The sequence below is a fragment of the Bacillus sp. TE8-1 genome (assembly GCF_008368855.1).
Lineage (GTDB): Bacteria > Bacillota > Bacilli > Bacillales > Bacillaceae_G > Bacillus_A > Bacillus_A cereus.
Genome location: NZ_QPET01000001.1, coordinates 212,843 through 264,150 on the forward strand (window position 1 = coordinate 212,843; position 51,308 = coordinate 264,150).

Consider the following 51,308-nt stretch of genomic DNA (forward strand, 5'->3'; position numbering starts at 1 on the left):
TCTTATTTTCACTCATATTATCCCGCCTTTTATGTATGATATTAAAAACTTTTCTTAATATGTACATTGAGAGAGATAATATACTATTTTTCAACTCTCACAAAACTTATAATAAATATCAAAGTCTGCTCTCGGTATAGACTTCTTGCCCTTTGGTTGATGAGACATCTTTACATAAGATTGAATAACTGATAGTGGCACTGCGAATACTGACTTATCCTTACTAAACTCAATAAGAAAAAAACATATCGCTCCCATCCTCTCCGCTTTCTCCAGGTAATCCAATTGATGCTGCGCAATGTTCTTTAAATCAAAACGTGTATCTTCCTCTGTAGACTTTGCTTCAAATGCTACAGCTCTCCCCTTATATACACCGTCATAGTCTACTGTGCTCTTTGCTTCATAGAATCCATTTAGTACACGGCCGCCTTTGCTCTTTAACACCTTCACAGGAGTCGGACGTTTGTTAATAAGCGCCACTCCCCCTCTTTGATACATTTCATTCGCTAAATTGATAAGCATTTCAAATGCCCTTCCACGGTTACCTTGTCCCAATGTTATTCTTCACTTTCTCTTAAAAGAATTATTTTGTTGAATTTTCTACTACCAATCATTAAAAATATCTTATAATCGTTATATACAAACTTTTTAAGGAGTAGATAGAATGCCAGTTACACTCGAACTTATTCTTTTCATTCTTATAGCAATTAGTGCTGTTGGCTATTTGATAAAAGAATCTCAAAAAACTAAGAAAAGAACCCTTGGAATTTCACTAGAACTTTTAGTTCTTTTCTGGTCAATATGGAGAATATCAACTATCATAATTCAAATTTCAGAATATAATCTCTCGTGAATAAAATTCAATATTCCGTCAATACTGTATATGACATCAGATTTTCTCCTTGTTCCCCCTTGGAGAACCTAGCAGTTAGCTTTTGCTAGCTGCTCTTTATTTGTAAGAAGCACTCAATTAACTGGACTCACATATAATATTCTGAGTTCCTTTCTTTATAAAATAGTCGTTATAAAATGAGGTTCGTCACGAGAGCACTTTATTAAGTGCTCTTTTTTGGTTTTAAAATAAAACAAAATGAAATTTTTATTAAGAAAACTTATTTATACCTTTTAGTTGATTGTTTTCTAATTCAAGTTCACTTATTCTTCTTTGTAGCTTTTTAATTGTGTTTATAGCCATCAAAGATATATCTTTAACTTCTTTTTCGTTTTCTTCATATTCTTCTGTGGTCATTAATTCGGTGTTTAAATTCCTCTCAAATGTAAATGCCATAGTTCTGAAAAAGTTTTATCAACTCTCAATTATTCACCCCCGTTTTCTATTAAAATGAAGTTTTTATATAAAGTTTTCTCAATATCTACACCCTGGAAATGTTTTTCCTCTTATGGTAACATATTGGTAATCCCATAAAATTCTATTGTTCCATTAAAAAGGACCCTTACCCCTTTTCCGGGTCCTTTTTCAACGTTTTCTACTAAAATAGCGTTTTTTATTCAAATTGATGCCCTACTTATTTGGACACATTTACCAGTATTTTTACCAAAAAATTCATGATATGGTTAATTAGTCGAGTACGTCATTACTTGACACATACCCTTAGAACCCCCGTGGATAATCGGGGGGTTCTTTTATTTAGATAACGATTTTATCTTAATTCATTCACTAATCTCATACTTTGACATACAATAATAGTGCCTTTCTGTATAATGTGAGTTCGTCACTTTCGTTATAATTAGGTATAAGGAGCGCTCTCGATTAGCGCTCTTTTTATTTGTTGTTAAATAAGGATTTTGTTTAAATTTCTTTAACCTTATTAATTCCTTTGCATACAGTATTATCACAAGAAATTCAATAAGTGCTCCGGTCTAGTTACCTTGAATTTCTTGCAAACCTTGTGGGAAGAATCCGTTTATAACAAACGGATTCTTTTATTTATCCATCATAAAATAACTATTTTGTTATATTCCTCACACCTTTAAATGAGGCAAGCATATGTTGTAGTATTATGTTTCATCGCTTATAAGGTTCTCCTTTTTTCAAGAGTACATATTTGATATGTACTCTTTTTTTCATGCCCCTTTACGAGTAACCTTTTTTACATTACACATATTACACTCTTTCAAATCGGAGCTTTACCCCTCCGGACTGTTTAGGCACATGGCAGGTGATTTAGTCAATTACCTGCTATTTCCGATTAAAATAACTATTTTGTTCACTTTTTTGATACATTTACGAAACATTCATATGTTATCTTCAGTAAGTTCTTTTCTTTTCATAAAATTGTGTGAGTTATACCGACACAAGAAGCCCTAGATCCCTAAATCTAGGGCTCCTTCGGTTATGGGATTCTTACGTAATAGTAAGGACCATTTTTTTATTCCAATAAGTATTTTGTGAAAAATTAACATATACATAAATTCCTTTAATAATTTCAATTTCTAATCAATCCATGTCTGTGTTATCAAATATTTCAATCACATGTAAAAGTTACGTAAAGATTGCTATGAGTCAATCCTTCCAACCCCAGAAACGTTATATAATGAAATTGCAAACATTAAGTTTGTACCTTTCTGTACGACATAACTCTTTGCTAGGGGGAATCCTAGCTTTTTTTATTTAGTGCCCCTAGCCAATAAATCCGAAGCCCATATTTCTTTCTGATTTCAATAATCCCAACGTTTCTACTGACCCTATGACGCCTACGAGTGCCTTGTTCAATCAAATGAGTTTCTACCCTTTAAATACTTCATAACGCTATGTCTCCTAATCCAAATTCATTATCTCTTCTAAGGTTCTATCAGAAATATACGTGGTGATAATCTGTATCTTTCCGTATTTCTTTTTAGCCATTTCTATAGCTTCGCTCTCGGACTTCGCCTCAAACCAACGAAGCTTCCACTTCTCGTCTTTGTCGTAAAACTCTACTGAGTATGTCATAACGCTATTAAGCTTCAAGAATTTGTTCACGGTACTTGTTGCGGTATAATCAAAACTTCCGACTACATCCTCAAGTGTTAATTGCTTCATGCCCCTAACCCCATTGGACGTGATTTGATTTTATTCTTATCTGCCTTATCCATAATTAATGCGGCGATTTCTTCATGTACTTTCCCTGCTGCAACGCCATTGTGTAATTCTCCTTTTCCAAATCCGATCCAATTCGTGGCATCCCATTTTCCCTCCAGCTGTAATTGATGAATTTCTCTTAACTCCGCAATAACGGCATGACGTCTTCTATCCACTTCGGAAGGACAACTTTAGATTGAATATTATCTAACATAGGTCTTTCACTCCTTATTTACTGAGAGAAAATTCATGGTATAATAGAGGTAGCTAATTTTAGGGAATGTTTTCTCTACAGCGCTCGTTGCCATCGAGCGTTTTTTATTTTTCAATAGCTAACTTTCTGAAAGTTTGTTAAAATTTAGTTACCGATATGTGTAACAACTGGCCTGTGCTTCTGTACGGGCTTTTTTGATGCTTTCACACATCGGAATATCCAGGAATCTCTCAATAAAGTGGAGAATCCTTATTAAATCCCTGAACATTCAGACAAGTAAAGATTTGTCTACTTTCATAAATATGTAAAATCTTTATATAAAAATTTAATGAATTATGTGTTAAACTTATTACATTCCAAGAAGTCCTTTACTTTTAGAATCGACAATTCTTCAGTACCCTTAGTCTTGCCCTGCATCCCCTTGCAGGGCTTTTATCATTTAACTAGAGTGTGATCCTCAACCTTATCTGCGCTGTTATGTACACCCTTTGATCTTAAATCCTTTATAATCCACAAGATTTTCTTACGTTTATATTCATCACACTGCTGTTTATTTGTCATTCCGTGACCATCCTATCTTTTTGTCCCAGACATCTATTCGGTGCACCAAGTATACAAATACACATATTGCTGCTGATACAATTAACATTGATAATGTGCTTTCTTTCATAATTTAAACCGCCTCCCTATCCATTTCTGAAATGATTCCGCGTTTCGTTAGAAGCTCGTTACACATGCTTCCAAGTCTCATTTCTTACAACCTTCCCTATAGTTGAATGTGATGTTCCGAATGTTCTAGCCATTGCTCTAGCTCCATACTTAGAGTGGCCTGGTTTGTATTGTTTTCTTGTCCATTCAATTTGTTCTTCAGTAAAAACAGCTGTATATCAATGCTTTCTCACACTTACGGATAAGGATATGCAATAGTGCATTGTTCTGTATGAAGTACCCTGATGCCTATTTTATCGTATTGACCAGTGAAAGTTACGGCTCTCTTTTTTATTTACTCTTTTTAAACTAGAACCTTTTTATACAACCTTCATAATATATATGGGACAACCTTAAACTCTTTTTTGAGAGGAATGATTAGATATGGCAGATTATTTCTGTAAAGATGGAAAGAAATATTACAAGAAAAAAGATAAATCATGTAACTCTTCAAACTCCAATAACTGTTTCATAGAGACATTTACAATTTTCGGCTCTGAAACTACCCCTACAAGTCTTGAAATTCCACCAGGTTCTACAATTACCCTATTTGAAAATTTTACAACTAATCACAATAAAACTCTAATTCGCTTTAATTTTAGCCCTGTATTTGCTGCGTTTGTTACATTGACTATTAGAACATTTAATTCCACAACTCCACAAACAATTACATTAACACCAGGAGATAGAAAAACTTTCTTATTTGAGGATGTTCAAAGTATTACTTTCTCAAATGCCACTACAGCTAACGCTGAACTTAGTCCATTATTTATCCAACAGACAACATGTATCTGCTGTGGTAATTCAGATTCATATTATTATGAATCTAGTGGAGATAATTATTGATAAATGATTTTAGAGGGCTTCGGCTCTCTTTTTTATTTTCATTCGACAAAATATGACAATATACAAATAACCCGTTTGCTAACATAAGATGAGAAATCTTACATTTTTGATCCTAGGGGGATACATATTATGAACAACAAACTATTAATCGCACTTGCAAGTTGTGCTTTAATCATGGGATTAGCTGCATGCTCATCTAACGGGACAGCAAGTACTTCCAAAGAATCTAAAGCTGAGCAAGAAGCACAAAAGGAAGCTGAGAAAGCGAAGAAAGCTGAAGAAAAAGGGACTGTGAAAAAGGAGAAAGCTGAACAAGAGACGGCTGAAAAGCAACGCAAACAGCAAGAAGAGGCTACAAAAAAGGAACAACCAACAACTACTTCTGGTAACACTATTAAAGGCTTAAAAGACGAACTATCCATTGGTATGCCATTTAAAGATTATCTTGCTAAAAAGAAATCATTAAATGTAGAGAACCCCTTTAGCATTTCACTCGGAAAAGGTAATGTAGGTAGTGTTCTTCAAGCTCAAAATGGAGTATTAGTTGTATGTATTGATGGAGAAAAGATATTCGATTTAAAAACATTTAAAACTGTTGATGAAGCTAAAGAATACGAAAAGAGCTTAAAAGTAAAACAATAGATTCAATTCATATTTCTCAATCACCAATATAACTTAATATGGTAAAATATTATTTGGACGAAAGTCCAAATGCATAGTATTAAAATTAAAGTGGTTCAAGTCGCAGGAAGGCACCTTAGGGTGTCTTTTCTTTATGAATAAGAGATAGATAGGAAAAATAAATTATAGAACAGGGATATAGTCTAAAACTTCTAAACTATCTTTTTATTTCCTTTCGACATAATATAACAATATAAAGATATTTAATTTGTTATTATTAACGTGGCAATCTTACATTTTACATAATTGGAGGAACAAACGTGGGAAAAATATTTAAGTTTGGATGCCTAGGCATTATAGCTTTATTTGTAATCGGAATAATTGCTATGGTTGCTGGTGGTGGAGATTCAACAGAAAAAACTTCAACAGACACTAAAGCGGTATCAAAAGAAGGTGTATCTTCTGATGTAAAAATCTCTGTAGGATCTATGGAAACAGTAGATTCTGTGGGTAATGAATACTCAAAAGAACAAGCACAAGGTGTCTTTAAGATTTTAGAAGTTACACTTACTAATAATCAAAAAGACGCTATCACTGTTGATACTAACAGCTTTAAATTGGTAGATAACAAAGGTCGTGAATTCACATCTTCTGTACAAGGTCAATCATCTTTTGACTTAGCTAACGGTGGAAAAACTGACTTCTTCTTAAAACAATTAAATCCTGGTCTAACACAGACAGGGAAAATTGTATTTGATATACCAAAAGATGCTGAAGGACTTTTCTTAAAAGCTAGTGGCGGTATGACAGGTAAAGAAATTAATTTAAAAGTAGAATAGGAAAAAGGTACTCGAAAGAGTGCCTTTTTTTCTTAACAACTGATATTACTTAATGTAGTAAAATAATGTTTGGACGGGAGTCCAATACATATTATTAAAATTAAAGTGGTTGAAGTCGTAGAAAGGCGTTTTAGGGTGTCTTTTTCATGTAAAAATGGACTCCTAAAACGCCTTAAATTAGTAAACTTCAATATTACTCTTTTTTATTAGTTTACTTTAACTTAATATATTAATATTAGATTAAAAATTTAATATAATTATTTGCTAATTATATTAATTAGATAGAGAGGATACAATATTATGGGTTATAAATTTCGTAGAATTATCCAAGTTTCCCCGGGTGTGAAAATTAACTTTACATACACAGGTATGGAAGGGAACTCCATTCCACCTGAATCAAGAATAACAACTTATGTACCTGGAACTGGAATCTCGTATACACCACGAATAGCTGAGTCAAACAATTATTATATACAACGAGGATATCAAGGACCAAACACTTCCTATCCCACTATGGATGAACAAGATTACAATACGGTAAATGCATTTGAGCCAGTAAAAGAAACCCAAACTTATCTTGTTACTGCTTTTCGTAAAAAGGATAATCAAGTAAACTCCGTAGGTAGAAAACTAATGAAACCACTTTCCATAATTACAGGCGTTTTTGCGGGCCTATTCTTAATTATGATGCTTATTATACCTGCTCTAATCATGGCATTCTTTTCTTTCCTATGCTATAAAAATATAAAAACACCATTTGCAGTTGTATGTCCAGAATGTGATGCTGAGAATCTATTCATTTTTGAAGAAGAGAAGATCGCTTGTCGTAAATGTGAGAGTACTCTTATAATCCCAAAATAAATGGTTCTCAAATTAACGTCTCTTTATTAGTCAAAACAATGTAAATCTAATTATAAACATAAATAGATAAAAAGAGGGATAAGTGAATATCATTATTAAATTTGAAGCGTTTAATCCAACTATAAACGACTTAGCTATCAAACTTGCTATGGTACTGTTTATACCGTTATTCTTAGCATTGATTGTCAAAGTGATACTTATGAAATTTATGAAAGAATCAATTGCTGGCAGATTAGCAAGTCTATCTTTGTTATTCTTTATGTACTATGTATTTAAATTTATTACAGCGTAAAAGGCACCTTTGGGTGTCTTTTTTCTGCATTAAAAATGCCTACCTATTTCCCTAGGTAGACATTTTGTGACCTTGTATTTGCAAACGATCATATTATGACAAAACTCCTTAATCCCCAAACTCTCTGATCGTTCTTCTGCAATACACTTAAAATGGTTCTATGTATACTAGTCTAAAGTACGAGCAGCTGCATAGAACGATCCAGAACCACCATTTCTGTGAGTAACTTTAAGCTTATATTTACCTTTTGAAAGAGTATTGTACGTATTTGTAAAACCCTTTCCTGCTGCTAACGATCCAGAACCAATAACATTACCTTTTGAGTCTTTTAAAGACCAGTCAAGTGTACCTTTAGTATTGTTCGTCATATGAACTCTCATATCCGCTTTTTTTACATGCTCGAACGATACTTCTCTTTCACCATTTATCAGACTGAAATCATCTTTAAGTATTTGGGTACGTTGGACAATTGGTGCTGAATTTTTAGTATTATCTACACCTTCTGTACTTGCTGATGCTGCTCCAATCCCTCCAGTTAATACGATACCAGTTGCTAATGTTCCTACTACTAATTTCTTAAACATAATAAATCCCCCTTAAATATGTTTTATAACTTGCACCTTAAATGTATCACTTTTGTAACCTTTGTAAATATTTTCAATTTATATAAATATTTATTTAATTATTAACAATATTGGAATTACATTTTATCAAGTGGAAAATAGAGGGATTTTAAGGGTTATGTAAAAATGCATAATAAATCAAGCAAATATCATGATATACTCTCAAAGAACTAATACAAAATTTCTTTAGATTGGAAAACTAAAGTCTTATCTACCTAAAAGGAAGGCGCCTTATGGCGTCTTTTCTCTATTCTCAAAAGGACCTGCTCAATTCATTCTTGAAAACATAAGGTAAAGTGAACCCATTAAAATCCATGGAATGAACCCTAGTTTTACCCTCTAATCTAAAGGAGGCACTATTGTTATGGGATATGGTGGTAGTTGTGGCGAAGGCTGCGGTTTCGCTGGAGGTTTCGCTTTATTAGTTGTATTGTTTATTTTATTAATCATTATCGGATGCAGTTGTTTCTGCTAAAAACTATTGGAAAAGGCACCCTTATATGGGCGCCTTTTTGTATATTAAAAACCTACCTATTTCCATAGGCGGGCTAAATATAATTTTGCACAATTGAGTTATAGCAAAATCATTTATATTGAAAGTAATTAAAATTAACTTATTAATCCTAATACCTTAATAATCTCAATTGTTTTATTATCTTTTATTTTGAAATAAAGCCTTTTCCCTATACGTTCACTAATTACAATATTTCCAGAAGCTAATTTACGCAAATGTTGTACAATCAAATCCTCTGTAATTCTTGTTTGCTTACTTAAATCAGAAACTGACAACGATCCATATGTAATCAATTTACAAACAATTGATAAGCGAGTAGAATTCCCTAATAACCCTAAAACTTTTATACTTTCGGTATAGAAACTAAAATCCATATGAAAAGCATGTAACAGATCTTCCAACCTCCTAAAATAAGATGAATATCAACCAAAATATCTTAACATAAAAATAGTAAAAAACACCCTAAAATATACCAATTATTCATTGAGAAAAATAATACTTGAATGGGAGTCCAATACATATTATTAGAATTAAAGTGATTCAAGTCGGAGGAAGGCACCTTTGGGGTGCCTTTTTATTTATGGATTTTTTTAGAAAATATTTGAAATATAATACAGTGGATTATATTATTATGTGTGTATGATTTCTGGTTTTGAAAATTACAAAAATTAATAGGGGGAAACAATAATGAAGTTAGGAAAATTAGCATTAATTGGTGCGTTAACTTTTAGCGGTTTTACTGCAATAGAAATGAGTAAGCCTACCTCACAAGCAGCTGCAGCTTACTCAGATCCACTTAATGATGATTGGGGATTTAAAACCATTGTGGATTTACAAAATTCAGAGGAAAGTACATATCAACCAGGCTGGAAGATTGGGAATTTCATAACTGGTGATACATTTTACTTAACACAGCACTTTGGTAGAGAACATTTTGGTGCGCAAATGAAAATTTTTAAAATCCACACAAATGGTACCCTAGAACGATTCCAAACAATAGAACCAGAATTTATTCCTGGAACAGAAATTTGGCAAACCCCTATCACAGATAGCTATACAAGCGGTACTTATGTCGCTGCAATTAAATATCGTGGTGAATTCACGTATTCAAATCCATTTACAATCAATTAGGGATGTAATAAACTGAAAAAAGGCTCACTTGGGTTTCTTTTCTTCTGTACATTATATCTATTACGTGCTCATTGATTTTTTATGTACGTTTGATATAATTACTGTAGTAGTATTACAGTAATAGCCTGTGTATATAATAAAAGAAGAGATGCGCTAACATCTCTTCTAATAACTGCTACCGTCAGGGTGGTGGTTATATCATTTATTTTTTACGAAACCCACCCTTTTGCTTTGGACGGCGACGAGGAGTGGGTTTTTTGTTATCTTTTTCTAAAATTTGTTTCCTAAAAACATACGCAGAAACTTCACGTACAATGGCTTTCACAAATTCTTTTAGAAGCTCAAACAAAAACTCCATAGGTATATCACCCCCTTTCCTTCCAAATGGAAAGAAGGGATAACCAATCACCCTCACAATATACAGTTAATCCTATTCTATCATACTAGTACAATCTCACCAATATAAAAAAGACCACCATTACTGGCAGTCCTTTTTGGGTAGTTTTAGAAATCAAATTATAACATATTAATATATAAATTATAAATATATTTTTCCAAAAGATACTATAAGTTTTTATAATTCTTGATTTCTAAATTTTCCTATAAGGATTAACAAATAACATTAAAATTATCAATCCACTAGATTATTAGAAAAAACTGGTTATCTTTATAATTATTTAGTAAAATATGGATATGTTTTAAGAGAGTAAAGTTAGTATAGATTAACTAAGTACTGCTAAGAAAATATTTTATTGCATAAAAAAAGGCTCCATTGCTGGAGCACTCAAAATAAACAAACGAATTAAAACAAGAAACAGACAATTTAATTATATAGATAATATATAAATGAATCTATATATGTAAAAGTACATATAAAAACTCTATTTATTGATGCTATAATAGATTTACTCGATGATTGTTATATTTTTTATGGTTTTAAGCAATACAATACCTTCTTAACACCAAGTGTACAAGTAAAAGAAGAGATCTTAATCGATGTCTTCTTTTCTTATATAATAACAACGTAATAAAATTAAGATGGTTCAAATCGGACAAAGGCACCTTTGGGTGTCTTTTCTTTATAAGGGATAATCCTATACAAAGAAAAAAGCCTCAGATATTGAGGCTTTTCATAAAAACTTATTTTATTACCCTTCCTTCGTAGTAACCGCCACCGTCTTCTTTTTTCCATTTAAAATACCACTGTATTTTTCCGTGACAAGTCATTTCAGTATATGTGTTTGCATAATTTCCACCTGGGTTATAAATAGTTTGTGCATATTTACCATTACCAATATAATCAGGACAGGAATACGCCATCGTTAGGCTTTTTGAATTTGTTGTATCTTCAACACTCGCTGACGCAGCCCCAATTCCTCCTGTTAATGCAATACCAGTTGCTAATGCTCCTACTACTAATTTCTTGAACATAATAAATCCCCCTTAATATTTTTTATAACTTGCACCTTAAATGTATCACTTTTCTTGTTTTTGTAAATATTTTGAATTTGTAGAAATATTTATTTGAATCTTATTAATATTGGTAATTTATTTTATCAAATGGAAAATAGAGGGATTTTAATGGGTATGTAAAAATGCATAATAAATGAACCAAATATTATGATATATTCTCAAAGAGCTGATACAAAACTTCTTTAGATTGAAAAACTAAAGTCTTATCTACCCAATTGTGGGGGCGCCTTATGGCGTCTTTTTTTATAAGAACCCCCCAAGCATGCATACACTTGAGGGCTTATCAATTGAAAGGTTGAACTGTTTGAAATTCCTTAAATTAAGAACAAAGCGGGATTATTCCTAAACCAATTAATAGAGCTGCAGCAAACGCTGGAATTGGCACAGGGATCTCGATACTTTCTACAACTAAGAAGTATTGTCCACTTACTACTTTAAAATAAACTAATTGCATTAATTAAAAGGTTTAGTGCCTACTTCTTGGAAATTGATCGTGTAGCACTCTTTCTCGTAATTCACTATGTTTTCCAAAGAAAATAGTGAAAGGCAAGGCGATGAATACATTTACAAAATGACAAAACTGTAAGAATACACGAATGTTTGTAAGAAAGTTCGATGTTTTCCTTTTTCTTTTTTTATTATAGTGAAAAAGAAGGACGAAATATTCTCTTATGTAGGAAAGGAAGATAATAATGATTGATCTATTAAATAAATGGATGTTAGAAAGTACAGGCAATTTCAATATCGTTGTAGGACCTACAGCACTTCTATTTTTGGGTTCAGTAATTGCACTTATTATTATTTACAAAAAAATTGGTAAACCAGATGAAAGAACAAATGCTATTTATTTAAAAATTACTTCTCGTATGTTTACTATTCAAATCCTAATGAATGCTATATTTATTTCTTTAGTTGGTAAAGATATTGAGAATTTCCGTCAAATCTTTATATTATTTGAAGCTTTTGTATTCTTTATTGGAGCTATCTATTCGTTTAAATTATATAGACAGGAATACAAATAATTCACTTGCAAGAAACAATAAAAAAACAGTAGTGTATAAAAAAAATCACTACTGTTTTTTATTATGTATCTTCGAAAGTAAACTTTTGAATATTTGTTTACTTTCAAATCATTAATTTTATTGGTTTCATTGCACTTTACTCGTTTCCTCCAAAATCACTAACGAAAGTATACATTCAAAACATGATAAATAAAGAGATTAAAATAACCGTAATCAAAAATGAAAAAGCTAGATTCATGCTAGCTTTTTTACATAATTCCCGTTAACGGTAGTCAATGTATCTATAAGTCTACAGTTATTCGTTTCTGAAATCGTATGTATCCTCAGGAACATTTAACGTATGTCCATTAATGATTACTGTATCATTGTCTTTCCATACAATCTTTGCCGTATCTTCTCGGTAATTCCAATACACATTCTTTGTCTTGAAATATTCACGATGATTAAATACTAACTCTCCCCTAACAGCAAAACTTGTTGTTGCTCCGCCATTTGTTACATAAGCTTTAAATGTATATGTTCCGTCAGGAGATTGTTTTTCAGCAATCTTTTCACCTATAGGTAGTCGATCCATACTGAAGAATGCCCAATACACTCCGTATACGAACAAACCAGCTATACAAAATAATATAATTAACACTTTTTGTTTGGTTTTCTTAATTTCTTTCTCTGCAAAATTCATGTTTTAGCTCCTATTAATGATTTTTATAGCAAATCACTTCTGTTTGGAGGTAAGGTCAATCTTTGTTTTGTTTTTCTAACAGTTGAATTACCCTATCTAACTTTTGCTCAACTGGATTTTGCTTTTTGCGATTGCTGGTATGTTGAATTATACGTATAATCCCGCCAAACAGTGCACCGATGATTACTAAAATCATAATAACTCCTATGTAATACATAGAGTTTTCTAAAGGCATTATTTAGAACCTCCTTTTCCCCTATTTTACCATTTAAAAGAACTGATATGTTGTTTGATTTTGGTTGTATATTCTATACATGGTTGGTTAACATAACGTCCTATTATCGTTAGCGAAGAAAAAAGTGCTCCCTTAATCTCAGAAGGGATTCGCCTTTTTCTTTTTCTATGACTCTATGCATCTTTTTATACATTCCTATTCTAGAGCGCCTTTTGGCTTCCCTATAGTTCCCGATGTTCCCCTATTTTTTGCATAAAACTTTGTATACTCTTAGCGTATTTTTTTCCAAAATGCTGGCGGTACCCATCTTCAGGTGAAGCGCCTTAGATTATCTTTCCCTTATTTTCAAAAGGACCTGCTCATTTAATCCATAAAAACATAAAGTAATTTGAATCCATTAAAATACATGAGTGACTCCTTATTTTTCTCCTACTCTTTAAAGGAGGAATTATTATGGGCTTTGGTGGTAGCTGCGGTGGTGGCTGTGGCTTTGCAGGAGGATTTGCTTTATTAGTTGTATTATTTATTTTATTAATTATTGTTGGAGCTTCTTGCTTCTGCTAAAAACTATGGGAAAAGACACTCTTATTTGGGTGTCTTTTCTTTTTTCTCAATTTAAGAGCTATAAAGATATGCTATGGTTTTAATAGAAATTCCCTTTTGTGCAATGAGATAAAAATACCCAACAAAAAACCCACCTATTTCCGTAGGTGGGCCTTATCTTTATTACACAATACCAAATTATACTCTCATTTTTTCATAAACTTTATGCAATTATACATATTCATAAAAATTACACCAAATAAATATTACATATAGTAACATATAAATTGTGGATACATTCTATAAAGCAGATTCTTTTGAAAGGCGTAACATATCGATAATTATAAAAGGTGTGGCGTCACTCTAATACTGATCTCAAATCTCTTGTACTTTGTGAACTAACAATCTGGTGTATATTGACGATTCTGTTTTATAGGATGTGTTTACACGTATAACAAAGGGATAATACGGATGGGTTTATACTAAATGAACGTGGTTCAAGTTAGAGGAAGGCACCTTAGGGTGTCTTTTTTTATAGGAGCCCGCCAAATCACCTTCAACAAAAAAATAAGCGCCCCCAAAACGAAAAAGATGAGCTATCTTCTCAAAGTAACTACCTGTAGAGAAAGAAGATTTCCGTTTAGGGGAGACTTTAAAATCTTAGCTTGATAGCGATGTGGTGCTAATCCAATATTAACTTTATACCAAATGAGTATTAGTCCAAATTACATGTGCTATCACACTCGTATCGTTTCTTGTCACATCAATATGGAATTGATCTTTTGCTTTTATATGGCATTTTTGTTTTGCTGCAGTGCTGAAATGTATTTCGTATTTTCCATCAATGTTTACTATCTCTATATCCTTCCACATGGTGTTCTTTTGAAAACCGGTACCGAGTGCTTTTACTGATGCTTCCTTGATGCACCACATGATTGAATAGTTGATGTAACTCTCTTTTGCCCACATTACTTCTTGTTCCGTGAATAATTTTTGCAGTATCTTTTTATTTTTCCATCTTTCAATCTCTGTAATATCTATACCAATCCCTTTAATCATTAAGGGCAACTTTCTTACTTGAACTTGCTGGTTTTGAATTAGCAATGTATACCCCAATTAGTACAAATATCATACCAATTACTTCTTTCCAACTCATGACTGATCCATAGAGCACTACAGAAATTAAAGTCGTCACGATTGGTGTAAGATTTAGATACATACTCGCTTTACTTGCACCGATTTGCTCTACACCTTTGTTAAAAATAATATATCCAACAAGCGTACCGCATACAACCATATAAAACATTTCTAACCAGCTTTGTGCAGACATACTTGGTACTTTGTCCCAGCCACCTTCATATAAGGAAGAGATTGCTAGAAAAACAGAACCCATAACAGTCATAATCGTAGTTGCAAATAAAGGCGAAACATCTTTCATAACAGCTTTACCTACTAAACCATAAATAACGCCACATGCTAAAGCAGCTAAAAATAGTAAATCTCCCACATTAAATGCTAAAGAGAGTAACATATCAAGTGACCCTTTTGTAATAACAATAATCACACCGATTAAAGATAGCGATAAACTGATTCCGACCTTACTGTTCCATTTTTCATTTAAAAAGAGAATAGAACCTAGTGTAACGAAGATTGGCATTGTTGCAATGATTAATGAACCATTGATTGCAGATGTATAGTGTACACCTAAAAAGAAAAGAGCATTATACCCGAAAATACCAGTTAACGCGACTAATAATAATCCTTTCCATCTTTTCTTAATAGATCCCATATCCCATTCTGCTTTAATTGTTAAATACACCATAAGGATGACACCTGCGATACCGAAACGAAGTGTAGCCGCAACTAGAGGTGGAATTTCTGTTACGACATGTTCAGCTGTTGAGAATGAACCACCCCAAAACAAAGGAACTAATAAAAGTAAGAAATAAATTTTGTTTGAATGATTTTGGTTTTGCATCTTTGTACCTCCTATTTCTTAAAAGTGCACATAACATGTTCATGCGTTCAAACTTATAAACATGTTAATTAAAAAAATTAATATCCTGCTTCAATCGCAGATACTAATTCTTTCATATAAATTACAAAATTGCTGGTTGTCAAAGAGTAATATACTTCTTTTCCATGTTTCTTTGGTCTAACCAATTCTGCCTGTTTTAGTATTTTTAAATGATGAGATACTGCAGGTCTAGAAATTGACATTTGCTCTGTTATTTGAGTTACATTTAATCCATCTGTTTTAAGTAAAATCATAATAATTTGCTGCCGATTTACATCGCCCAATGCTTGGAAAATGGGAGTCGCCAAATTAAATTGTTCGAGAATGTTTTCTCTGTTTTTGCATTCGTAATTCTCCATGATTCGCATCCTTTTTAATTAATATATTTATAATGATACCATCAGTTTGAGGTAAATGAGCTAATATTACTGATGGTATCATAACTATCTGTATGTATAAGTATATCATCTTTTACAACGATAGTTAGCAAATATAGGAATTAAAATTCAAAGATTTCTTTAGCCTCTATTAATAAACCAACTACTTTTTGACATTCTTCAATCGAGTGGCTACTTGTAACACCAATACGTAATCGGCCCTTATTTACAGGAACACCTGGAGAAATGAAAGCTGCGGTAAACAATCCTTTTTCCATCAACCATGAAGTGACGCTTGCTGTTTTTTTATCATCTCCAACTAGAACAGGGACAATTTGGCTTACAGTATCTATTGAACTACCCCCACTTTCACTTCGTTTAGAAGTGAGGGATTCCTAAGTAAAGGGTTCTATCGAACTCTAATTGATTAGGCTAACCCCGCAGTCCTTGCGGTTAGAAGCCTTATTGCTTCATTCTTTATATTGATACTTGCGTTAATATCCCTATCATGGTGCGTACGACAAGAAGGACAGTCCCATTCACGTAGGTTTAGATTTTTAACGTCTTTATTTTGATATCCACAACAAGAACATAATTGGCTGGAAGGAAATGTTTTCGATACGACAATGACTTGTTTGCCATACCATTTTGCTTTATATTCCAACTTGGTTCTAAGTTGTGACCATGATACCTCACTAATTGCTTTTGCTAACTTATGATTCTTTAACATATTCGATACTTGCAAATCCTCTATACCGATAACATCGTGGTTTTTGATGATTTCAGTTGAAATTTTGTCCAAGTAATCTTTTCTAGCATTTGATATGTATTCATGAATTCTAGCTACCTTTACTCGTTGTTTATTCCAGCAGGAAGATCCTTTCATTCTTCTAGAAAGAACACGCTGTGCTTTCGTCAACTTATCTTCTAATGATCGGAAAAACTTCGGATTTTTATAGATGGTTCCATCTGACAAAATGGCGAAATCTTTTAGTCCTACATCCATTCCAATGTAAGAACTTGTTTTCGGAAGCTCTTGTACTTCTGTTTCGACTAACAATGAAACAAAGTATCTGTCAGAAGGGTTCCGTCTAACTGTAGCATTTACAATACGCCCCTCTACTTCGCGACTTTTGGCAAATCGAACGAGGCCTAGTTTCGGCAACTTTATTTTGTCCCCTACAACGGCAATGTTTTCATTTGTTTGTTTTGTGGTATAAGATTGTACGTTGTTCTTCTTAGATTTAAAGCGCGGTGCGCTGTTCTGTTTTTTGAAAAAGCGCGTATAAGCATCTGCAAGGTTGCGAACAGACGACTGAATCGCAATACTATCCACTTCTCTTAGCCAAACAGGCTCTTTCTTCATGGCAGGTAGTTTGGCAGAACATATACCATAGGTCAAGCCTTTTCCTGTCCCTTTGTATGCGTGAACCCATAAGGATAGGAAATGATTGAATACAAATCGAGAACACCCAATTGTTTTGTTGATTAGAATTACTTGTGCTTGATTTGGATAGATACGAAACTTATAGGCTTTATTAATCATTATTTGATTCACCTCCATTTCGGTATATGACTATTATACACCAAACATATATTCGATAGGTAGTGGAGTAATACTTTCTATATGTCGAACAATTAAGATGGCTTCCTGCCATCCCTTGTTCGAAGCCAATTCACCTCCCACCTATTCACTGGACTGTGACCCTTCACGCTCCTTGAGGAAGGAGTCTTCTTGGCTAAAATGATAAAATCATGTATGCCTTTAGTGTGGTTTTTTCCGAAATATTGGCGATGCCCTTTATTGATGTCATAAATGCTCCTGAAGCGCATTTATTTAATATGTGATAAGTATTTTTGGGAGGTGACGTATGTCAAAAGGAACGGAATTTGACTTACATGAGACCCTTTATGGAGCTGCATTAGATCCAAGTTTAATCGGTCCCACATTACCATCTATTCCACCATTTACATTACCAACAGGGCCGACGGGTCCCACTGGGACTACAGGAGTAACCGGACCGACTGGAGCAACGGGTCCCACTGGGGCTACAGGAATTACTGGGCCGACGGGTCCCACTGGGGCTACAGGAATTACTGGGCCGACGGGTCCCACTGGGGCTACAGGGGAAACCGGAGCAGGATTTACGCCAGTCTTCGGGTCATTAATCACCGATCCGTCGGCAGGCCATGCAGCTATAATGAACACAAATGTTGATTTTGACATTATAGGGCCTTTTAGTGGTGTTATACCAGATATAACTGACAATTCAATTACCATTAATAGTTCAGGGGTGTATAATATATCCTTTTCAACAGGAATAAGTGCAGGAACTATGAGCGGCGGCGGCGGTTTTGTTGGTTTTCTGCTCACTATAAACGGAATCGCTCAATTCAGTACACAAATACAGTATGCAATAGGAAATACAGGGACTGGAGTACTTGATCAATTATCTAGGACTGACCAATTATTATTAAATCAAGGTGATGTTCTTCGAATACGTATTAATGCTGGTAGTCAAGTTACCTATTTTACTGCTTCATTTGTGGTTACAAAGGTTAATTAATAACAAAGAGAGCCAATCGGCTCTCTTGTTATGTTTGGCATAAATATGTGATGTATATTTATCGTTTTCCGACAGAAGACTCCTTCCTCAAAAGTGTGAAGGTGTGAAACACCAATTTTAGGTGAGAACTGAATGCCGGTTGGCATAAGCCAACATGTTTGCTACCATATACTTGTACAGATTGCTCTTTGCAAACTGAAGATATGAGGTTGGTTGCAGAAAAACGTTGCAACCGTAAAGTCCTCAACGTTCTTTCGCCCCACATTTGCTGAAGTTGCGAAAACCAAGCTAAAGTAGGAAGCGTGGTGAGTCAACGTACAAGATACTTATGTTTTCACCGTAGGGACTACGGACAGGGCCTGCTAAGATAACTATTGGATACATCGGTGTTCGCAGGAATCTCCCACTTCAAACAATCCGTAAGGACATTAAGTGGTGAGTAGTTCAAGTTAAGATGATCTGTTTCCATCTTAATAACAAATAAATTATAAGATATCCATTTTCCTTTCATATTTACCTTAAAACAATCCATTCATAGCTAGCCCACTCTTTTGGTTTTTTATCGTACTTAATACGACCAGTCGTACAGAATGAAGCAATCATCCATTGAATGAGGTTCATCTTGGCATATGGATCAATACAATCGTCTATTTTTTTCAATTGATAGCCTGTGCTATTTTTCTGCCAAATTGTATATAAACGAAAATGTGTTGTCGTAACAAGTCTAGCTTTTGTTGTAACTTGCCATTTTGCAATTTTCGTTAAATCCTCTTTGACTTTTCTATCATACTCTTGTTTTATGACTTTATAACTCTTATCTTTATTAATTAATCCATTAGAAAATGAAAAAGGCATTTGATGCACCTCATAGACAGTTCCTTCTTCATCTCCTAAAATGTTTGATTCTACTAGAAATATATTTTTTAGTTTTAATTGCTCCGTTAATTCTTTTCCGCTCCGATAAAAAGGTTTTTTTATCTTCTGAAGCAGAACAACCTGTACAATTAATCCGATAAGTAACGGATAGGCTAGTATAAACACCATATTAATGAACATATTTGCAATAAGTACCCCTACTAGTGCGAATATCGTGAAATAAATATATGTTTCTCTTTGATGAATGATTCTACTATTCAAGCTAACATACCTCCGTTTTGATAGATAGTGAACGCAACATACACAATTGCTCCTAATAAAATAGAACAAGCCCCTGGAAAGCTTTGTATCAGCTTGATTTCTTTTTTTGGTAGTTTTGCCCCAAATATAGAAGCAGCATGCTCCAATTGGTCTTTAATCGCTCCTACAAACCCTAAAATTTTAATTAATCGATACACACTAGCAATCCAAAAGAATAGCAAATGGAAAGCTGTTAATGTAATGGCGGTAAGCATAGCCGATTCTTCTACTACATTGCTAACATATAAACCTACCACCACAAGCATTTTGGTATCACCAGGTGAAGAAAATTTAAATGTCTCTAGCAATAAACCACACACTAAGGCCATGACTAGTACAATTGCAATCTCTTTCCCTGTTCTTATTCCGGAAAAATACGTGATTCCTATCCCCAATATTAAGAATAGTAGATGCCACATATTCTTTGTTTTTCTATATTTCAAATCAGTAAATACATTTATGAACATATAACTTAGTAATAATCCCACAATATACAGACCCATTTTCTTTACTCCCCTCTTAATTTCATAAAAAATGCTGTGTAAAAAAGGGAACCACTTTTAGAGTAGCCCCCTCTTTTATTTTTATATTTATTTTTTGTTCCAAGAATCAACATCTGCATTACTTGATGCTTTTGTAAATCTTGCCAGGATCGTATCATAACCACCTTGGATTGCCTTCCATACAAATGGGCCAATTACTAATACGATAATGACCGCCAGAGCAATTAACATACCGTTTTCTGATGATAATTGTGAGTCTTCGTTTTTTAACCAACTTTTCATTTTTGCTAACATTTCAATTCGTCTCCTTTATATATCGATTTTAAGAATCTACTAAAATTAGAACTTATCTATTTAAATCTTTTATTACTTATTCCAAGAATTTACGTCTGCATTGCTTGATGCTTTTGTGAATCGAGCTAGAATCGTATCATAACCACCTTGGATTGCTTTCCATACAAACGGGCCAATTACTAATACGATAATCACCGCCAAGGCAATTAACATACCGTTTTCTGATGATAATTGCGAATCCTCATTTTTTAACCAATTTTTCATTTTTGCTAACATGATTGAATCTCCCTTATCCATTTATTTGAGCTATACGTAATAAACATCATTCATCTAAATCTTCTATTACTTGTTCCAAGAATTCACATCTGCATTGCTTGATGCTTTTGTGAATCGTGCCAGGATCGTATCATAACCACCTTGGATTGCTTTCCATACAAACGGGCCAATCACTAATACGATAATGACTGCCAAGGCGATTAACATACCATTTTCTGATGATAATTGTGAGTCTTCATTTTTTAACCAATTCTTCATTTTCGTTAACATATATCTTGCTCCTTTACCTATTCCATTTTTGATAATGTCTTCTATAAGCTTGCAAATCCTTGCATTAAAGATTGAATAACAATCACCATTGGATAAATCACAATACATCCAATAACTGCGACGTTAAATTTATTCATTTCCATTGGCTTATTTTGAATGAGACGGTTATAGTTTTCATGTTTTAACTCGCGCAGCATTTTAATTTGTGCGTCCATAATACGAAGACTCTGTACCTTGTCCGTTTTTTGCGCTTGTTGCAATGCAATCGTAAAGGTATTTACTTCTGGACTATTTAAAGCAGCAGCAAAGTTTCTAAATGGTTGATCCGAACCCGCATACATTTCTAATTCCGCTGTAAGTGTAGATACATACGGTCGAAGATGTCTTCCAGCATATATCTGCGCCTTTTTTACTGCTTCTAATGTTGTATGTGTTTTTAACAACTGCAGCAGTGGAATTAGATACTCTGGTAATTCAAACTTCCTAGTTTCTATCGCCTGCTTGATTCTTCTCTTTAATAGATAATCAGGATAGAAATAAAGCAGTGGTGAAATCAAAACACCCACTTTAAATAAGTAGTAATCATGAAATACCGTACATATCAAGAAAACCGAGGTAAAAATGACGGGATACGCAACCTTCATTTTCAAATATTCTTCTGGTTTCGTATCCAAACCAGCTTCTTCTAATTTCTTCTGGATCTGCTCTTTCTTTTCTTCTGTCAGATACTTATGTGATAACGACTGGAAGGGAGCGAGCATCATTTGATTTAAATTCTTTTTTTCAATTCGTTTTGCATTTTCTACATAGTTTGTAAGTAGGCTACCGCTGTCTTTTTTACTTTGTAGAAAGGTAGAGAATACCCAGTACATGACAACGAATACCACTAAAGCTAAAATCGTAGCCACTTTATTCCCCTCTTTCTGTTGGATTATAATTTGCAATCTTTTCTACACGGATTGCTAAGAAAAATACAATGAACATATTTACCGCTAATGTAATTTTCCCCATCATAGAACCTGCTAAAAATCCATATGCTTCTTTTGACATCAACATAATCACAATCGGCATGGCAATCACGATTAAGCAGTTCTGTACAAACGCACGTTGTGCTTGTGACAAACTAGAACGTAATCTTGCCAGATATAGCTTTTGTTTTTCGAAATCTTCTGCAATATCTAATAAGACTTGTACTGAATTCGCCCCGCCTTCTTGACTACACACTTCCAACATTTCATGGAAGAAAACCAATTCTCTAAAATTAAAAGTTTCATTGAATCCTTTAAATGCACGGTGCATTGTAGTTCCACCTTCTAATAAAAGAGAAACTTTTTCTATTTCTTCTTGAATACTCTCATGCATCATTGGCTTTACTTGTACTAACACGCGTTTAGCGTTATTACTAATTTGAAGCGCATTCGCTACTGCCTTCATATAAATAGAGAGATGGTCAATGACAACCAAGTAGTAACGTTTTTTTCTTCGATAGAGAAGAAATCTTGGAACTAAAAATCCACATAAAGCAGAAATCAGCGTAAAAGGATCTCTTCCAAAGGAAAAGTAGAATATTGCTGCTATACTCATTCCGGAAAGAATCGTATATACCCAGTACATGCTTTTCGTCAATTTCCACTCGTACTTTTGGGCTTCTTGGATAACAGATTGTGGCAGATATATTCGTATGCCTTTAATATTTCTTAATTCCAAGCGCTTTCTTCTTTCTCATTTTCTTGTACAAATTGTGAAAGAGCAGAACCTTTAGATTTCGCAAAAAGTAAAACAAGCAATACTACACTAATAAAGATTAATAATATACATCCATAAGCTAACAAACTATGCATACTGCACCTCCTGTTGTGAAAGGAATGGTGCATAAAGAGCTGGGTTTACAGAAGAAGAACGGAATTTCCTCTCCATTTCGGCTGACATTCTTGCTGTAATTTTATGCTGGCCATGAATCTTTCCTACTCTTTCATTCATTTCATCATGTTCCTCGTATGTCGGAATAAACTGAGAAAGTCGATTAAATTGTATATCGCCTTGATAATCCAATAATTCAATCATCTCTGTAATATAACGATTCCCATCATCTTTCTTTTCGAAAAAGACAATCACATCAAATGTCTGTGAAATTAATTCATATAAATACTGAGCACCAATATTCGCACCACTTTGTAGACACATAAGCATTAAACGTCTTACTGCTTCTTTTGCACTTCTTGCATGGACAGAGGTAGAACCAGAGTGTCCCGTTTGGAAGAAGTTAATCATTTTCAGGGCTTCTCCCCCCCTTGATTCCCCTACAAGTAATCTCTTTAGTCCTTGACGTAAAGCATTTGTTAACAATCTATCAAAATCAATTGCATTTTCTTCAACTTCGGATGCCCTACATTGCATCGGAACAAAATGATACTCTGGAAATATGCGATGTAAATAGAGTTCAGGATTATCTTCCACTACAAGAGTACGTTCATTCTTTGGTATATGAGAAGCAAGGTACTTCATAAACTCCGTTTTCCCTGTTCCTGTTGCTCCAGCAATTAAAATATTCATTTTGGCTTTCACAGCTGCCGCCAAAAAGTCCAACATCTCTTTCGATGCTTGATTTGTAGATAACATACGTTCTTCTGAGGCACGAAGATGATCTGCATTCTTACGAATAGTAATTGTTGTACCAAGTCCAGCAATCTCATCTAAGGCGATATTGATACGAATGTAAGGGAACACGCAGTCGACAGATGGCTTTGCTGTATTAAGTGATTCTGACGTACTGTTTACCATCTTATAAGCTAAGGCTTTTACATCTTCTTCAGCTTCATATCGATACTTGTACTTGCATTCTCCCTCACCAATTTTTTCGTATATAATCTCTTTTACGCCATTGATATAAATATCTGTTACATCTTTATCATCAATCAGAGGTTGAATAATTCCAAATCCCACAATATCGTCACACACCATGTTCAGTAACTGTTCAGAAGGCACTTCTGAAATGACGACTTGATTACTTAATAAAAAACTTTTGATGATTTGCTCTACAGCTGCTTTTTTTTCCTTATTCATAAAAGATTCACTTAAGATATCACGATGTTCTTTAACTAAAAATGCACGAATTTCATCTGTTATATCTTTAATTTGTTGAGCTGTAGTTGTTCCTAACTTTCGAGCTGATTTGGAACGAATCATATAACCAAAATGATATAAATCAACTCGATTTCGCTTTAAGGCGACTTGTTTTCCCTGTAAATAGCCCCACATACTACTCCCTCCCTTTTAATTTCGTAAACCAAAGAGACCCTTTTTCATAGAGGATGTATGCTGGGTTGGAATATCAAGACCAGCTGCTTCCATAATGTGATGGACCTTTGTATTAATTTGCGGGGAACCAAACTGCATCCCCCATTCATAACTTGTACGATCCCTGTCATACGGAATTGTCACCGCAATTTTTTGTGAAGAAAGCTTTTCAATATCTTCTACATAATCCTCATCTCCCATATTTAAAACATGAATCATACGAGGCAATGTTAGCTTTGCTTCTTCTAGTAGTTGTAATTCTCTTTTAATCGCTATTGCACCACGAGGGTTGCCATTTAACACATGAACAACAAGGTCTGATTGGTATAGGATTGGATAACTCAGAACCTCAGATAATTCAGTTGGTACTGATAGAATGATAAAATCGTATTCTGTACCTACAAGTGATTCTATAAATGTAGTTACAAACAGTTCTTTGTTTTGAATCTCTGGGAATTGAGCTAAGTTATAACCTGATGGAAACACCAGAAAATCCATCTTATCATGCAATTTTTGCATCAACCTTGGATTCACTTTTTTCTCTAATAAATCTTGCTTGGTACAAATATACTGTGAGAGATTGTATTCATTTTCTTTTCCCACAAGCTCTAAGATGTTTTTACTATCGTGGCTCAGACCAGTTCCAACTGCAAAGCTTGGTCTTACTTGGTCTGCTTCAACATAAAGCACCTTTTTCCCTAAATGAGCTAATTCATTTGCCATTGCAATACTTAATGTGCTTTTCCCTACATTTTCGTTTGTTGCATAAAAGGCAATGATTCTTCCTTGCCGCTCCATCTTAATAACCCCTTTCTTACTTGGATTCGTTCAGATACTGTGCTACATACTCTTTTACATTTTTAGAAATTGGATTAGTCGAATGCTTCTCTACATAGTCTAAAATGTTCTTTTGATCAGATATTTGTGAGAATCCTTCAGCTGGTTCTAATTCTTTCCCTGTTTGTTCCACCTTTTGCCCAACTGCAACAGGAATGACATCTCCAAGTGTTTTTGCACGATTTAAGTATTGAAGTTGTTCAGGTGAAACAGCCAGTGTGTATAATCGCGTTACTTTCGGCTTTTGTTTTCCTTCTTGTTCCTCTTTTGATTCTTTCTTTTCTAGCACAAATGCATCTTCTGTGTTGCTATCTTTTGCAGCCGTCACGCGTACACGTTGGAACAGACCACCAAAGACAACCTTCTCATTGTCTCCTTCTTTCACAACTTGTTTGAAATACAAGTCCACATACGTATTTGGGATAATACTATTCCCTGAACTTGTTTCCAAATCAACGAGTAACGGGAAAGCAACTTCTCCATCTTTCAAATTTAAAATAGCAGAGTCCGGTAACTCCTCTTTCTTTACTACTTTATTTTTAAAGAGATAACTATTTTCTATAATTGGCTGCCCATCATTTGTCCACTTACCTACAACCTCTTTTTTATTTACACGTAATGCATTTGGGGGAATCGCATCACCAGGTAAAGTTCGTTCCACTAGCATATCTTCTTTAATTTCTGTATGCGCAGGTATATCCTTTGCGGCTACAACAATCTTTGTTGGTTTTACAGCATTTTCTACTGCGAAATGATTGTATCCATAGATACCCGCTACTGTTGCAGCGGCTAGACCTACCGCAACAATCTGCTTCTTTTGAAACTTAGATGGCTTCAATGTTTGTATTCCTCCTTATGTAGCCTTTAAACGCAAAAAAGGACACACCTATGGCATAATGCGCCTTAGGTGTGTCCTTTTAGCTAATCTAAAGTCTATATGAAAATGTTGGATTTGATTTCTTTAATATTACAATTTCAATATTATGATATATAGAGTTATATGTCAATCATTTCTAAAAAAATTATTTTTTTCACCATTCTAAAGCTCTAATTCTAAAAATAAAAAAAGCCTCAAAACGTTGTCATATGAATGTTTTTAAGCCATTAATCAGCTCATAAATATGGTGAAATTAGTCTAACTTAACTGCCTATTTCAGGGTGGTCGGTTGCTATCCTTTCTCTTTCATTTTATGGAGAAAGGAGGTGATCGCATGAAAATACTTTCCATAATAGCAATTGAAATTTTAAAAGTAATTGCTAGGGAAGTTGCTGTATTTTTTGCAGAACGAGTAGGTAAATACCTATCAACGTCTTGGAAGTAAACACAAAAAAAGCGACGAAAAACGAAAAGAACCACCCACAATGCCTGCAAGCGTGTGAAGGGCGGTTCTAAGAAAAAATAAACTTTTTTTAGCAACTAGCCACCTTGCGGTAACAGTTATATAAGGGGAGATGTTGGAGCATCTCGTCTTCTTTAGTTTATGAAAAAACTATTGTTATAATACTTCTACACTTATTATAACATCAACCATTGTACATGTTATGCAGATTTATCCGCGATAGTTGATAAAAAAGACATTATTATTAAAAAGAAATCAATTTTGTTCCTGTTTCAAAATACTTCGCAGGAGCATAACTTGACCCATTTCGATCCTGAAATTCATTTTCAATATATAACGATACAATCACTGCGATTACTCCAAGAAAAATCACTCGTCTCACACGCTGCTTTTTCTTTTTATTCACTCAAATTTCCCCTTTCTATGAAAAAAGGCACACCCCATTAAGGGGTGTGCCTTTGGTTTATCCATTCAGCTACTAGTTTAAGAAGGATTATATACTTTTGTCGATTCAAGTCATTATACAATACTATTTAACTAATTTCTATTCTTCATATAGTACCAATTTGACAAATCAGTAATAATATTTTCCTTTCCAACCCAATTCCAACCTGGTGTTTGCACAGGGAATGGAAGATTCGCAAGCACCCTTCTCTTTTTGAAATCATCGTACGCAACACCTTTAATTTCCACTTCATTTGTCAGGCACAAACTCATTTCATTCACACCTGCTGGGTTTGTTTTAACATTGAACGAATATTTTCCATCTTTCGTTTTTAATGGCGCATACCATTTGCTTTGGCCATCAATAATTTTTTCCTTCCCATCCCAATATAAAGACTTAGTTGGTCTTTTACTATCAAAGACATGTCCTGTTACTTCAGACAAATACATATTTTTAGGTAGGAATTTTGATGTTACGCCATTATTAGAAACACTCTCTAAATCATATGTTGTTTTTAGTCCTTCATCTGCAAATGGATACTGTGCCGTTGCTTTTATAAATACACCTGGATAATTGTTATTCCAATCATTTTTGTATTTTCCGCTTACTTCATAAGAAAAACCATACCCAGCATGGAGCTTAGATGGTGCTAAATTATCAATACTTCCACTTAATGTTTCATAGAACATTTCTCCCACTGTGTCCTCTTTTGACACACGTTCACTTACTGTTTCTACCACGCCTTTTACACTCGTTACTCCGCACATCCCTTTTTCATGAGATGGTGCATAGATAGCTGTTTTAATAGGATTATTTTTGTATGTGGTTTCTTCTATATCTAGACGATTACCAGCAGGGTTAATTTCTGCCTGAATTGTTCCTTTCCCCTTATGTTGCCAGCCAAGATTCAAGGTTTTCTTTTCTCCCTCAGTTAACTTTACCTGTTGTGACGCTACTTGTTGTCCGTTATGCTTCAGCACGACTACTGTTTCAGGATTTGCATATTTCGCTTCTAGCGCATCTAACTTTTTAATTTTATTTTTCTCTTCTTCTAACTTCTGCCTTGCTGTATCTAACCTACTTGCTGCACTATCCAGTCTATTTTCTTCCCAAGAGCAGTCTCTATCGTAATAGTGATGGTTCCCTTCTGCATCTACCTCATGAATTGGATTACGACGGCAATAACTTAAACTAGACTGCGCACTATCTCTATCGGATTCAGAACTATTTACTTCTTGCCGGGACTTATTAATATTATTATTTACCTTTGCTCTATATTGGTCACGTTCCGGTTTAAAATTATCACGTGATACATCTATTCTTGTTTTTATATTCTTTCCTTCCCTTGCTGTTTCTCCTTCGATTCTGTCACTAGAAAAATCAATTTTATATTTAAAGTCATCTTCATCGCCTGGATCTGGGTTAGGTGTCACTTCAGTACCACAGTTACCATCTATGGTGAAATCAACCGTTTTCTCATTTGATTCCCTTTGAACAGCATCAAGGACTTTAATTTTCGCAGTATATCGGCCACACATTTTGGGCTGCCACTTTAGTTCTTCTGACTTAAATTGCCCTGCATCACCTTCATTTGGTTTTTGATTATCTTTTTGCGGAGTTGAACGCAGATAATTTTCTTGATGATACACGGTTTCGCCATCTTTTGTAATATCTAACATCCATTTAACTCGGTTCCGTTCTCCAGCAGCTTTTTGATAAGGGTTTATTGTTGTTCCGTTAGGATCTCGGTCATTGTATCCTTTATTTTTACTTACATATTCAAAACCGTTAAATGTAAATTTTACGGGTATATCTTTTTTCCCACTAGACGCTTTAAAATTTTTTAGTTCAGGCTTACTAGTTCGTACATACCATAAGCTATAATTATTAACCTCACTTACTCCACCAGCTCCCGCATATCCACCAGAAAGATATGCAATATCACGAATCCAATAGAATAACCCATATCTTGAACCTTTTGTATTTACAATTTGATGAGATTTTAAATTTTCTAAAACAAACTCTGAATCCCCCCAATATTTATTAGCGATAACCGCCGAATCGATCCGTTCTTTCTCAGTTATCATCCTATCCCCAACAGTAACCGATGGATTGATATAACCTTCATTAGAAATTCGTACATACGGTTCACTTGAATCGGCATTTTGAACTAAATTTTCCCATGGATTATCCCAATTAAAAGCCCCATTATATACAGCCGGATAATGCAAATCAGATAAATACTTTAAGCGCTCAGCTTCATATCCCTTTCCTGGACGTAAGTATTTCCCCTGCATTTGCAATTGTCCAGATAAAAGATAAGTATCCTCTTTCCCATCGAAGAAGGGAATATCATTATTCTTAGCATCTACCGAAATAGGGAGTGTCAACAGTATTGATGTGCAAGCAAAGAGTATTTTCTTTTTAATTTTCATGAATATTCCTCCTGAATACAAAAAAGGACACACCCGTACCATTGGCTGGTACGTAAGGTGTGTCCTTTACGTCATTTTAAAATCCGTATATTAAACTATATATATTTATTCTAGCAAATTTTATTTTTCTTTACAATTACTTTATTTACTTTCTACTTGAATATACATCATTTTATCAGCAGTTGAATGCCCAATACGAACTTTATGGTTTTGAGTAGTGTAATTATTAATTACTTGAGCATCTACTGTCTCTTGGATTTCTTTATCTAAATTTAATTCAGGATTTATGAAAGTAACCCATTTCTTAGTTAATTCGACTGTTGCTTTATTATTATATAAGAAGACGATTTCAAAATTATTTTTATCTGTTGCATCAACATAGAATTGTGCTCCAATTGAACCTGCTGGTAAATACATATCTTTATCAATAAGTTTAACGTATACTCCAACATCGCTATACTTTAAATTAGTATTATATTTTTGATTGATAGAGCTAACAATACCTTGTCCCTCTTTGGTTACTAGTTTTTGAACAGTAACATTATTGTTAAAAGCTTCTTGATTAAATTCCATATCCTTAGTTACTAAATTTTCATTTAACCCTACTGGCAATTTAATTTCTGGTTTTTCTTCTGGTTTTGTTTCAGGTTTTGTTTTACTTCTGGTTTTTCCTCTGGTTTTACTTCTGGTTTTTGTTTTTCTTTTGTTTTTGGTTTTGGTTTTTCTTCTGGTTTTGTTTCAGGTTTTGGATCTGGTTTTACTTCTGGTTTTTCCTCTGGCTTTGTTTCAGGTTTTGGATCTGGTTTTTCCTCTGGCTTTGTTTCAGGTTTTGGATCTGGTTTTACTTCTGGTTTTTCCTCTGGCTTTGTTTCAGGTTTTGGGTCTGGCTTCACTTCTGGTTTTGTTTCTTTTTCAACTGCATTAATAGAGTTATATAAGAACTGACTATACGCTTCACGTGTTACAAACATTTTTGGAGAATACATATTACCTCCTGTACCAATAGTAACTCCATTTTCCTCTAATGCACTAATTGCACCGTAAGACCAAGAATTTTTATCAACATCTGCAAATTTTGTTGTTTTCGTTGCCTTAAATTTAAAAGCATTTGTAAGTACTTGTGCCATTTGTTCACGAGTTAAAATATCATCTGGACCATACTTCCCATCACCAAAGCCATTCACAAGTCCTGCTTCAGCAAGTGCTAAGATTTCTTTTTCAAATAAATGCCCTTTAATATCAGTAAACGGATTTTTGAAGCTAGCATCTGCATCTGCTGGTTTTACGTACATATAAATCATACGAGCAACTTGCCCACGAGTTACATTATCACCAAAGCCAAAGATATTATTTCCGTACCCTTGCACTACTTTACGGTTTGTTAAATCATAAATTGCTTTTGTAGACCAGTGATTTGCTGGAACATCATTGAATTTTAATGAGTCTGTGTTATCAGCCTTAGCAGTAAATGCTCCTGCTCCTAGTAATGATGTACCCATAATTGTTAATGCTGTTGCTGTTTTTAAAAATTTGTTTGCCATTGTTTGTTCCTCCAAATATATTAGTTTTTTCATAGATTCCTTTATTGTACCGAATTTAAATATAAAATCCACATAATTTAACATGTAAATTTACAAATCTATGTTTTTTTATAACCTATTTCTTTATGGAAAATATCACCACATAGAAATAGGTTTGTAAAATATTTTATATTTTTATTTATAAATATATATTTCTAGTAAAAAACTACACTTTTCAGTATAGTTTTCCCCCTTTTTATACATATTGATATTTTCAACGGAAATAGATTTGTCCCATTCCATCTTTGTTAGCCCATATTGGCGCTTTCACACTATCAATCCCTATCATTTTAAAAATAAAGAAATGATGTTCAGCTTTTATCTTAAAATTTAATGGCTGATTATGATCTACGCGCCCTTTAGTATATTCATATTTCCATCCACCCATATTCTGCTCTTTCAATTTCTTCTCTATATCAGGAATTAGATTTACGTTTTTTCCTTCATATGTGTACTGAAAACCACCTGTTTGTTCTGCTAACTCTACTGTACTAGAAGCAAAATCATGTGCCTTTACTAACTGCATTCCATACAGTACACCTTCTGGTATAAGAGTTATCAATAATAAAGAAAGCGTTAGAAAAAGCGCTGTTGTTACTGTATTTTGCATTTCTTACACACCTACTTTTTCTTATTTATTTTACGTTTCCTCCAGCTTTCTTGTTGTCAGAATCTGCTTCATAAATAAATATGTGTTTGGCGTTACTCTTAATGTTGCCTTTCTTTTCATCAAATTGTTTAGTATAACTAGCAGCTTCCGCCTCTCCTTCAACCGCAATCATTGCAGGTTGCTCTTGTACAGCATGTACAGAAAACTCTCGTTTTGATGCAGGATCCTTAAATGTTGCATTTTGTTTATAAGACTTTTCAAATTCTTTCTTTGCGATATCTGGTTCAATAGCAATTTCTTCTTGTGCCCGTAAAACACCTACTTTTACGGCTTTATCCATTGCTGTACTTCCAGCACGTTCTGATGCAGACTTATTATCTGTGTGTGTTGTATCTCCTATAATCATATCTGTCATTAAGAATAAACAACCAACAAATAATAATATTGAGGCGGCCCCTATAATAAATTTTTGCATCTTTCTTCACCCCTCCTTAATTTTCAAACTTCCGAAATCGAAATCCACTTAAAATGGAACTTTTCTTTTGGTTCAACAATTGGTTTGGTAGCAATAACTCTGCTATTTCCTTCATTATTCCTTCAAGCTCTTTATAATAGTTCCGACTAGATAGTAACGTACTACTATTTAATTGAGATTCAAATACATCCTCTATCTCATATGGTGCTAAAGCAGTTAATACCTTATCTCCAAAACATTCTTCTACTACTTCATGCTTTAAAAGCGCAGGAGAAAACTTATTCCCAATGATTCTCGTTTTCTCTAAAGCTAAGTAAGAAACAAGCTTTCTCTCCTTTTGTGTAAGAGGATGCGCTATCTTTAGCAATTGATGCAGATCTGGTTCTGCTACAAAGAAAATAAAATCTGCCATTTCACATATTTCATGGTATAAATCTTCATCCCAATCGTACCCCGCATCAATAATAGATATAGGCGCTTCTTGGTTAGCCAATAATACCTTAATAAAATGGTCAAAGTCCTGCTTTGTTTTGTTTTTCAGCTCTTGGTCCACTATAGGATTCTTTACGATATAATTTATTCTTCCTTGCTTCCATTTTGGAATTGATAATATATCAGATTCCTTCTGTAGCATCTCCTTATATCGCTGCAACATAAATTCACTACGATAGTTTTCCGGTGCTTCTGTATATCCCTTTAATAAAGGATACGTATATCCATCATCATATAGATTCTCTATATAGTTCACATCAATCTGTAGTTCATTTAAGTAAGCAGCTAAAAGATGTGAAACAAAAGTTGCACCACTTCTTTTATTCATGCTGGCCACAACAATTGTTCTTCTCGGAATAGCAATACCTATTTGTTTTTCATATACCGGCTCAAAAGCCAATTTATATTGTTTTTTTATAATAGGTGCTTTTGGTGTCTCATCTGGAACAGACTTACGCTTTTGCTTTTTTTTAAATAGTTTGTTGGAGTTAGAGGAAGCTTCATTGTTGCCACCTTCCTCTAATTCACTTGATACTTCCTCTTCTTCCTCATCCACAGGAACTTCGGGCAACTTTGTTTGTTGTGGTGCCTGACTTGCGCCTACAATTTCTGCTACATTTTTAATATCCGACTCCTGTAGCAGCTGCGGGATGACTTTATTATCAATATCAATTTTACGAGAATTAAAAATGTCATAGATACCTAGATAAATCAGTTTCGCCAAAAACTCATCATCATTTTCGCGCTCTGTAAATACCACAATACGAATATCTCGATTAAAGCGAATATCTCTTAGTTTCTGTAAGATAATCAATTCACGTTTCTCTTCATGCCCCGCATCAATATTTAATCGTTTGTCATTAATACATAGAATATCGGGCTGTTCTGTATCTAGAATTTCATCTAGATACTTGATATGCATCACATCACTATCAGCTACTTCAAATCCCGCACCAATAAAATCCTCACGTAAATATGCCGTATATACAGTATCGCTAATAGCTAAAACGATTTTTTTCACCATAGTTAACCTCCTACAAAATCTAACGTTGGATTAAGATCATGTTTTCAATTGGAATTTGTGCCTCAAGATGAACCTTCCCAATAATCTCATTCAAAATATACTCAATTTCAACTTGTTCCATTGTACGTGGAGCTCCAAAATCAGAATTTAGCTTTACTCGTATTTCTAATCGATCTTGTATCTCATGTAAAGGTGTACCAAGATAAAGAATGCTGTAGTATAAAACACCAGCTTCAATATTTTGTTGAATCCTATCTTTTGTTTGATGAATAAATGTAACCTCAGCAAGCTCAATAAAAGGATTATCAATTGTTACTTTGCTATTCCAATTTAAATTCCAAATCTCGCAATGTTGTTCCGCATGTACAACAACTCCATTTACAGAAGGCGTAATTGCAAAAAGACGATCTACAGGAACTTTGGTTAACGAGGTAATATTACCTTTCTTTAATTCAAGTCCTTTTTCTAATCGCTCATGTTCAAAAGCATATACAGCACCAGTAAATGCAACTTCGCAAAATACTTGTTCTAGTAATGGACGAATAGCAAACACACTAAATTCCTGTGTTTCATCTGTACGACTGATTTCGTACAATTCATATTCAGATGCATTTGCTAAGGCAAAAGGAATATCTTTTATAAAATTAGAATCAGTATATAGATTCTCAGGAATTTGTGTTTCAGGATGATGTATAAATTCAAGGCATAATTGATACCCTTTTAAAAATGCATTCTTAACAGCTGCAGGGAATAGAGTTTCAAAACGCTTTACATTATTTTTAAACGTTTTTTCTTCAATTTCGTTATTAAATTCTCTTTCTTGTAAGATATTTGCTTTATTCCCTAGTAATAAAAAATAGTGATTAATAATTCGACTAATATTCTCCTCAAATGCTGCATTGTCCTCACAATACTTTGTAAATCGTTCTTTACTCATGTTCACAATTTCGTTCATAGTTTCAAATTCTCCCTTTTTATTGTTATTTATACAAAAAAAAGACACACCGATGGCAGGTTATGTGCCTTCGGTGTGTCCGTTTAGCTAGAAATCAAATCTATTAATTTGTATATTTCTCTTAGTTAATTGTTGTTCACGTACAAGAATAACTCTATGAATTTTAAAAGTCAATAGATTAATTACCTCGTTGGAAACCTATATTTATTCCTTCTTTCTATTTTTCTATGTATTTAATCTAAAAAAATACAAGTAATTAAATATAAATAATCACAAGTATTTTATATAAAAACAACAAGAAATATATATAACTAAACTCAATTATTAATTATAAAGAGATTCAGCAAACACCTTTAAAGCCTTGTATTACATACGTTCCTGGATATTAAGCTAAATTCACTATCGTAATATCCCCATTACATACAAGTTCTACATCATAGAAATCACAAATTAAGAAGTTAAATACCATATTACTCAGAATTCACAAGTTTAGAATAATATTACTAAGATAACCACAAGTATTGAATCGAATTATAAACATGTTGAATCGTAACCAAACATGGCATAAATCGATTATATACTTCCGTAAAAATGCTAATGGATATATTTTCCTAAATAAAAAAGCATGTCTTCAAATTAAAGAACATGCCAAATAACCCTTGTTATTAAGTGATTTTTTAAAAGGGTTGCTATATATAATTTTTTAAAATCACATGAAGTCCGGATAGACACCATTTTGTTTAAAATAAGTTATCATTGCATCGTGTCTTTCTTCTACAGACAAGCTTTTTTCCTTAAAATACATCCAGGTTTCCCTAAACTGTACACGCATAAATGCTGGAATAGAGAATATTTCTTGCTGTTTCATACAACTTTCAACTTGATCTAATGCATAAGTCATTGCGTAAATTAGTAATTCACTTTGTTTTTGTTTTGTTGGTAAATAGATCGCAATATCAACAATCTCTTGTCTAAATGCGGTCATTATATTTTCTTTATCTTTTTTTCGTAAGGCCTGTCCCATGTGTTTTAAACGAGACACCGCTTCTTTTCTGCACTTTGCTACTGGTCTATGTAATTCTTTTTTATCATTCTCAATTACGCAGTTCGAAGAAAATACCACGTTGAATTTCTCAATGATGATTTGTTTTACCTGTTTTCTTACACTTGTAATTCTTGTTTTATTAGATTTCTTCTCTTTAGAATCAATTGCAGTAAATTGCACAATGGGGTTAATAATTTCTATGTAGTGTCTTACTTTCTTTGCATTACGATTTAATCTCTTTTTTAAGAAAGACATCTTTCTTGTAATCTGAAACTCATCAATTTTATGTTTATAATGCTCCATACCCACTTTTCTTGAAAATGTATTGATTAAATCTAACAGGAATATAATTCCTTTATTATCACGAGCCTTTACTAGACTACTCATTATCGTTGTTTGAGTTAGGTGAAATGGAATACGGAAATACGATAACGATGTACCTGTCATATTTACAGTTTCTGCAGTAGTGTGGTTATACAACGCATAATCTACAATTTCATATACAGTACGATTTCCAACAGGTGTTTCTTTTACGAGTCTACGCTCCAAACAAACTTGAAAACCTGTATAAATTGTTGTGTAGGGAATCCCACTTTTCTTAGCAAGATCCATTATTTGAAATTCACGTGGTAGCATTCCTATATCATTGCATTCAAAGTGAAGCAAGATGTAAGTAGCTAAAGCTGAAGATGGTAACTCTTTTCTTTCATTTTCTAGTTTTACGATGTTTAATAGCCCATCAAAAAATTTAACCCCATGAATATTAAGACTTTGTTCAGAAAATTTTAAGTGCGTATTCATAGTTTCCTTTTACTCCTCTCCCAAAAATAAAAAAGACACACCATTGGCAGGTTATGTGCCTTCGGTGTGTCCGTTTAGCAAGAATTTTAATTTTATTTATTCGTATATAACTCTTTTACAATTAATATTCATGTACAAGATTATCTTTATAAAAATTAAATGTCAATACCTCTTCATGTTTAATTTTTATAAAATAATCCCATAATAATTCTAAATAACAATTGGATTTGCACCATAGATAACTTTTATAATTAATAATATGCATTTAAGTTCTTCTCTCTTTCATTTAGATAACCCCCTAGGATAGCCTTAATTTTCAGAAACATAATATGTCTAGAAAGTTACTTACAAAAGATCCGAAGTTTTCACATAAAAATCTTACAATCATTATATACATTCGAATTCACATAAAATTAACATATAATCCTTCATATTAATGTTATGTAAACAGCGAAATTACGTTTTATAAAGCCGACTCACATTAATATATCAACTGACATTAACATGTAATCAAAAACTTAACAGAAAATATCAATGTCATATCGATATTTTCTAAGCAGCAAGTACATACATTCACTCAATATCATTAACATCCTATTAAAAAATATAGATCCGAATTTTCCTCATCTTCATTTAAATAAGTTTTCAATATATTGCTATATAAGAAGTTAATTAAATACAATCGTGTGGTTTTCATACAAAAAACTTAAAATATATATGTTCAATCAAATTTTCAAAACCAAACAATATCAAAAGCGATATTAATGTTATGTAAACAATTTAGGTTTTTTAAAGAGTCAGTCACATTGACATATCAATTAACATTAACATGTCATCGGAATTCACAAGAAAAATGTTAATGTCATATCAATATTTTTAGGTGTTTTGTATGCATGCTACCATTTGATATAATTGTTATCCTTTTAAAGTAATACTTCTTAGTAGAACACATTATAAATAGCTAGAGAACCAGCAACTTGAAACTACAACGAATGAATTACTAAAAAAACATAAAACTTCTAATGAAATACAAAGTTCCATCTATTAATATTTTTAAAAACTATAATGTTAATATTTAATAATTTCGGTTGATATAAAATTGATAATAGATATAGCGAATTTTAAAAATATCAATCTTATGTTAATGATAACGCTATAAGTCTTCTTAACGGTATCATCTAATAGCTGATAGATAGATCAATTTCATACCCTTTATTCACACACAATACGCTAGGATACATATTGTGAAACAAACAACAAATATTGTGGGACTAAAATGATTTTTAGTTAACAAGACATTAACACCTGAACAAATTCATTTCCTTATTGTACTTTATATGTTAATGCTAAATTTCATGTTAATGTCAACAATGAGTTGGAATTGCCTCTAAACGGGAAGACACTACTATAATATGGAACATGTTGTTTGAAATTAGATGAATGATGTCTTTAGGACGTTTAAAAAACACCAGTATTACCGTAACCACATAAAACCATCTCAAATATTCCATGCAGCATGGAGTGGGTATTGAATCTCATAGTTTATTTATGTTGATGACAATCCTATACTCTAACTATATTTGACCTCATAACATACTACTAATTTAGTAATATTATTATCTTTATTTCTAGCAATTATACACTATAATTTAAATCCCCTAGATTAAGTCTACTTTTTTTCCTCAATATCAATGATTATCTCCTTATAACTTGTTTACAAAACAACTATATTTCCTTATCATTAGTATTAAGTAACGTATTTTGTTAATCTCATAGCAACTATCATTGATCTCACTAATGTAAAGGATCGAGATTTTCGTTGATAGCACATTACCATTTATATACTTGAAGTTAATAATAACACTAATAAACCAAGTATATTCTTGCATTTATAGTTAATGTTCTGTCAACAAGAACATGCTAACATGTTAATTTCACATTTCATATGAGTCACTGGATGTACTGGGATTTGTATGAATATCACCACAATACTGCCTAACATGTTAATTTCAGTTCACATGTTAATTTCATATTGGGTGTTCATGCATTGATTTTTAAGGAGGTAGTTACAATGATTGAACAAAAAAACGAATCACAAGACCATCAAATTAACGATGATGATATATTAACTGATAATGTTTTTGAAAAAGCATGGCGAATAACTGAATTCTCTAAACTAGTTGGACGTCATCATAATACCGTTTATAATTGGTTCAATATTCTAGAGGAAAAAGGACTTCACGAAACGTTAAGAACCCAAAATACCAATGAAAAACTCTATAATACATTAGATCTTGAAATCGCTCTATTTATTAAGCTAAAAAGGGATGAAAAATGGTCTTTAGATGCAATTATTGACCTTTTACCACACCAATTTGATTTAAGACCTGTATCACCAGAGAATCAATCAAATGAGGTATCTACTGAATTAAACCTTCAGGCTACTGCAGAAATCATTGAAAAAATGGTATCTAAACAGTTAGAAGAGAAAATAAAACATATTGAGTCTCGTTATGAAGAGAGAGTAGAGAGTATACTTAAACAATTGCCACAGCCAGAGGATGAAGAAACCATAAAATTGCGTCAACGTCAAGATAGACTGGATAACTTTATTATTGAGCACAGAGCACGACAAGAATTAAGAAAACAAGCAGAAAATCTGTGGAATAGTAAACCTGAAGAGGAACGTACTAGGAAAGCAGGTTGGTTTAAAAAAGAGGAAGATTTGAGTAAAAAGCAACTCTTCATTGAACAGTACATACAAGATAATATTATTGATTATATAAAAACTCTTATGAATGCTGTAGAATAATAAAAAAGTCTGGATGTTTATCCAGACTTTTTTATTATTTTGTAGTACCAAACATCTTATCTGGATCTAGAAAATCTGCTAATTCATTATCTTCATTTATCCCAGAATTTTCATCTTCATCATTGCCCATGTCAATAAAATCTCCAAACGCAAACCCTAAATCTTCATCCTCATCTATACTCTCTATTGTACTAATTTGGGACTTTGTATATTGAATTTGACTTTGTCTTTCCTTAAACTCATTAAATTCTTCTACTAATCCTTTAGATAACCTTGATGGTAATGCATCAGTTTTATAGAACGTATACACGCTTCCTAAGAAATCATTTTTACTTATTAGATATCCATTAAATACAGTACCATTGATAGGTAGATTATTTGAAACTTCTACTTTAGCGTCATCCATAAAGGAATCATCAATGTTTTTTTGCTCATCCAAAATAGCCAACATACCAAAATGATGTACTTTTGATGCTTCAACAGAACCATCATTATTTCTTTTCATTAAATCAATTGGATGGTGGAATGAACTTCCTCTTAATGACTCTTGGAACATCTCTATAATCGCATGACTATTTTCTATTTGGTTCATATTACGAGAAACTTTATTAATTACTAAGCAGCCCGTTTTTTCAAGTAAAATACGTTTAAAGTCTTGAGAGTCCAGTATTACAGAAGTACCAGAACCATTAGCAGCAGTGTTTAACTCATGAATAATCTCACTAATCCGTTGATTTGCATAGTCTCTTGAATTAGCAATACCTTTTTTCTCATTTTCATTTAATTCCTTAAATTCATCATAAAAGTGCTGGTTATCAGCAAATACTACAAATGCTACACCTTTAGATTTGTCATTTGCTAGTTTCCAAATCTCTTGTGAAAATTTATTTACTTGTCGTAGTACATCTGGCCCATCAGCTCGGACAGGAAGTGTCACCACAATTCCCATTTTAATAAAATCTTTACGCTCAATAGCATTTTCAAAGGCTATTCTTGCAAATTTTGCTTGATTTGCTTTAATCTCAGCCATTGGATATTGTTGTGCAACCTTTTGTAACTCTTTCCTAATTATCGGCTTGTTATGAAATGCCGAAAATTCTTCAATAGCCTTAATTATTGTAGAAGTTCCTGTTCCTCCACCTAATCCAGCAAAAAATAGAACAAGTTCATCCGATGGTCTTACACGTTCAGTGATAAAGTCTTTTAATTTTTCTTTTGCTTCTTCATTTGAATCTAGAACTTTAACCGCGCGCTCTGGGTTTTTACCTAATCCACCTAATTTAAGTGAAACCTGATTGCTTTTGGGCACATTTTTTAATTCAGCTAGATCTCCATCATTACTATTTAGTGCTAAGCAGTTATATACTGCTGTCCCATCTGTATGCTTATACTCCGCAAACTTGTCTACCATTCTAGTACCAGCTTGACCAAAACCAACCATCGTCATTTTAACTGCCACTTCATTCTTCAAGAAGTTTTTCGCCATTATTTTATCTCTCCTTATTCACTTTTTTTTCTTTTCCCTAACTCAATAAGTACTTGTTGTCCTCTATAAGTTGAGATTAAAAATTTATATGGATGCATAGTCTTTTCATAAATTAAAGACATTGATGATAATGTACTTACACTTATTTCAGCTGAACGTCTTGATATATTTGTACGTTCAACCTCTAGTGAATAAGATTTTCCTTTTTTTTTCTTTACTCGCCTGTCTATAACTACATTTTCCACTATTTCATTAATGGATATGCCCCTCATGTATTTTGTCTCTTGGAATTGTTTATTTACTACGTTTCCTATGTATAGAAATACACTATATAGTATCTCGTCTTGTTCAAGAATATCAGCAAACATGTTTACTACTTCATCTGTAAACTTAATTGTTTGATATTTTTCACTTAATATTTCGTTCAAGTTGTCCCCCCCTAAAACATTGGTTAATTATTCCTAGAAACATAGTACATCATTATACGCCGTATATCAAGTCATTCTATATAAAACTTATATAGAATGTGTATATATAAGTTTTATATATCATCAAATAGAAACAATCTACATTTCCCATAGCCTCTTCTATGCGACGTATATATAAAGCGTGCATGTGATATGTCAATTTGACACTTCATGTAATTTACATTTTCATAATATTTTTTTACCATTATGATTACATGAAATAAAAATATAAAAAAAGATTTTATTTCATCATCAAAAAAACTATATATCACCTAATTATAATTTCATACACCTTATATATACGACTTACATATACACTGTATATGTAACACTATATATTTCAACAACTAATACCTTCTTAATTGTCAGTTATATATAAACAAAATATAATAAAGTGCATATACAAAGCTTATATATAAGTTTTGTATATACACTTTACATATAAATGATGAAAAACGCCTGCATTTTAATAATTTGCACTACACTCATGTATTTATGTTGATAAATGCTTACATTTTTTACACAGTTCACTTCTTGTTAAATCAGAGATTGTTAATGTTATGTTAATTGTGTTACTGATCCACCTAAATATATGTGTAATGAAAAAAAGACGGTCTATATACGAACCCGATTTCTTATCAATTTCAGTAACTTTTAAAAGCTTATTAAGGATGATTGTTAATTTCATATCCACAAAATCACTAGGTTATTTAGTTAAATACTTTATAGATTAGAATAATTGAAACTTTGCTTAGATCTTTCTAACATTCTTACTCTATCAATTTCATATAAACAAAAAACGGTTCCTCAAGTTTGTTACATAGGTTTACAATTTAGTGAATGAGAATTCTATAGAACTTAGATTAATATACAAAACCTATGAATGTACTTGAAATGTACCGTTGATAAGATAGAAATAACATTAATTTTCCTCTTACTAAATCGCCGTTTCAACACGGGGGAGGGAAACTAAAAACTAAATCCCCAAGATAAACCAGTATTAAAAATAAACATCCAATCAAATAATAAATAAAGAAAATCATCCTTGATTCCCAAAATCCTTTTATAATTTTTGAATAATTGTAATCCATCAAAATTTTAATATCTTAATCGGCTTCGTGTTAGGACGGCATAGTATCACTTTATTAGTAACTTTTTCCTGAGTAACTGTTAGTTACCTAGTAGTACTTCGCCCTAACAATGAGGGGAATCTAATAAACCCCATGAGGCTAATGATTTACTATAGATTTTTAAAGATCATTACCACCACAACTTTGGGGTACAAGAATAGGTATCTCTAGAAAAGAAATTCTCAAATTCATTTTTTCTTATTTTACAATCAATATTTAGATGTAATAGTATATAAAATACTACTGATTTTGTTTAAATTTAATTATAAATAAGAGGTGTATATAGTGCCGCAGAAAGTGTATAAATATAAAAGGGCAGGTACCCAGAAATATTTTCATCTAAAAGAAGCAGACATATTTGTTTTTACAGTTTTATATTACAAAAAAGCTCTTACAACAAGACAAATCACAACGTTATATAGTGCATTTGAGAGAAGAGAATGTTCAGAAGCTAGCATATTCACAAAGCTAGATCGATACTCACAATACGGCGCTATCCTAACTAAAAAGATTGATAAAAGAGAGGATAGTATAACAAAACGAGCTTCATTCTCTTTAAAAGAAAAAGCTATTGAATTCTTACAAAAAATAGGGAAACTTCCACCGAACGTTTCTAAAAAAAGATATTCACGTGTAATTACACTTCATACTTTATGTGCACGTGAAGTTTTTGTACGTACTCTACTAGCTATTACTAAAAAGACATTTAGTAATGAAATATTAAATGAGTTAGATATCCGTTCCTATTACCTAAAGAAAAACATGACAATTCAAGAGACTCAGTTACCTTTGATTCCTGATGAACACATTTCATATCATAATAAAAATATTTATATAGAGATGGATATGTGTAAAGAAACTAACGCTACCTTAGTTGAAAAAGTAGGGAAGTACATAGATTACGCGCAAAAAACTGATAAAAATGTAACGGTTGTTTTTGTTCTTTATGACAAGTCGATGTTCCTTGCGCAAGATGCAGAACCACCATACGTACGTATGAAAAATCTCTTATTTTCTATGCGAGAATATCATGAACATTTAATGAATCTACCAAACCTAAATATGCACATCTGCTCTTTGAAAGAAGCTGGAGATGTTATTTCAGATATCATTCTAGGAATAGATGATAACCAAAACTTTGAACAAGATATTCTTTTGCCTTTATCTCAACGCACAGTAGGAGATGCCGATTGGCGTTATGCATTTGTTGAACAAGTTCAAACATTTACGGAAACAATAGATGGTGGTCTTAGACGAACGTATAGGAGAGATAAAGATGTTATACAAGATTTCTTCTTTATTTTTGGGAATGAAAATGATTACCGAATGATTGCTAGATTAGACGATGTTGTGTTTTCAAGAAGAGAAGGTGATGAAGGGGTACCACTTGTTGTGATCTATCCAAAGCGCAAAAAGGCTAGAGATATACTTTTAATGGACACTTATGACAACGTATTACTGCTATCCCTCCAAAATGAAGGTGTTACTATCGACGCGGATGAACAGATCATGGCGCGTACTGCAAATAACATACACCCGAAAAGACGCAAACTTGTTGAATTATATTAATCGTTTATTTTTTATATACTCTTATACAATTTTATTGATTTTTATTATTTAAGGTGATAGAATTACGTTTGAACTAAACACTAAAAACTACAATCAAATCAGAACATATGAAATTAAGGCAAGCGACACACGCTGTTTTTACAGTGGGTGTCGCTTGCCTTTTTTTATATGGAGAAAGGTGGAAAATCAAAATGGATTTACAATGTGCAACTACTACTGGGGAAGTGCTCTCTGCTAGAGAAGCATTTAAAAACCCGGAACTAGTCCTTAATCATATTACAGAAGAGGGAGCAACGTTTAGTGTTTCTCTACAAGATATCCAAATTCCAGGGAAACCAAATTTCTATTGGTACGATGTCATAATTGAAACAGCAACTGATAAAAAAATCGAGGTAAATATCGCGGTACTTTCACAGGAAGAATACAATCAACTCTGTGAAAGAGAGAGTATTGATTTATATTTAAAACAAACTGAAGATGCAGCAAAATTCTTTCTCGAAAAATCAAAGGAACTATTCCAACCAGAATTCAATAATCGATTTCAATTTAAACATAAAGCTCAACTATATCTGTAAGAAGTAGGTGAGCCTATATGGAGACATTTAAACAACGATTACCGTTATTTACTACAATCGGCTTAATTAGCGGATTTATTCTTTCATTTGGATTCGGTTTAGTAAACTACATCAAGTTACTCTACTATGCATTTGAACCACCGTCTTATCCTATAGAAACTACATATGTACCGCTTATTCTAATGTTCTTTTCTTTACTGTTAGGAGAATTTAGCTTTAGGTTTTACAGCCGTATTCCAGCTTTACATGTAAATAATGGGAAATTAATAATTTTGGTTGCTTCTCACTTTGCAGTTGATATTCAATTTTTATGGTTTGCAACTGCTCCAATCCATGCAAAGGTTATTCCTTATCTAACGGATAAATCAAAACATCTTAATTTTGGTGAGTATGAAGCCTTAGGTCATGTCTTAACAGGCAATTTCCACACACTCACTATGATTTTTGTATTTTTACCAACAGTATTTATGATTTTGTTTACACTTTGGTATAGTGGGCATATTGTTCGTTACCGAGAAGAGATATTAAAGTGGGTACAAAAATACGAATATAAAAATCACAAATTACAAAAATGGTTTAATAGCCAAGAAGAACAAATATATCCTGATGTAGAAATTGGACCACATATTGAACATAAAGAAATGGTGCGAATTAAAGGGAAAGATAGAACGTTAAATGGTATCATTATTGGTCCAATTGGTTCTGGTAAAACATCAAGTTTAATTATTCCTATGATAAATCAAGATTTACACTGGATGGTGCGTTTCATAAATAAGTTTGAAACTGCTTATAAAAAGAATGATTATGATACAGAAGAAGTAAAAGGAACATTTTTAAATGGTGTCACTGTTATTGAACCCAGTAATGATTTATGTCAAAAAGTATTTAAATTGGTACAAGCACATAAGATCCCAGCAAGCTCGGTTTATTATATTGATCCAACTAATCCTGATACCAAAAATATAAACATTCTGCGGGGACCAGTTGATAAAGTAGCAGAGGTCTTCGCAATGGTTATTCAAGGTTTGTCTGAATCTAACAATGCATTCTTTGAACAAGCTCAACGTAACCACCTTAAACAGCATATCTATTTATTAAAGCTTCACACCCCGCAAAAAGATGTCACCTTCGACGATTTGATTGAGATGTATGACGATGTAGAACGTGTTCACCGTATGCATAAACTATTAAAAGTACAGGTCGAAAAGTTATATGATTTTGTTCAAAGTGGCGCTGCTTCACGTGACCAAAAAAATGAATATAAAATTATAAAAGGTATTGATGAATGGTTTGATAATACCATTCGTGAAAAAATGGATTTTCAAGGTGAAGCAGCGGTTTATAAATCAGGAAAATACCGCGGACAACCAATGCATTATGACAGAGAAGAAGAATATGTAAAAGGTTTACGCAACATATTAAAAGATTTAGCTTCAAACGTTTTAATACGACGTGTTTTATTTGGAAAATCTGATTTTGATTTCGATGTCCATTTAGAGCAGGGTGGCATTCTACTTGTTAATACTGCAAAAGGGGAATTAGCAGACCTTTCTAACGTATTAGGAAAATTTGTATTGCTGAGTATGCAGAATGCGGTATTCCGTAGAGAACCAAACGTCTCACCTTACCATCATATAATTGTTGATGAGTTCCCGGATTATGTTGTGCGGCCGTTTAAAGAATTCCCTGCCCAATCTCGTAAATATAAAGTAATTCTAACAATCGCTAGCCAAACGCTGTCCCAATTAGCTCTCGACTTCACAGAACAATACATGTTTACTTTATTAGGTTCATTCCGTAACAAAATGATATTTGGAGATGTGACACCATATGATGCAAAAATTTTCTCTGACATGTTTGGTGAGAAAGAGGAATTTAAAGAGGCGGAATCCGAACAGGGCATTTCTCCTATGCAAGAGAATCCAGTTAGTCGACTAGGATCAACCTATCAAAAAACGAAAGAAGTTGTTATGTCACCAGGAGATATCATGGCACAAGGTGCATTCATCTGTGCTGCTCGTATTGTACAAGACAATCATGTCCAACCCGTACAACAAATTACGAGTAACTTTGTACCAAAAGAAGAATTTGCTCAAGCTATTACACAGGTAGATGAAGGTATGGGCCGATATTGGGAAAATGAACGTCTTCGTCTTATTAATGAATCTATTGCAAAAGCAAATCCTATGAAGCATGTAGACGCAGAGAACATGAAGAAAATACAACCTTTGTCATCTATGCAAGAGATTATGATGGAGCAAGATAACTCTATAGAAATAAATGGGGAGCAACAACACATTATATCATTGGAAGATTATAAGGAAAACAAGTCTCAAAATGAAACTCTACCTAATGATCCTGCAGAAATGAGCCAGCAGGGAAATGTCGGTGATGAAATTGAAAATAAGTTGTATGAAGATATTAAGGAATTTATTATCGAATCACAACAAGTCTCGCCATCTCTTCTGCAAAGAAAATTCAAGATTAGCTACATGAAATCTATGCAATATATTGAGAAGTTAGAACAAAATCTAGTTGTAAGTTCTTACACAGGGGATGGTCCTCGTAAAGTATTAATTTCAAATAATAGTAGTACATCAGAAGAAACAAGTGTTATTACTACTCATTCATCTGACAATACTATTTCACCGGAAGTAGCAATTCCAATTGAAGGCGAAGGAATCGAACAAGAGGAAACTAGCTCCTTTAAGGATATTCTATACGACGATGTTTTAAGTTTTGTGAAGGAATCGGGAAGTATCTCTATTTCTGTACTACAAGACACGTTTAAAATTAGTTATACACGTGCATCGAGATTAATAGAAGCCCTACAACGAAATGGTGAATTGCCTGTAATAGCGGAAGAAACACATGTAGAAAGTATAAGCTCTGAAATAAAAGAACCGGTCGTGAAAGAAGATATTAAAGAAACCATAGATATAGAATTACCTCCTATGGAAGAATGCTATGAAATAAACATGGAGGTAGCAGAACTAAAAAAAGAATTATCTATTACTATGTTAGAGCAAGATTGGAATAAAGATTCTATTATTCATTCCGAGATTCCTGATGAGATTGAACCGCTGTTTGAAGAATTCCCATCTGATGGACTTCCCGTTACAATAATAGAACCAGAAGAAACACATGTAGAAATCAACACGGTTCAAATTGAAGAAACGCTTAATCAAACCGAAGAAAACAAGCTAGATGAAGATGTAGCAAAAGTTTACGAATCTATTAGTATTACAGTTCAAGAAAACTTAGAAAAAAATAGAGAAGATCATTCGAAAAATAATGAGAAGCAACCAGAATATAAACCTATGAGTTACAAAGAATGCCAAGAGCACTTAAAATCTCAGCAAAAAAATAAGAATAACACTTCGCAGTCGCTACTTAATAAAATTAAGAAACCTAAGCAAAAAACATCGAACGTAATGAGTAAGGAATTGAATAATTTCTTTGATTAATAGTTTGTAAACCTCAAATTAAATCTAGTATTGGTATAGTCAGCATTTCAGAAAAACCACGCTAAGCCAAAAATAAAATAAGCTGCCCCTATAGGCAGCTTATTTTATTTTTGTTATAGGAAGTAAAAGCAAACTTTTTCTATCCAAAAGAGGCTTATTTTTTAAGCAGTTTCTTAATTCGGATCAGTAATTGTACCTGAAAATAAAGGGACATTCGCATGATAAAACATTTTTACATCTTAAAATCCCTTTATTATAAAGATATTTGGTAGTATTTAATTAGCCTTTAACTTAACCTCAAATTTAGGGGAGATGTATAAATGAACATCGGTAAACAGATACAATACTTTCGTAAACGGGATAACATGTCCCAAGAGAAGTTAGCAGAAAAAATTCATGTTTCCAGGCAATCTATTTCTAACTGGGAAAATGAAAGGAACTATCCAGATATTCATAATTTACTAATGATGAGTATTCTCTTTAATGTCTCCCTGGATGATTTAGTTAAAGGAGATGTAAAGATCATGAAAGAAGAACTTCAAAAATCAACTTTCTTTAAGTGGAGTTACATCATGTTAGCATTAATGATTATACTTCCTATTTCTATTGCACCTGTATTTCACTTTTTTGGTTATTATGGTCTTATAATACCTGTGGTACTTACGGTTTTGCTTATGTTTTCATTACAGCAAGTTGAAAACATAAAAAAAGAGCATAATTTAAAAACTTATCGTCAAATAGTTGATTTTATAGAGGGAAAACCTGTAAGTGAAGTAAAGCCTAATATAAAAGACAAATTATTAAAAATAGGTTTGATGCTTGCAAGTGCTTTAATTAGTTATAGTTTGATTTATTTAGGATTGAGTGTATTTGGAAGATAACTTAGAAAACTATTAAAAGTCCTCCGGATTGTTTAACTGGAGGACTTTTGTGTTTTACATAATTATCGTTCTTGAAAGTTGATCTTGTAGCGTTCTTTCTCGTAATTCACTATGTTTTCCAAATAAAATAGGGAAAGGCAAGACGATGAATACATTTATAAAATGACAAAACTGTAAGAATACACGAATGTTTGTAAGAAAGTTCGATGTTTTCCTTTTTCTTTTTTTATTATAGTGAAAAAGAAGAACGAAATATTCTCTTATGTAGGAAAGGAAGATAATAATGATTGATTTATTAAATAAATGGATGTTAGAAAGTACAGGCAATTTCAATATCGCTGTAGGACTTACAGCACTTCTATTTTTAGGTTCAGTAATTGCACTTATTATTATTTACAAAAAAATTGGTAAACCAGATGAAAGAACAAATCCTATTTATTTTAAAATTATTTCTTGTATGTTTACTACTCAAATTCTAATGAATTGCATATTTATCTCTTTAGTTGGTAAAGATATTGAGAATTTCCGTCAAATCTTTATATTATTTGAAGCCTTTGTATTCTTCGTTGGAGCTATTTATTCGTTTAAATTATATAGACAGGAACACAAATAATTCACTTATAAGTACATCTATAAATATACTTGCAAGTGTACTTATAGGGGTACCGCCACACATCCATCAACTTAAAGTATATGTTTATACAAAGACTGATCTTTCCATGTAGTTTTTTATTATCTTTTATAGATATCATAAAAGTAGACATATCAAATAAACCCTAGCGGGTTTCAATTTTTTACTATAACTATGCTACCTGATGAATGGAATCGGTATAATCATAAACAACACCCAAAATATCAAAGACTGTTTTTTTCTCATATCTGTGGGATTTTCGTCCGTTGCGCTGTAGGAGGTTAAACAGACGAAGGAGAACCTTTGATAATTCTTGGGTGTTCTTAAGTAATGCTTGATGAAAATGTAAGAAATAATCTTTAATCATGTACATCGCTTTATATTCACTTAGTTCTTTCTGTTTCTTACGTAACAGGAGCTCCCTCATTTTAAACATAGTAGAAGAACATAATAGGATACCAATGAGTTGTCCATAAAGATGACATTCTAGCCGCTCTTGTTTAATAGATTTACAACGCTGAATTTGAAACCAAGATTTCCATATTTTAAATAACAGCTCAATTTGCCAACGCAGTGAATATAAATCATAGATTTTCTCTTTTGGTACCCATTCCGTAGGAATGTTTGTCATATATACCGTAATTCCTTGTAAAAGCTTTGTACGATCTGTATATGTAATCCCTTTTTTCTTTTCACGAATAGCCCGATCATGTAGGCGTTTCTGTTTTTGTTCCTCCGTACATCTATAAACCACAATACGAGTAGGCAGTTTGTCCTTGCTCCCTACATATACATCATGTAACTCGTACACTTGGCCAGGTTGTAATTGTTTCATGATGTCTTCCAAATGAATTTGTATATATACCGGTCTCAATTGAGCGGGTTTTGTTTTAAATACCAATGTTTTGGATTCTTTTCTATATATTTTAGTTGGTAATTTAAGACGTGATAAATAATATCCTTGCTTATCTTGGATAGACTTAAAGTCTTGTAAACGAAAATATCCTAAGTCACGAATATATAGTTCATTCTTTTGTATCATGCCTGTTCGAGTCGCACCATACGCCTGATCACTTCGCTTTCCTGGTTCAATTTTTACATCAGAAAATTCTCCACTCAATAAGTCATACTCTAATTGGATTTTTACACCAGCTCTATGACTACACCCTCCGGCACCAGGATAAGTAGATGCGAATCGATCTGGAACTTGAAAGGTTGTAGAATCAAGGATGCGAATGCGTTCAAAGTAAGCAGAAAGAGAATGAGAAATTTTAGATAACCCTCCAATTTTAGCTTGTAGAAGTGTAGTAAATACAGTTCGAAAGAAAGCTACAGAAGCTGAGTTAAAGCGTCGATTAAGTCCCTCCGGACTTAATAAAATTCCTGTTGAGGTTTCTAATTGACTACAAAGTTGAGTAAGAGAGGTAGTAGCGATTTGTTGATTTAACCATACACACAAAGATAAAAATGGTGCCCATGGCACTTACGTTTTCGCCTCATTCCACCAGCTTCTATAGCTAATTGATTAAGTGTAGCGGGAGACATATATCGATATAACTCTTCGGCAAATAAAGACAACTCTTGTTTTTGATGCATATTCATAAAAAGCACGCCACCCTTTCTCATTAATATAAGAAAATAGTAACGCGCTTTTAATTTCAAGAATAGTCCGAATGTCGATTTGAAATAAAGTTGTACTGTTTATAAAAAAAGTCCTACCGTTTGAAAAGATGAATTAAAAATGGTTTTAATTGTATTTTTTGAACAGTCGTGCTAAAATATAAACAT

Annotated in this window: 49 protein-coding genes and 5 pseudogenes (1 of these 54 cut by a window edge); 18 read left to right on the top strand and 36 right to left on the bottom strand. The window is 33.0% G+C overall.

Annotated elements, in window-relative coordinates:
• Together DN404_RS30395 and DN404_RS01085 are read right to left on the bottom strand one after the other, a co-directional pair.
• A protein-coding gene (locus DN404_RS30395) for a hypothetical protein (protein WP_001293569.1) crosses the window boundary here: on the bottom strand, positions 1 to 16 show its start. 152 nt of this gene lie to the left of the window's left edge; only the first 16 of its 168 coding nucleotides appear in the window; its start codon is at positions 14 to 16; its stop codon lies beyond the left edge, outside the window.
• A gap of 95 nt (positions 17 to 111) precedes the next feature.
• Positions 112 to 555 (bottom strand): annotated as a pseudogene (locus tag DN404_RS01085) (Holliday junction resolvase RecU); the annotation flags it as partial.
• A 109-nt stretch (positions 556 to 664) separates the two neighbouring features.
• Between DN404_RS01085 and DN404_RS01090 the strand changes: the two are divergent.
• Positions 665 to 853: a hypothetical protein gene (locus tag DN404_RS01090; protein WP_001145518.1), complete on the top strand. Its 189-nt coding sequence runs from the start codon at positions 665 to 667 to the stop codon at positions 851 to 853.
• Between the two features lie 1,926 nt (positions 854 to 2,779).
• Here DN404_RS01090 and DN404_RS01105 read toward each other — a convergent pair.
• Positions 2,780 to 3,043 carry a hypothetical protein gene (locus tag DN404_RS01105; RefSeq protein WP_061656002.1) on the bottom strand — a complete coding sequence of 88 codons (264 nt, stop codon included), beginning with the start codon at positions 3,041 to 3,043 and terminating at the stop codon, positions 2,780 to 2,782.
• Positions 3,040 to 3,258: a hypothetical protein gene (locus tag DN404_RS01110; RefSeq protein WP_149214629.1), complete on the bottom strand. Its 219-nt coding sequence runs from the start codon at positions 3,256 to 3,258 to the stop codon at positions 3,040 to 3,042. The genes DN404_RS01105 and DN404_RS01110 overlap by 4 nt, the downstream gene beginning before the upstream one ends.
• Positions 3,259 to 4,388: 1,130 nt before the next feature.
• On the opposite strand from DN404_RS01110, the gene DN404_RS01115 reads away from it, so the two are divergent.
• The 5 genes from DN404_RS01115 (at position 4,389) to DN404_RS01135 (ending at position 7,463) form a co-directional block, all read left to right on the top strand.
• Positions 4,389 to 4,850 carry a hypothetical protein gene (locus tag DN404_RS01115; protein WP_061139904.1) on the top strand — a complete coding sequence of 154 codons (462 nt, stop codon included), beginning with the start codon at positions 4,389 to 4,391 and terminating at the stop codon, positions 4,848 to 4,850.
• A gap of 129 nt (positions 4,851 to 4,979) precedes the next feature.
• The gene (locus tag DN404_RS01120; protein WP_149214630.1) at positions 4,980 to 5,492 is read left to right on the top strand and encodes a hypothetical protein; all 513 of its coding nucleotides are present in this window, start codon (positions 4,980 to 4,982) and stop codon (positions 5,490 to 5,492) included.
• A gap of 299 nt (positions 5,493 to 5,791) precedes the next feature.
• Positions 5,792 to 6,310: a DUF4352 domain-containing protein gene (locus tag DN404_RS01125; RefSeq protein WP_016513719.1), complete on the top strand. Its 519-nt coding sequence runs from the start codon at positions 5,792 to 5,794 to the stop codon at positions 6,308 to 6,310.
• Between the two features lie 300 nt (positions 6,311 to 6,610).
• A complete protein-coding gene (locus DN404_RS01130) occupies positions 6,611 to 7,171 on the top strand; it encodes a DUF4236 domain-containing protein (protein WP_149214631.1) in 561 nt (186 codons plus the stop codon).
• A gap of 82 nt (positions 7,172 to 7,253) precedes the next feature.
• Positions 7,254 to 7,463 (top strand): hypothetical protein, encoded by a 210-nt coding sequence (locus tag DN404_RS01135; RefSeq protein WP_144573157.1) that lies wholly within the window; start codon positions 7,254 to 7,256, stop codon positions 7,461 to 7,463.
• A 167-nt stretch (positions 7,464 to 7,630) separates the two neighbouring features.
• Here the strand turns inward: DN404_RS01135 and DN404_RS01140 are convergent, their stop codons facing one another.
• On the bottom strand, positions 7,631 to 8,047 hold the full coding sequence (locus DN404_RS01140; protein ID WP_149214632.1) for a hypothetical protein: 417 nt from the start codon (positions 8,045 to 8,047) through the stop codon (positions 7,631 to 7,633).
• Positions 8,048 to 8,450: 403 nt separating this feature from the next.
• On the opposite strand from DN404_RS01140, the gene DN404_RS01145 reads away from it, so the two are divergent.
• Positions 8,451 to 8,561 (top strand): YjcZ family sporulation protein, encoded by a 111-nt coding sequence (locus DN404_RS01145; RefSeq protein WP_000540371.1) that lies wholly within the window; start codon positions 8,451 to 8,453, stop codon positions 8,559 to 8,561.
• Positions 8,562 to 8,695: 134 nt separating this feature from the next.
• On the opposite strand, the gene DN404_RS01150 is transcribed toward DN404_RS01145, so the two are convergent.
• Complete coding sequence (locus tag DN404_RS01150) at positions 8,696 to 8,974, bottom strand: ArsR/SmtB family transcription factor (protein ID WP_002099131.1); 279 nt, start codon at positions 8,972 to 8,974, stop codon at positions 8,696 to 8,698.
• 313 nt (positions 8,975 to 9,287) lie between these two features.
• Between DN404_RS01150 and DN404_RS01155 the strand changes: the two genes are divergently transcribed.
• The gene (locus DN404_RS01155) at positions 9,288 to 9,731 is read left to right on the top strand and encodes a DUF5065 family protein (protein WP_149214633.1); all 444 of its coding nucleotides are present in this window, start codon (positions 9,288 to 9,290) and stop codon (positions 9,729 to 9,731) included.
• A gap of 202 nt (positions 9,732 to 9,933) precedes the next feature.
• Here DN404_RS01155 and DN404_RS30400 read toward each other — a convergent pair whose 3' ends face one another.
• Positions 9,934 to 10,089 (bottom strand): hypothetical protein, encoded by a 156-nt coding sequence (locus DN404_RS30400; protein ID WP_000394762.1) that lies wholly within the window; start codon positions 10,087 to 10,089, stop codon positions 9,934 to 9,936.
• Between the two features lie 782 nt (positions 10,090 to 10,871).
• Positions 10,872 to 11,162, bottom strand: a complete 291-nt coding sequence (locus DN404_RS01160; protein ID WP_149214634.1) for a hypothetical protein — start codon at positions 11,160 to 11,162, stop codon at positions 10,872 to 10,874.
• A gap of 734 nt (positions 11,163 to 11,896) precedes the next feature.
• On the opposite strand from DN404_RS01160, the gene DN404_RS01170 reads away from it, so the two are divergent.
• On the top strand, positions 11,897 to 12,226 hold the full coding sequence (locus tag DN404_RS01170; protein WP_149214635.1) for a 6-aminohexanoate hydrolase: 330 nt from the start codon (positions 11,897 to 11,899) through the stop codon (positions 12,224 to 12,226).
• A 295-nt stretch (positions 12,227 to 12,521) separates the two neighbouring features.
• On the opposite strand, the gene DN404_RS01175 is transcribed toward DN404_RS01170, so the two are convergent.
• The gene (locus tag DN404_RS01175; protein WP_044307115.1) at positions 12,522 to 12,908 is read right to left on the bottom strand and encodes a DUF5412 domain-containing protein; all 387 of its coding nucleotides are present in this window, start codon (positions 12,906 to 12,908) and stop codon (positions 12,522 to 12,524) included.
• A 55-nt stretch (positions 12,909 to 12,963) separates the two neighbouring features.
• Entirely contained in the window at positions 12,964 to 13,143 is a 180-nt protein-coding gene (locus DN404_RS01180) for a DUF4083 family protein (RefSeq protein ID WP_149214636.1), read from the bottom strand.
• A 453-nt stretch (positions 13,144 to 13,596) separates the two neighbouring features.
• Between DN404_RS01180 and DN404_RS01185 the strand changes: the two genes are divergently transcribed.
• Positions 13,597 to 13,707, top strand: a complete 111-nt coding sequence (locus DN404_RS01185; protein ID WP_000505681.1) for a YjcZ family sporulation protein — start codon at positions 13,597 to 13,599, stop codon at positions 13,705 to 13,707.
• A gap of 678 nt (positions 13,708 to 14,385) precedes the next feature.
• Here DN404_RS01185 and DN404_RS01190 read toward each other — a convergent pair.
• The 5 genes from DN404_RS01190 to tnpB all read right to left on the bottom strand — a co-directional run bounded on the left by DN404_RS01190 (position 14,386) and on the right by tnpB (position 17,626).
• Positions 14,386 to 14,745, bottom strand: a complete 360-nt coding sequence (locus DN404_RS01190) for a holo-ACP synthase (RefSeq protein ID WP_044306990.1) — start codon at positions 14,743 to 14,745, stop codon at positions 14,386 to 14,388.
• Complete coding sequence (locus DN404_RS01195; RefSeq protein WP_071741321.1) at positions 14,738 to 15,664, bottom strand: DMT family transporter; 927 nt, start codon at positions 15,662 to 15,664, stop codon at positions 14,738 to 14,740. Before DN404_RS01195 ends, DN404_RS01190 begins: the two co-directional genes overlap by 8 nt.
• 77 nt (positions 15,665 to 15,741) lie before the next feature.
• Complete coding sequence (locus DN404_RS01200; protein WP_044306992.1) at positions 15,742 to 16,062, bottom strand: ArsR/SmtB family transcription factor; 321 nt, start codon at positions 16,060 to 16,062, stop codon at positions 15,742 to 15,744.
• Positions 16,063 to 16,202: 140 nt separating this feature from the next.
• A complete protein-coding gene (locus tag DN404_RS30850) occupies positions 16,203 to 16,358 on the bottom strand; it encodes a hypothetical protein (protein ID WP_255444859.1) in 156 nt (51 codons plus the stop codon).
• 149 nt (positions 16,359 to 16,507) lie between these two features.
• Positions 16,508 to 17,626, bottom strand: coding sequence for an IS200/IS605 family element RNA-guided endonuclease TnpB (gene tnpB / locus DN404_RS01210; RefSeq protein WP_149214637.1), 1,119 nt, complete (start codon positions 17,624 to 17,626; stop codon positions 16,508 to 16,510).
• A 325-nt stretch (positions 17,627 to 17,951) separates the two neighbouring features.
• Here tnpB and DN404_RS01220 point away from each other — a divergent pair, with 325 nt between their 5' ends.
• The gene (locus tag DN404_RS01220) at positions 17,952 to 18,647 is read left to right on the top strand and encodes an exosporium leader peptide-containing protein (RefSeq protein WP_149214638.1); all 696 of its coding nucleotides are present in this window, start codon (positions 17,952 to 17,954) and stop codon (positions 18,645 to 18,647) included.
• A gap of 513 nt (positions 18,648 to 19,160) precedes the next feature.
• Here DN404_RS01220 and DN404_RS01230 read toward each other — a convergent pair.
• From DN404_RS01230 to cpaB, 10 genes and pseudogenes are all read right to left on the bottom strand, one after another.
• Entirely contained in the window at positions 19,161 to 19,784 is a 624-nt protein-coding gene (locus DN404_RS01230; protein ID WP_149214639.1) for a hypothetical protein, read from the bottom strand.
• Entirely contained in the window at positions 19,781 to 20,326 is a 546-nt protein-coding gene (locus DN404_RS01235; RefSeq protein ID WP_149214640.1) for a hypothetical protein, read from the bottom strand. Before DN404_RS01235 ends, DN404_RS01230 begins: the two co-directional genes overlap by 4 nt.
• Positions 20,327 to 20,413: 87 nt before the next feature.
• Entirely contained in the window at positions 20,414 to 20,620 is a 207-nt protein-coding gene (locus DN404_RS01240; protein WP_000879960.1) for a hypothetical protein, read from the bottom strand.
• A 72-nt stretch (positions 20,621 to 20,692) separates the two neighbouring features.
• Positions 20,693 to 20,917 carry a hypothetical protein gene (locus tag DN404_RS01245; RefSeq protein WP_002063280.1) on the bottom strand — a complete coding sequence of 75 codons (225 nt, stop codon included), beginning with the start codon at positions 20,915 to 20,917 and terminating at the stop codon, positions 20,693 to 20,695.
• Between the two features lie 45 nt (positions 20,918 to 20,962).
• Positions 20,963 to 21,166, bottom strand: coding sequence for a hypothetical protein (locus DN404_RS01250; protein WP_000956353.1), 204 nt, complete (start codon positions 21,164 to 21,166; stop codon positions 20,963 to 20,965).
• Between the two features lie 41 nt (positions 21,167 to 21,207).
• Entirely contained in the window at positions 21,208 to 22,074 is an 867-nt protein-coding gene (locus tag DN404_RS01255) for a hypothetical protein (protein ID WP_149214641.1), read from the bottom strand.
• A 1-nt stretch (position 22,075) separates the two neighbouring features.
• A pseudogene (locus DN404_RS01260) lies at positions 22,076 to 23,007 on the bottom strand (hypothetical protein).
• The gene (locus tag DN404_RS01265) at positions 23,000 to 24,424 is read right to left on the bottom strand and encodes a TadA family conjugal transfer-associated ATPase (protein WP_149214642.1); all 1,425 of its coding nucleotides are present in this window, start codon (positions 24,422 to 24,424) and stop codon (positions 23,000 to 23,002) included. Before DN404_RS01265 ends, DN404_RS01260 begins: the two are co-directional and overlap by 8 nt.
• A 15-nt stretch (positions 24,425 to 24,439) precedes the next feature.
• On the bottom strand, positions 24,440 to 25,261 hold the full coding sequence (locus DN404_RS01270) for a CpaE/TadZ family protein (protein ID WP_149214643.1): 822 nt from the start codon (positions 25,259 to 25,261) through the stop codon (positions 24,440 to 24,442).
• Positions 25,262 to 25,277: 16 nt separating this feature from the next.
• Positions 25,278 to 26,138: a Flp pilus assembly protein CpaB gene (gene cpaB / locus DN404_RS01275; RefSeq protein ID WP_149214644.1), complete on the bottom strand. Its 861-nt coding sequence runs from the start codon at positions 26,136 to 26,138 to the stop codon at positions 25,278 to 25,280.
• Between the two features lie 373 nt (positions 26,139 to 26,511).
• On the opposite strand from cpaB, the pseudogene DN404_RS31225 reads away from it, so the two are divergent.
• A pseudogene (locus tag DN404_RS31225) lies at positions 26,512 to 26,703 on the top strand (hypothetical protein).
• Between the two features lie 181 nt (positions 26,704 to 26,884).
• Here the strand turns inward: DN404_RS31225 and DN404_RS30405 are convergent.
• From DN404_RS30405 to DN404_RS01310, 8 genes and pseudogenes are all read right to left on the bottom strand, one after another.
• On the bottom strand, positions 26,885 to 27,046 hold the full coding sequence (locus tag DN404_RS30405) for a hypothetical protein (RefSeq protein ID WP_179951848.1): 162 nt from the start codon (positions 27,044 to 27,046) through the stop codon (positions 26,885 to 26,887).
• Between the two features lie 131 nt (positions 27,047 to 27,177).
• On the bottom strand, positions 27,178 to 29,520 hold the full coding sequence (locus tag DN404_RS01280) for a hypothetical protein (protein WP_149214645.1): 2,343 nt from the start codon (positions 29,518 to 29,520) through the stop codon (positions 27,178 to 27,180).
• A 141-nt stretch (positions 29,521 to 29,661) separates the two neighbouring features.
• Positions 29,662 to 31,094, bottom strand: a pseudogene (locus DN404_RS01285) (S-layer homology domain-containing protein).
• A gap of 220 nt (positions 31,095 to 31,314) precedes the next feature.
• Positions 31,315 to 31,710, bottom strand: a complete 396-nt coding sequence (locus DN404_RS01290) for a DUF4320 family protein (RefSeq protein ID WP_149214646.1) — start codon at positions 31,708 to 31,710, stop codon at positions 31,315 to 31,317.
• A gap of 25 nt (positions 31,711 to 31,735) precedes the next feature.
• Positions 31,736 to 32,185, bottom strand: a complete 450-nt coding sequence (locus tag DN404_RS01295; RefSeq protein ID WP_084065965.1) for a hypothetical protein — start codon at positions 32,183 to 32,185, stop codon at positions 31,736 to 31,738.
• A gap of 16 nt (positions 32,186 to 32,201) precedes the next feature.
• Positions 32,202 to 33,701: a hypothetical protein gene (locus DN404_RS01300; protein WP_149214647.1), complete on the bottom strand. Its 1,500-nt coding sequence runs from the start codon at positions 33,699 to 33,701 to the stop codon at positions 32,202 to 32,204.
• Positions 33,702 to 33,720: 19 nt separating this feature from the next.
• On the bottom strand, positions 33,721 to 34,656 hold the full coding sequence (locus DN404_RS01305) for a hypothetical protein (RefSeq protein WP_149214648.1): 936 nt from the start codon (positions 34,654 to 34,656) through the stop codon (positions 33,721 to 33,723).
• Between the two features lie 709 nt (positions 34,657 to 35,365).
• Positions 35,366 to 36,502, bottom strand: coding sequence for a hypothetical protein (locus DN404_RS01310; RefSeq protein WP_149214649.1), 1,137 nt, complete (start codon positions 36,500 to 36,502; stop codon positions 35,366 to 35,368).
• 2,071 nt (positions 36,503 to 38,573) lie between these two features.
• On the opposite strand from DN404_RS01310, the gene DN404_RS01315 reads away from it, so the two are divergent.
• Positions 38,574 to 39,314 (top strand): MerR family transcriptional regulator, encoded by a 741-nt coding sequence (locus DN404_RS01315; protein WP_048535743.1) that lies wholly within the window; start codon positions 38,574 to 38,576, stop codon positions 39,312 to 39,314.
• A gap of 34 nt (positions 39,315 to 39,348) precedes the next feature.
• Here DN404_RS01315 and DN404_RS01320 read toward each other — a convergent pair whose 3' ends face one another.
• The gene (locus DN404_RS01320) at positions 39,349 to 40,800 is read right to left on the bottom strand and encodes an FtsZ/tubulin family protein (RefSeq protein ID WP_061655384.1); all 1,452 of its coding nucleotides are present in this window, start codon (positions 40,798 to 40,800) and stop codon (positions 39,349 to 39,351) included.
• Between the two features lie 14 nt (positions 40,801 to 40,814).
• On the bottom strand, positions 40,815 to 41,228 hold the full coding sequence (locus tag DN404_RS01325) for a hypothetical protein (protein ID WP_061655383.1): 414 nt from the start codon (positions 41,226 to 41,228) through the stop codon (positions 40,815 to 40,817).
• Between the two features lie 1,454 nt (positions 41,229 to 42,682).
• On the opposite strand from DN404_RS01325, the gene DN404_RS01330 reads away from it, so the two are divergent.
• The 5 genes from DN404_RS01330 to DN404_RS01355 all read left to right on the top strand — a co-directional run bounded on the left by DN404_RS01330 (position 42,683) and on the right by DN404_RS01355 (position 49,502).
• Positions 42,683 to 43,966, top strand: a complete 1,284-nt coding sequence (locus DN404_RS01330) for a replication-relaxation family protein (RefSeq protein WP_149214650.1) — start codon at positions 42,683 to 42,685, stop codon at positions 43,964 to 43,966.
• A 107-nt stretch (positions 43,967 to 44,073) separates the two neighbouring features.
• Positions 44,074 to 44,541 (top strand): hypothetical protein, encoded by a 468-nt coding sequence (locus DN404_RS01335; protein WP_149214651.1) that lies wholly within the window; start codon positions 44,074 to 44,076, stop codon positions 44,539 to 44,541.
• 17 nt (positions 44,542 to 44,558) lie between these two features.
• Positions 44,559 to 48,008, top strand: a complete 3,450-nt coding sequence (locus DN404_RS01340) for a DNA translocase FtsK (protein ID WP_149214652.1) — start codon at positions 44,559 to 44,561, stop codon at positions 48,006 to 48,008.
• A 320-nt stretch (positions 48,009 to 48,328) separates the two neighbouring features.
• Complete coding sequence (locus tag DN404_RS01345; protein ID WP_149214653.1) at positions 48,329 to 48,889, top strand: helix-turn-helix domain-containing protein; 561 nt, start codon at positions 48,329 to 48,331, stop codon at positions 48,887 to 48,889.
• A gap of 283 nt (positions 48,890 to 49,172) precedes the next feature.
• Positions 49,173 to 49,502, top strand: a complete 330-nt coding sequence (locus DN404_RS01355; protein WP_149214655.1) for a 6-aminohexanoate hydrolase — start codon at positions 49,173 to 49,175, stop codon at positions 49,500 to 49,502.
• A gap of 190 nt (positions 49,503 to 49,692) precedes the next feature.
• On the opposite strand, the pseudogene DN404_RS01360 reads toward DN404_RS01355, so the two are convergent.
• A pseudogene (locus DN404_RS01360) lies at positions 49,693 to 51,122 on the bottom strand (IS4 family transposase).
• Positions 51,123 to 51,308 lie beyond the last annotated feature (186 nt).

Coding starts and splice junctions, on each gene's coding strand:
- DN404_RS01315 (WP_048535743.1), top strand. CDS start 38,574: ATGATTGAACAAAAAAACGAATCACAAGACCATCAAATTAACGATGAT.
- DN404_RS01335 (WP_149214651.1), top strand. CDS start 44,074: ATGAAATTAAGGCAAGCGACACACGCTGTTTTTACAGTGGGTGTCGCT.
- DN404_RS01280 (WP_149214645.1), bottom strand. CDS start 29,520: ATGAAAATTAAAAAGAAAATACTCTTTGCTTGCACATCAATACTGTTG.
- DN404_RS01140 (WP_149214632.1), bottom strand. CDS start 8,047: ATGTTTAAGAAATTAGTAGTAGGAACATTAGCAACTGGTATCGTATTA.
- DN404_RS01175 (WP_044307115.1), bottom strand. CDS start 12,908: ATGAATTTTGCAGAGAAAGAAATTAAGAAAACCAAACAAAAAGTGTTA.
- DN404_RS01190 (WP_044306990.1), bottom strand. CDS start 14,745: ATGATTAAAGGGATTGGTATAGATATTACAGAGATTGAAAGATGGAAA.
- DN404_RS01290 (WP_149214646.1), bottom strand. CDS start 31,710: ATGCAAAATACAGTAACAACAGCGCTTTTTCTAACGCTTTCTTTATTA.
- DN404_RS01240 (WP_000879960.1), bottom strand. CDS start 20,620: ATGTTAGCAAAAATGAAAAGTTGGTTAAAAAACGAAGACTCACAATTA.
- DN404_RS01250 (WP_000956353.1), bottom strand. CDS start 21,166: ATGTTAACGAAAATGAAGAATTGGTTAAAAAATGAAGACTCACAATTA.
- DN404_RS01245 (WP_002063280.1), bottom strand. CDS start 20,917: ATGGATAAGGGAGATTCAATCATGTTAGCAAAAATGAAAAATTGGTTA.
- DN404_RS01355 (WP_149214655.1), top strand. CDS start 49,173: ATGATTGATTTATTAAATAAATGGATGTTAGAAAGTACAGGCAATTTC.
- DN404_RS01185 (WP_000505681.1), top strand. CDS start 13,597: ATGGGCTTTGGTGGTAGCTGCGGTGGTGGCTGTGGCTTTGCAGGAGGA.
- DN404_RS01105 (WP_061656002.1), bottom strand. CDS start 3,043: ATGAAGCAATTAACACTTGAGGATGTAGTCGGAAGTTTTGATTATACC.
- DN404_RS01265 (WP_149214642.1), bottom strand. CDS start 24,424: ATGTGGGGCTATTTACAGGGAAAACAAGTCGCCTTAAAGCGAAATCGA.
- DN404_RS01115 (WP_061139904.1), top strand. CDS start 4,389: ATGGCAGATTATTTCTGTAAAGATGGAAAGAAATATTACAAGAAAAAA.
- DN404_RS01130 (WP_149214631.1), top strand. CDS start 6,611: ATGGGTTATAAATTTCGTAGAATTATCCAAGTTTCCCCGGGTGTGAAA.
- DN404_RS01160 (WP_149214634.1), bottom strand. CDS start 11,162: ATGTTCAAGAAATTAGTAGTAGGAGCATTAGCAACTGGTATTGCATTA.
- DN404_RS01155 (WP_149214633.1), top strand. CDS start 9,288: ATGAAGTTAGGAAAATTAGCATTAATTGGTGCGTTAACTTTTAGCGGT.
- DN404_RS01120 (WP_149214630.1), top strand. CDS start 4,980: ATGAACAACAAACTATTAATCGCACTTGCAAGTTGTGCTTTAATCATG.
- DN404_RS01235 (WP_149214640.1), bottom strand. CDS start 20,326: ATGGGTCTGTATATTGTGGGATTATTACTAAGTTATATGTTCATAAAT.
- DN404_RS01295 (WP_084065965.1), bottom strand. CDS start 32,185: ATGCAAAAATTTATTATAGGGGCCGCCTCAATATTATTATTTGTTGGT.
- DN404_RS01220 (WP_149214638.1), top strand. CDS start 17,952: ATGTCAAAAGGAACGGAATTTGACTTACATGAGACCCTTTATGGAGCT.
- DN404_RS01340 (WP_149214652.1), top strand. CDS start 44,559: ATGGAGACATTTAAACAACGATTACCGTTATTTACTACAATCGGCTTA.
- DN404_RS01150 (WP_002099131.1), bottom strand. CDS start 8,974: ATGGATTTTAGTTTCTATACCGAAAGTATAAAAGTTTTAGGGTTATTA.
- DN404_RS01145 (WP_000540371.1), top strand. CDS start 8,451: ATGGGATATGGTGGTAGTTGTGGCGAAGGCTGCGGTTTCGCTGGAGGT.
- DN404_RS30400 (WP_000394762.1), bottom strand. CDS start 10,089: ATGGAGTTTTTGTTTGAGCTTCTAAAAGAATTTGTGAAAGCCATTGTA.
- DN404_RS01200 (WP_044306992.1), bottom strand. CDS start 16,062: ATGGAGAATTACGAATGCAAAAACAGAGAAAACATTCTCGAACAATTT.
- tnpB (WP_149214637.1), bottom strand. CDS start 17,626: ATGATTAATAAAGCCTATAAGTTTCGTATCTATCCAAATCAAGCACAA.
- DN404_RS01345 (WP_149214653.1), top strand. CDS start 48,329: ATGAACATCGGTAAACAGATACAATACTTTCGTAAACGGGATAACATG.
- DN404_RS01320 (WP_061655384.1), bottom strand. CDS start 40,800: ATGGCGAAAAACTTCTTGAAGAATGAAGTGGCAGTTAAAATGACGATG.
- DN404_RS01305 (WP_149214648.1), bottom strand. CDS start 34,656: ATGAACGAAATTGTGAACATGAGTAAAGAACGATTTACAAAGTATTGT.
- DN404_RS01310 (WP_149214649.1), bottom strand. CDS start 36,502: ATGAATACGCACTTAAAATTTTCTGAACAAAGTCTTAATATTCATGGG.
- DN404_RS01195 (WP_071741321.1), bottom strand. CDS start 15,664: ATGCAAAACCAAAATCATTCAAACAAAATTTATTTCTTACTTTTATTA.
- DN404_RS01270 (WP_149214643.1), bottom strand. CDS start 25,261: ATGGAGCGGCAAGGAAGAATCATTGCCTTTTATGCAACAAACGAAAAT.
- DN404_RS01170 (WP_149214635.1), top strand. CDS start 11,897: ATGATTGATCTATTAAATAAATGGATGTTAGAAAGTACAGGCAATTTC.
- DN404_RS30850 (WP_255444859.1), bottom strand. CDS start 16,358: ATGGAAAAAGGATTGTTTACCGCAGCTTTCATTTCTCCAGGTGTTCCT.
- DN404_RS01180 (WP_149214636.1), bottom strand. CDS start 13,143: ATGCCTTTAGAAAACTCTATGTATTACATAGGAGTTATTATGATTTTA.
- DN404_RS01090 (WP_001145518.1), top strand. CDS start 665: ATGCCAGTTACACTCGAACTTATTCTTTTCATTCTTATAGCAATTAGT.
- DN404_RS01300 (WP_149214647.1), bottom strand. CDS start 33,701: ATGGTGAAAAAAATCGTTTTAGCTATTAGCGATACTGTATATACGGCA.